The 51,756-nt window shown below is 71.0% G+C and carries 48 protein-coding genes and 2 pseudogenes; 30 read left to right on the top strand and 20 right to left on the bottom strand.

Translation table 11 applies throughout. The features are described from left to right. Positions 1-96, top strand: a pseudogene (locus tag ABD369_RS41570) (DUF4097 family beta strand repeat-containing protein); the annotation flags it as partial. A gap of 635 nt (positions 97-731) precedes the next feature. On the opposite strand, the gene ABD369_RS35395 reads toward ABD369_RS41570, so the two are convergent. After that, positions 732-1,625, bottom strand: a complete 894-nt coding sequence (locus ABD369_RS35395) for an NADP-dependent oxidoreductase (RefSeq protein ID WP_344640740.1) — start codon at positions 1,623-1,625, stop codon at positions 732-734. Positions 1,626-1,695: 70 nt separating this feature from the next. On the opposite strand from ABD369_RS35395, the gene ABD369_RS35390 reads away from it, so the two are divergent. Then, on the top strand, positions 1,696-2,295 hold the full coding sequence (locus ABD369_RS35390) for a TetR/AcrR family transcriptional regulator (RefSeq protein WP_344640739.1): 600 nt from the start codon (positions 1,696-1,698) through the stop codon (positions 2,293-2,295). An 89-nt stretch (positions 2,296-2,384) separates the two neighbouring features. Here the strand turns inward: ABD369_RS35390 and ABD369_RS35385 are convergent, their stop codons facing one another. The 7 genes from ABD369_RS35385 to ABD369_RS35355 all read right to left on the bottom strand — a co-directional run bounded on the left by ABD369_RS35385 (position 2,385) and on the right by ABD369_RS35355 (position 6,260). Beyond that, entirely contained in the window at positions 2,385-3,374 is a 990-nt protein-coding gene (locus tag ABD369_RS35385) for a hypothetical protein (protein WP_344640738.1), read from the bottom strand. A 396-nt stretch (positions 3,375-3,770) separates the two neighbouring features. Further along, the gene (locus ABD369_RS35380; protein ID WP_344640737.1) at positions 3,771-4,037 is read right to left on the bottom strand and encodes a hypothetical protein; all 267 of its coding nucleotides are present in this window, start codon (positions 4,035-4,037) and stop codon (positions 3,771-3,773) included. 55 nt (positions 4,038-4,092) lie between these two features. After that, entirely contained in the window at positions 4,093-4,245 is a 153-nt protein-coding gene (locus ABD369_RS35375) for a hypothetical protein (RefSeq protein WP_344640736.1), read from the bottom strand. A 2-nt stretch (positions 4,246-4,247) separates the two neighbouring features. Further along, positions 4,248-4,526: a hypothetical protein gene (locus ABD369_RS35370; protein ID WP_344640735.1), complete on the bottom strand. Its 279-nt coding sequence runs from the start codon at positions 4,524-4,526 to the stop codon at positions 4,248-4,250. Between the two features lie 152 nt (positions 4,527-4,678). Then, positions 4,679-5,521, bottom strand: coding sequence for a helix-turn-helix domain-containing protein (locus ABD369_RS35365; protein WP_344640734.1), 843 nt, complete (start codon positions 5,519-5,521; stop codon positions 4,679-4,681). Further along, a complete protein-coding gene (locus ABD369_RS35360) occupies positions 5,518-6,054 on the bottom strand; it encodes a DUF6879 family protein (protein WP_344640733.1) in 537 nt (178 codons plus the stop codon). The genes ABD369_RS35365 and ABD369_RS35360 overlap by 4 nt, the downstream gene beginning before the upstream one ends. A 5-nt stretch (positions 6,055-6,059) precedes the next feature. Further along, positions 6,060-6,260 carry a hypothetical protein gene (locus ABD369_RS35355; protein ID WP_344640732.1) on the bottom strand — a complete coding sequence of 67 codons (201 nt, stop codon included), beginning with the start codon at positions 6,258-6,260 and terminating at the stop codon, positions 6,060-6,062. Positions 6,261-6,438: 178 nt separating this feature from the next. On the opposite strand from ABD369_RS35355, the gene ABD369_RS35350 reads away from it, so the two are divergent. Further along, the gene (locus tag ABD369_RS35350) at positions 6,439-7,278 is read left to right on the top strand and encodes a hypothetical protein (protein ID WP_344640731.1); all 840 of its coding nucleotides are present in this window, start codon (positions 6,439-6,441) and stop codon (positions 7,276-7,278) included. Positions 7,279-7,548: 270 nt separating this feature from the next. Further along, positions 7,549-8,313, top strand: coding sequence for an alpha/beta hydrolase family protein (locus tag ABD369_RS35345; RefSeq protein ID WP_344640730.1), 765 nt, complete (start codon positions 7,549-7,551; stop codon positions 8,311-8,313). A gap of 254 nt (positions 8,314-8,567) precedes the next feature. On the opposite strand, the gene ABD369_RS35340 is transcribed toward ABD369_RS35345, so the two are convergent. Further along, positions 8,568-9,113, bottom strand: coding sequence for a hypothetical protein (locus ABD369_RS35340; protein WP_344640729.1), 546 nt, complete (start codon positions 9,111-9,113; stop codon positions 8,568-8,570). A gap of 146 nt (positions 9,114-9,259) precedes the next feature. On the opposite strand from ABD369_RS35340, the gene ABD369_RS35335 reads away from it, so the two are divergent. The 20 genes from ABD369_RS35335 (at position 9,260) to ABD369_RS35240 (ending at position 33,087) form a co-directional block, all read left to right on the top strand. Further along, on the top strand, positions 9,260-10,450 hold the full coding sequence (locus tag ABD369_RS35335; protein ID WP_344640728.1) for a sensor histidine kinase: 1,191 nt from the start codon (positions 9,260-9,262) through the stop codon (positions 10,448-10,450). Then, entirely contained in the window at positions 10,447-11,118 is a 672-nt protein-coding gene (locus ABD369_RS35330; protein WP_344640727.1) for a response regulator, read from the top strand. Before ABD369_RS35335 ends, ABD369_RS35330 begins: the two co-directional genes overlap by 4 nt. A 475-nt stretch (positions 11,119-11,593) precedes the next feature. Continuing rightward, the gene (locus ABD369_RS35325; protein ID WP_344640726.1) at positions 11,594-11,953 is read left to right on the top strand and encodes an NADH-quinone oxidoreductase subunit A; all 360 of its coding nucleotides are present in this window, start codon (positions 11,594-11,596) and stop codon (positions 11,951-11,953) included. 62 nt (positions 11,954-12,015) lie between these two features. Further along, complete coding sequence (locus ABD369_RS35320; RefSeq protein WP_344640725.1) at positions 12,016-12,570, top strand: NuoB/complex I 20 kDa subunit family protein; 555 nt, start codon at positions 12,016-12,018, stop codon at positions 12,568-12,570. Continuing rightward, on the top strand, positions 12,567-13,352 hold the full coding sequence (locus tag ABD369_RS35315) for an NADH-quinone oxidoreductase subunit C (protein WP_344640724.1): 786 nt from the start codon (positions 12,567-12,569) through the stop codon (positions 13,350-13,352). The genes ABD369_RS35320 and ABD369_RS35315 overlap by 4 nt, the downstream gene beginning before the upstream one ends. After that, positions 13,352-14,698: an NADH-quinone oxidoreductase subunit D gene (locus ABD369_RS35310; RefSeq protein WP_344640723.1), complete on the top strand. Its 1,347-nt coding sequence runs from the start codon at positions 13,352-13,354 to the stop codon at positions 14,696-14,698. The genes ABD369_RS35315 and ABD369_RS35310 overlap by 1 nt, the downstream gene beginning before the upstream one ends. 38 nt (positions 14,699-14,736) lie before the next feature. Beyond that, complete coding sequence (gene nuoE / locus ABD369_RS35305) at positions 14,737-15,447, top strand: NADH-quinone oxidoreductase subunit NuoE (RefSeq protein ID WP_344640743.1); 711 nt, start codon at positions 14,737-14,739, stop codon at positions 15,445-15,447. Then, entirely contained in the window at positions 15,447-16,805 is a 1,359-nt protein-coding gene (gene nuoF / locus ABD369_RS35300; protein WP_344640722.1) for an NADH-quinone oxidoreductase subunit NuoF, read from the top strand. The genes nuoE and nuoF overlap by 1 nt, the downstream gene beginning before the upstream one ends. Next, positions 16,802-19,285 carry an NADH-quinone oxidoreductase subunit G gene (locus ABD369_RS35295; RefSeq protein ID WP_344640721.1) on the top strand — a complete coding sequence of 828 codons (2,484 nt, stop codon included), beginning with the start codon at positions 16,802-16,804 and terminating at the stop codon, positions 19,283-19,285. The genes nuoF and ABD369_RS35295 overlap by 4 nt, the downstream gene beginning before the upstream one ends. Further along, positions 19,285-20,619 carry an NADH-quinone oxidoreductase subunit NuoH gene (gene nuoH, locus ABD369_RS35290; protein ID WP_344640720.1) on the top strand — a complete coding sequence of 445 codons (1,335 nt, stop codon included), beginning with the start codon at positions 19,285-19,287 and terminating at the stop codon, positions 20,617-20,619. The genes ABD369_RS35295 and nuoH overlap by 1 nt, the downstream gene beginning before the upstream one ends. A 6-nt stretch (positions 20,620-20,625) precedes the next feature. After that, entirely contained in the window at positions 20,626-21,237 is a 612-nt protein-coding gene (nuoI, locus tag ABD369_RS35285) for an NADH-quinone oxidoreductase subunit NuoI (RefSeq protein ID WP_344640719.1), read from the top strand. Beyond that, a complete protein-coding gene (locus ABD369_RS35280; protein WP_344640718.1) occupies positions 21,234-22,094 on the top strand; it encodes an NADH-quinone oxidoreductase subunit J in 861 nt (286 codons plus the stop codon). Before nuoI ends, ABD369_RS35280 begins: the two co-directional genes overlap by 4 nt. Beyond that, entirely contained in the window at positions 22,091-22,390 is a 300-nt protein-coding gene (gene nuoK, locus ABD369_RS35275) for an NADH-quinone oxidoreductase subunit NuoK (RefSeq protein WP_280698134.1), read from the top strand. Before ABD369_RS35280 ends, nuoK begins: the two co-directional genes overlap by 4 nt. A 16-nt stretch (positions 22,391-22,406) precedes the next feature. After that, positions 22,407-24,305, top strand: coding sequence for an NADH-quinone oxidoreductase subunit L (gene nuoL / locus ABD369_RS35270; protein ID WP_344640717.1), 1,899 nt, complete (start codon positions 22,407-22,409; stop codon positions 24,303-24,305). Between the two features lie 34 nt (positions 24,306-24,339). Next, positions 24,340-26,016: an NADH-quinone oxidoreductase subunit M gene (locus ABD369_RS35265; RefSeq protein WP_344640716.1), complete on the top strand. Its 1,677-nt coding sequence runs from the start codon at positions 24,340-24,342 to the stop codon at positions 26,014-26,016. Beyond that, positions 26,013-27,644: an NADH-quinone oxidoreductase subunit NuoN gene (gene nuoN / locus ABD369_RS35260; RefSeq protein ID WP_344640715.1), complete on the top strand. Its 1,632-nt coding sequence runs from the start codon at positions 26,013-26,015 to the stop codon at positions 27,642-27,644. Before ABD369_RS35265 ends, nuoN begins: the two co-directional genes overlap by 4 nt. Positions 27,645-27,931: 287 nt before the next feature. Next, positions 27,932-28,945, top strand: coding sequence for a polyprenyl synthetase family protein (locus ABD369_RS35255; RefSeq protein WP_344640714.1), 1,014 nt, complete (start codon positions 27,932-27,934; stop codon positions 28,943-28,945). Between the two features lie 196 nt (positions 28,946-29,141). Continuing rightward, complete coding sequence (locus tag ABD369_RS35250; protein WP_344640713.1) at positions 29,142-29,801, top strand: LuxR C-terminal-related transcriptional regulator; 660 nt, start codon at positions 29,142-29,144, stop codon at positions 29,799-29,801. Between the two features lie 249 nt (positions 29,802-30,050). Next, positions 30,051-32,003 (top strand): 2-oxoacid:acceptor oxidoreductase subunit alpha, encoded by a 1,953-nt coding sequence (locus ABD369_RS35245; RefSeq protein WP_344640712.1) that lies wholly within the window; start codon positions 30,051-30,053, stop codon positions 32,001-32,003. Beyond that, positions 31,996-33,087, top strand: a complete 1,092-nt coding sequence (locus ABD369_RS35240; protein ID WP_344640711.1) for a 2-oxoacid:ferredoxin oxidoreductase subunit beta — start codon at positions 31,996-31,998, stop codon at positions 33,085-33,087. Before ABD369_RS35245 ends, ABD369_RS35240 begins: the two co-directional genes overlap by 8 nt. A 73-nt stretch (positions 33,088-33,160) precedes the next feature. Here ABD369_RS35240 and ABD369_RS35235 read toward each other — a convergent pair whose 3' ends face one another. Together ABD369_RS35235 and ABD369_RS35230 are read right to left on the bottom strand one after the other, a co-directional pair. Next, a complete protein-coding gene (locus ABD369_RS35235) occupies positions 33,161-34,630 on the bottom strand; it encodes a CehA/McbA family metallohydrolase (protein ID WP_344640742.1) in 1,470 nt (489 codons plus the stop codon). A gap of 309 nt (positions 34,631-34,939) precedes the next feature. Beyond that, positions 34,940-35,062, bottom strand: a complete 123-nt coding sequence (locus ABD369_RS35230; protein ID WP_344640710.1) for a hypothetical protein — start codon at positions 35,060-35,062, stop codon at positions 34,940-34,942. A gap of 78 nt (positions 35,063-35,140) precedes the next feature. On the opposite strand from ABD369_RS35230, the gene ABD369_RS35225 reads away from it, so the two are divergent. The 3 genes from ABD369_RS35225 (at position 35,141) to ABD369_RS35215 (ending at position 37,718) form a co-directional block, all read left to right on the top strand. Beyond that, entirely contained in the window at positions 35,141-35,905 is a 765-nt protein-coding gene (locus ABD369_RS35225; protein ID WP_344640709.1) for a TetR/AcrR family transcriptional regulator C-terminal domain-containing protein, read from the top strand. A gap of 241 nt (positions 35,906-36,146) precedes the next feature. After that, positions 36,147-37,130 (top strand): EamA family transporter RarD, encoded by a 984-nt coding sequence (rarD, locus tag ABD369_RS35220; protein ID WP_344640708.1) that lies wholly within the window; start codon positions 36,147-36,149, stop codon positions 37,128-37,130. Positions 37,131-37,325: 195 nt separating this feature from the next. Further along, positions 37,326-37,718 carry a hypothetical protein gene (locus ABD369_RS35215; RefSeq protein ID WP_344640707.1) on the top strand — a complete coding sequence of 131 codons (393 nt, stop codon included), beginning with the start codon at positions 37,326-37,328 and terminating at the stop codon, positions 37,716-37,718. On the opposite strand, the gene ABD369_RS35210 is transcribed toward ABD369_RS35215, so the two are convergent. The 3 genes from ABD369_RS35210 to ABD369_RS35200 are packed head-to-tail and all read right to left on the bottom strand — an operon-like array spanning position 37,708 to position 40,890. After that, entirely contained in the window at positions 37,708-38,652 is a 945-nt protein-coding gene (locus ABD369_RS35210; protein ID WP_344640706.1) for an ABC transporter permease, read from the bottom strand. The two genes, ABD369_RS35215 and ABD369_RS35210, sit on opposite strands and share 11 nt — an antisense overlap. After that, positions 38,639-39,652, bottom strand: coding sequence for an ABC transporter ATP-binding protein (locus ABD369_RS35205; RefSeq protein ID WP_425557844.1), 1,014 nt, complete (start codon positions 39,650-39,652; stop codon positions 38,639-38,641). Before ABD369_RS35205 ends, ABD369_RS35210 begins: the two co-directional genes overlap by 14 nt. After that, positions 39,652-40,890, bottom strand: a complete 1,239-nt coding sequence (locus tag ABD369_RS35200) for a LolA family protein (protein ID WP_344640705.1) — start codon at positions 40,888-40,890, stop codon at positions 39,652-39,654. Before ABD369_RS35200 ends, ABD369_RS35205 begins: the two co-directional genes overlap by 1 nt. A gap of 149 nt (positions 40,891-41,039) precedes the next feature. Here ABD369_RS35200 and ABD369_RS35195 point away from each other — a divergent pair, with 149 nt between their 5' ends. Next, positions 41,040-43,622, top strand: a complete 2,583-nt coding sequence (locus ABD369_RS35195) for a bifunctional FO biosynthesis protein CofGH (RefSeq protein ID WP_344640704.1) — start codon at positions 41,040-41,042, stop codon at positions 43,620-43,622. Positions 43,623-43,673: 51 nt separating this feature from the next. Here the strand turns inward: ABD369_RS35195 and ABD369_RS35190 are convergent, their stop codons facing one another. Continuing rightward, positions 43,674-44,360, bottom strand: coding sequence for a L,D-transpeptidase (locus tag ABD369_RS35190; RefSeq protein ID WP_344640703.1), 687 nt, complete (start codon positions 44,358-44,360; stop codon positions 43,674-43,676). Continuing rightward, complete coding sequence (locus ABD369_RS35185) at positions 44,353-44,895, bottom strand: SigE family RNA polymerase sigma factor (protein WP_344640702.1); 543 nt, start codon at positions 44,893-44,895, stop codon at positions 44,353-44,355. The genes ABD369_RS35190 and ABD369_RS35185 overlap by 8 nt, the downstream gene beginning before the upstream one ends. A gap of 262 nt (positions 44,896-45,157) precedes the next feature. Between ABD369_RS35185 and ABD369_RS35180 the strand changes: the two genes are divergently transcribed. After that, positions 45,158-46,279 carry an ADP-ribosylglycohydrolase family protein gene (locus ABD369_RS35180; protein ID WP_344640701.1) on the top strand — a complete coding sequence of 374 codons (1,122 nt, stop codon included), beginning with the start codon at positions 45,158-45,160 and terminating at the stop codon, positions 46,277-46,279. A gap of 68 nt (positions 46,280-46,347) precedes the next feature. Here the strand turns inward: ABD369_RS35180 and ABD369_RS35175 are convergent, their stop codons facing one another. The 3 genes from ABD369_RS35175 to ABD369_RS35165 form a co-directional block, all read right to left on the bottom strand. Further along, entirely contained in the window at positions 46,348-46,557 is a 210-nt protein-coding gene (locus ABD369_RS35175; protein WP_344640700.1) for a DUF397 domain-containing protein, read from the bottom strand. Further along, positions 46,554-47,411 carry a helix-turn-helix domain-containing protein gene (locus ABD369_RS35170; protein ID WP_344640699.1) on the bottom strand — a complete coding sequence of 286 codons (858 nt, stop codon included), beginning with the start codon at positions 47,409-47,411 and terminating at the stop codon, positions 46,554-46,556. The genes ABD369_RS35175 and ABD369_RS35170 overlap by 4 nt, the downstream gene beginning before the upstream one ends. A gap of 489 nt (positions 47,412-47,900) precedes the next feature. Continuing rightward, complete coding sequence (locus tag ABD369_RS35165; RefSeq protein WP_344640698.1) at positions 47,901-48,635, bottom strand: GOLPH3/VPS74 family protein; 735 nt, start codon at positions 48,633-48,635, stop codon at positions 47,901-47,903. A 324-nt stretch (positions 48,636-48,959) separates the two neighbouring features. On the opposite strand from ABD369_RS35165, the gene ABD369_RS35160 reads away from it, so the two are divergent. Next, entirely contained in the window at positions 48,960-51,533 is a 2,574-nt protein-coding gene (locus ABD369_RS35160; RefSeq protein WP_344640697.1) for a serine hydrolase, read from the top strand. A gap of 108 nt (positions 51,534-51,641) precedes the next feature. Here ABD369_RS35160 and ABD369_RS35155 read toward each other — a convergent pair. Further along, a pseudogene (locus ABD369_RS35155) lies at positions 51,642-51,756 on the bottom strand (dolichol-phosphate mannosyltransferase); the annotation flags it as partial.

Here is a 51,756-nt window from a genome sequence, read left to right as displayed (position 1 = left end):
GGCCGCATCAGCAACGCCCTCAAGAACGACGGCACCACCGAACTCGACATCCGCGCCACCACCTCCAACGGCGACATCACCGCCCGCAGCCTGTGAGGGGCCCGCAGTGCGGCCGGGCCCACCGCGACCGAGATCCTGCCGGTCGCTGACGGCCCGGCCGTCCGTCCTCTGGAGCCTGCGACCAACGTGCAGGGCCTGGCGAAGCCGTCCAACAGGCCTGGCGCGACCGGGGGAGCGGGCTCGCGGCAAGAAGTCGAAGGGTTCGGAACGCTTCAACCGCACCCTGCTCGACGAGTGGGCCCCGCTCAGCCCTGCCGCACCGAACGGGCAGGACGTAACGCCTTTCCCGCCTGGCTCCACACCTACGATCGCCACCGCGGACACACTGCACTCAAGGGGAGCCACCCGTCAGCCGCGTCCCCGACCTCGCGGGGCGGCACAGCTGGCCGAGCATGACCGTTCTCACCGATGACCGCTGGACCGACGCTCCGAGCGCCGCCACGATATGCCCGGTCGTCGATGCCCGCCGTGGTCTCAATGGCGACTCGGAGCAAAAACCATCACGGCTCGGCTGTAGCGCGGCACCTGGAGATACGCGTTCACGAGTCGCCCCCTGATGCAGCACCCATGCCCCGCGGCTCCGCGCCGGTTGCCGCCGCGCGATGCGGGCTGACCAGCCCCAAGGCCAGCATCGTCCTCAATTTCTACTCGGGAACGACGCGCAGCCGGTTTCAGACGACCAGGACCCGGCGCCCGCGCGTGTGACCGGTCTGGCTGTCGATGTGCGCCACCGCGGCCTCGGCGAGCGTGTACGACTTCTCGACCGGGATGCGGAGCTTTCCCCGCGAGATGAGGCCGACGGCCTCGGCGAGCGCTTCCGGCACGCTCCCGGCCACGCCGGAGAATCGGACACCGAACTTTGGCGCGGCGAGGTCGGCGATGGAGATCACCTTCTGCGGATCCCCGGTCAGCTCGACGAGCTCGCGGATCACGCCCGAGCCGGCCAGATCGAGAGCTGCGTCGACATGGCCGAGCCGCTGCACCCGCCCGACCCAGCCTTCGCCGTACGTCGTGGCGAGGGCGCCCAGGCCGCGCAGGTAGTCCTGGTTCGCGGCCCCAGCCGTGCCGATCACCCTGATGCCGCGGTCGCGGGCGATCTGCAGCACCGCCGATCCGACTCCCCCGGACGCACCGCTGACCAGCAGCGTCTGCCCGGCCTCCACGCCGACCTCGCGGATGATCCGCAGCGCGGTCTCCACCACGGAGGGGTACCCGGCCGCCTCTTCGAAGGTCAGCCCCTCGGGCATGCGGGCCCAGGCCGACAGAACGGCGAACTCGGCATAGGTGTTCGAGCCCTCGCCGAACACGTGGTCGCCGACCTCGACCCCTTCGACGCCGTGACCGACCTCGTCCACCACCCCGGAGGCGTCCAGCCCGACTCCGGAGGGCAACTCGATCGGATGGGCCTTGAGGATCTGGCCTTCACGGATCCTCCAGTCGACGGGGTTCACGCCCGCCGCCCGCACGGCGATGCGTACCTGACCGGGTCCCGCGTGGGGCTCCTCGGCGTCGACGAGTCGCAGGACGTCCGGACCGCCGAACTCAGCGAAGCTCACTCTCTTCATGCCGCCGACCATAACCATAACGGTTAGTGTTTAACAACAGTTCTGGCTTCGGATCTGATAGCGTTGTGGCATGACCGTGCCGTCCGGGCGACGTGAGCGCAAGAAGGCCGCGACCCGTCAGAAGATCGCCGATACCGCCCTGCGGCTCTTCCTGGAACGCGGGTACGACACGGTGGGCATCCGCGACGTGGCCGCCGAGGCCGACGTCGCCGTCACCACGGTCTTCTCCCACTTCGCCTCGAAAGAGGCCCTGGTGTTCGAGCAGGACCAAGACTTCGAGCAACGCCTCACGCAGGCGGTCACCACCCGGGCGCCGCACGAGCCGCTCATCCCCGCACTGCGTCGGGAGATCCAGGCCCTGGTGCGACATTGCACGGCGGACAGCGCCGCCCCGATCTGGCGGATGATCGACGAATCACCCGCCCTGCGCGAGTACGAGGAGTCGATGAGGCTGCGCCATGCAGAGTCGCTGGCGACGGCCATCGCCGCCGATCCCGACCTGTCACAGACCACAACGGCCTGCCGGACGATCGCGAGGTTCGTGATCGACGCCTACTCCCTGGCCCGTGACGCGGCCGATCCGCAGACCGCGGTGGACGAGATCTTCCAGATGATCGAGGCCGCCTGGGCCGTCACCCGCCCCTCCGGAAATCCCACCGGCACGGCCTGACCCTGGCCAGGACTCGGCCCCGCCCGGCGCCGTCCCGCCGAACCCCAACGGCAGGGCGAAGGAATCTGGGGCCGGTACGCCACCGATGATCACCTACGGTCACCAACCGGCCGGGCACCGCGACGATCTGACGACAGTCGAATAGGACCAGTACCAAGGCCGGAGTCCAGGGTGCTCCTGGCCGCCTGCATCGCCGCCCGGACGCGCGCGGCCCCGGCGGCGGCGAACAGGGATCCGCCGCCCACCGCGACCGTTTGCGCACCCAGGCCCGCGCAGGCCCGGCAGATGCCCGGCTGTGGCACGGGGTCGTGGCACTTGGCGCACTCGGCGCGCCGGTGCGGTGGGGGTTGCTCGGGGATGGGGGCGGGCGGCAACTTGCGTTGCAGGCGGCTGCGGAGCACTCCTGCGGGGGAGTGCACGATCGCGGGCAAGCCCGACAGCAGCGCCCGGGCCAGATCGGCTGCGGTACTGCCGCGCTCCAGCCACTGGGCGACCAGCGGCGCGAGTTCCCGGGCCTCGGCTTCGCCCAGGCGCAGGCGCCGATCCGGGCGGATCACCCGGTACAACGTCGCCACCGCTTCGCGGAGTTGTTCGTCCCGTGCTGCCGAAGGCTGCTGGATTTCCGGCTGCCCTCCGGGGCCGTCGGTCGCCTCGGGGTGGGCCGAGGGCCGATCGGCCCGCGCGGCGGGGAGGGAGGGTTCTTGGTGCCGGTTCTTTACAAGAGGACTGCCACGCCGGCCGGTTACCGCTTCACCGGAGGCCGGACGGGGGACACCCGGTGCCGCGAGCTGCGGGGTGTCGAAGACCCGGGCCTCCGAGCGGACGGTGCCGTCGGGCATACGGACCTTGTCGACCCGGTAGTACCCGGCCTCGGTCAGCTCGCGGAGCGCCCTGCGGATCGCCCCACGCCCCTGCGGACTGGTGTCGGCCATCTGCCGACCGTCCTCGCGCCGGCCGTCGGGGCGGGAGAGGAGATCGGTGAGCAGGCCGCGGGCGGTGTAGCTGAGCCGACGGTCCTGCAACAGGCCGTTCGGCAACACCGTGAAATTGCGCGGGTGTTGGGTACGATGGATACGCATCGGGAGTTGCTGCTCCTGGCGCCGGGCCCCGGGGTGTTGGTAGCACCGCCGGGGTCTTCTACGTTCCGCTGTCGTCGCGGAACGTAGCACATCGCATGCGGAGAGTGTGAAAGCTTCGTTCGGCGAACTGATCACGTACCTGGGTGATCGCCTGCTGATCACTTATCAGCGATGGATGTCCATGTGTCGGTAGCCCGTTGAGCGTGTCGCCGTGTGATCGGCCGCCGGGGCTTCCCCTGTCGAAGCCCCGGCTGGGTCGCCCGGGGCCGCTGCAGCCATGCAGGTACCACAGCCCCGGCCTGCCGAGTCGGGGAGTCCGCCCCGGTGGGGCCCTTCTCGCTGCGGATCCGGGCGAGGGGCTCCTGACCGGCCGGTCGAGTTGGGGCGCCCATCGGTCTAGGGGTGGCGGCGGACGACCGTTCCGGGCTCGTCCAGCCAGAAGGTGTGGGCGCCGTCGGCTGTCACCGTAAGTCCGAAGCGGGCCGGGCCGGGTCGGCCGTTGGTGAGCCACCAGTGGTGCGCGGCCTCGACCTCCTCCCACAGGCGGCGGGGGCCGTGTTGCCAGACGGTGAACCGGTCGTCGTCACAGCCGTTGTAGTCGACTGCGGCCCACGAACCAGCGTCCGTGGTGGCGACCCACAAGCGGGACTTGACGCCGTCCACGTCGGGGTCGTGGTGCCAGTCGGCCGGGGCGGGGGCTCATTGGGGCTGGCGCTGTTCAGTGCCGACGTGCCGACATGAGCGGCGTGGCCGCCAGGAGAACGACGCAGGCGCTCGACAGGACGTACGCGATGAGCGACCCGAGCGGATCCGGGCATTGCCGCTGTCGGCGCTCGGCGACCTGGCGGTACTCAAGCTGCAGGTCGTCCACGGTCAGGCCACCGGCTTCTCGCGGCGGACGCGCACGAGATGAGATCGCCCGGCCATCGCGAAGCTCAGGACCATCTCACCGCGAGCGAGGTGGTCCTCAACCCGCTGCTCGGCGCCTTCGCCGAGGAAGTACCGGTACGCCTCGTGCTGTTGCCAGCCGAGCGGCAGCTCCCGGAGGGACGCCCACAGTGCGGCCAGTGCGTCGGACAGGCGGCTGAACGTGGCTGGTGCGGTGATGTCTTCGATCTCGACGACGATCCGTGCTTCCGTCGATGTGGGCACTGGCCGCCTCCGTACTCCGGGTTGGGCTCAACGGTGGGTTGTGGGATCGACACCACAACCTGGTTAACCAGGACGGTAGGGCGTGGGGCCATGCAGGACGGCCAGGATTTCTCCGGATTTCTACGGCCGCTTTCCAGTCTTCTGGATGTTGCTCACGTCGACGCAAGAGCTCCCCGGGCACGAACGACCAGGCGATGAGCTGATGGACCATACACAGCAGTCTTGTTGAGCCTGTTCCAGATAGCGGAGTACAGGGCCACGTCGGCGTCGTCGTCCAGCCACATCTCCGTGTTCCAGGTCTCAACGATCACCAGGCGATCATCGAAGATCCAGAAGCCGTGCTTCGGCACCACTGTCACCGGGGCGCCGAGCGGAACGATTCCTAGTGTCACGGTATCCATCCCCAACAGTCCCGTGAGTCTGTCGAGTTGCGTTATTAGAACTTCAGGCGGGCAGATTCGGACGTAGAGCGCTGCCTCGGCCAGAATGAACTGGAAACGCTTTCCCGGTTCGTACAGCGCCTCCTGGCGGCGGATTCGGGCACGCACGCCTTCTTCGATGTCCCGAGGGGTGCCGTGGAGATCCGTGAAGTGGGTCAGAACCGAGCGGGCATACTCGGCGGTTTGGAAGACTCCCGGGATGATGCCGCTCTCGTAGCCCCGGGTCACAGTGGTCTCACGGGTGTGGGCGATCCCAGCCTCCTGCCGGGCACGATGGCCCCCGGCAAGCAGGCGCTTCCAGGTCCGATACCGGGACTCCAGGCCGTGCAGCCGCCCCTTCAACTCGGCGACGGCATCGGGTTGTCCGGCGGTCTTGGCCCAAGTAACAAGGTCGGCGATGCTGGGTGTCTGCTTGCCGTTCTCCAGCTTGGAGACCTTCGAAGCCGGCCAGCCGAGCTGTACAGCAAACTCGCGGCCGGTCAGACCGGTCTCGGTGCGCAACTCGCGGAGTCGCGCACCGAGGGATACCCGAGCGTGCTGGAAATCAGTACTCACACAGCGGACGGTACTCGTGCCGCGAAGTCGACGGTGGGGATCGCATGATGCCAGGCGGCATCGCGAGCCTGGCATGCGCCGAGCACCTGAGCCGGGTCTTCGATGACCTCGACACCAAGCGTGTGGTCGGTGTCATCGAAGTGGAACTTCACCATCGTGCGGGAGTCGAACAGCCAGTAGTCGAAGTCGGGAAGCCCGAGCTTCGCGGCGGTCGTCCGGTTGAGGTTCCTGATGTCTTCCCCGGCTTCCACGTTGCCGAGGCCGCTGATGAGAAGGAACCGCTGCCCGGCGGTAAGCGGGTCGTCCACGAGGCGGACACGCTCGAACCGCTTGCCGAGGCCGGTCTGTCGCCGCACGTTGGCGTGCCATGGATTCGTCGCGTCGAACGGCAGCTCTTCGCCGCGCAGGAAGCGCTCGAACCGCTCAGTACCGAGATCCACCGCGTAGCCGCGTCGGGTCTCAAGCCGCCAAGCGGTGTGCTCGAACTCCTCGAAGAGGTGGGAAATGTGTTCGAAGGGGAGAATTTCGGGCACCTCGCCTACTCCTTCGGGGTGAATCGGGTGAGCAGATCGCGAGGGACGACGACGAACGTCTCGCCGGGTAGCACATCCCTCAGCTGTCCGATGGCCTCGTCGTCGGTGAGACGATAGCCCTGGACGACGATGTCGCCGGTCTCCGTTTCGTAAAGTGTGGGGCAGTTGCCGCCGTCCGAGGTGCTGCCGAGGAACTTGAGCTTCATGGTGCTCTCCCTCTCTGCTGGTCGGGGAACCAGGATGGACCGTTGACGGATGCCATGAAGGCCATTCGCCCGAAATGCGACAACCATGATTTGTCTGAGCGAAGTTGAGCATGAAGGCAGGCCGCCGAGGCCGTCGGCCGGCCCCCGTTGTCTCAGGACGTGCTGCGAAGGATCACGGATGTACTTGGAACCTGAGCCGGACACTGCCAAGCGGATGCGCAAGATGCACTTGGTAGCAGCGGAACAGCTCCACGCAACGCCGCTGGGCTCGCGTGAGGCATGGGGCTGGCGCGGGCGCACCCTCAGCCGCCCGGTCGCCACGGCCTCCGGAGACGGCTGGCTCCGCCTGGTATCCGCGCAGGCCGACAAGGCCGGCGGCAAGCTCTGGGAGGGACCGCAGGAGGCCGAGCGCCTCATGCCTCCTGCGGTACCCCGCCCCCGCTTGCGCGAGCGGCACGTTTGGACCGAGGGAGAGTACGGCTATCTGGCGGAGCTGTACGAGGCAGTGACCACGCCCACCATCACCACCCGCGAGCCGATTCTCCGTGAGGCGCCGGCCCTCGATGGTGCCTGGTGGGACGGCCTCAGGGGCGCGCTTGACGCCATCGCCACAGTGTCCAGCAGTCGAGTGGCAGTTCGTCAGGAGTACCTCGACCGGGCCATGCCCGAGTACCTGGGCATCCCCATCGACACCGCCGCTCCTGTCTGGACGACGGCTCATGGCGACCTGCACTGGGCCAACCTCACCGGACCGACACTCACGGTGCTCGACTGGGAAGGCTGGGGCATCGCACCTGCTGGCTATGACGCGGCACTCCTCCATGCCTACAGCCTCCTCGTTCCGGACACCGCTGCCGAGGTTCGGCAGCGGCTCGGCCACATCCTTGACACTTCTGCCGGGAGGTTCGCGGAACTCGTGGTCATCACCGAGTTGCTCCAGGCCGTCACCCGAGGCGACAACCTCGAACTGGAGGAACCACTGCGTGCGCGGCTGGCCTACCTGGCGGCCCAGAGCTGAGGTGGCAGCCAGCCCGCACGCTCACCCCTTACCGCGATAGATCCTGCCAGTGGCGCCTGTCCGGAGTTGTGATCACGTGGCGGGGAAAAGGGTTGAACGGATGATCATCCGGCTGCTAGCTTGCGGTTGACCGTGATACCACCCAAAGGAGGTGAGACCCGTGAACGCTGTATCGATGTGGGTGCTCCCCCTTCCCGTCACGGCTGGCGATTGATGTAGGTGTCGCCGGGAGCGCCTTGACAACCAGGCAATCCCGGAAGGCAACAACCCATGAATTCTCTGCAGTTCACCGCCGAGTCGTCGTCGAACGGCATGGTCGAGCGCGACTTCACCGTGGGCGGGGTCCCCGGCGTCCTCTGGTCCCCTGTGGCCGGCGCGGACCGTGCACCTTTGGTTCTGATGGGGCACGGTGGTGGCAACCACAAGAAGCACCCGGCGATGTCGGGCAGGGCACAGCGCCTGGTGGAAGCCTGCGGCTTCCACGTCGCCGTGATCGACGCGCCCGGCCACGGCGACCGGCCGCGCACGGAGCACGACGAGCAGGAGATCGCCGCGCTGTTCGCGGCGCGGGCGGCCGGCGAGCCGGAAGGCCCGATCGTCGTCCGCTACAACGCACACCTGGCGGATCTCGCCGTTCCCGAGTACCGCGCGACCCTGGACGCCCTCCAGGCGCTTCCGGAGATCGGCGCCGACGGGCCGGTCGGCTACTGGGGCATCAACATGGGCACCGCGATCGGCGTACCGCTCGTGGCGGTGGAGCCCAGGATCACGGCCGCGGTCTTCGGCCAGCACTGGCCCCACGTCCTGGCCGAGAAGGCGAAGCAGATCACCATCCCGATCGAGTTCGACCTGCAGTGGGACGACGAGCACATCTCGCGGGAAGAGGGACTCACGCTGTTCGACGCCTTCGCCTCGAAGGAGAAGTCCCTGCACGTGAACTCGGGCAAGCACAAGGAGCTGCCCAGGTTCGAGGCTGACAGCGCGGTCCGGTTCTTCGCCCGGCACCTCGGCGGAGCGGTTACCGCGTCGGCCTGACGCGCGTGGTTGCGGTGTCTGGCTGTGCGGTGTTGCTCGACACTTGGGCGGCTCCGGAGGTTCGTGAGTTCGGGTTGAGCACATGGTCGGGCGGATGACCATCACGATCATGTGGTGTGCGCGTCGTTCCAAGACGGCGAGGCGGGAGACCGCCGCGCGGAGAAAGTGGACGTGAAGCCACCTCGGAGATCAGGTGGTGCGCCGGAAGTACGACAACCATGTATCTGCCCACCGGGTGCGCGGCGGAGCCCCGCTCACGCCCGCCGACTGCGCCGGTAGTAGTCCGCGGCGACCACGGCGAGGAGGGGGCCCCAGGCGAGGAGAGGGGCGTAGCAGGCGGTCATGATGTGGCCGGCGAGGCCGTGCGGGGCGTCGGGGCCGCCCATGGCGCCGGGGCCGTACCAGCCGGAGGCGGACCGCCAGGTGATCAGGGTGACGGCGAGGGCGCCGAGGGAGGCGGGGACGACGGCGGCCAGTGGGTGGATCCGGCGGCCGCCGATCAGGGGGAGCCAGGTGGGGGCGATCTGCCCCCAGGGGCGGACCAGGCCCATGCTGAGGAAGGCCAGGGCTTCGGCGAAGGTGCTCAGGGCGATGGCGTAGACCGTGCCCCGACCGGGGACGTGAAGCTGGCGCACCAGCGCACTGCTGAGGCCGACCGGGATGCCGGCGCCGAGGGCGAGCCGCCAGAGGCCCGAGGGGAGGGCGGTGAGGGCAGCGAGCCTGGCGACGCGCACGGCCCAGGCGGGAGCGGGCAGTGCGGCGTTGGGTGGCGCGGCGATGGGGGCGGTGGTGGTGCTCATGGCGAGGTCTCCTCTGGTCGGGGTTGACGGGTCCAGACTCGCGGCGGGCCGGTGGGCGGGGCAGATGCCGATCTGGCTGAGCTGGGGCAGCGTCATATGCCGTTCGGCACAGGCGCGATCGTCGTGATCTGCCTAGGCTGGGCGGTATGGACGGGGAGACGGGGTGGCGGACGGCCGGTGCCGTGCTGTCGGTGGTGGCAGCTGCGGTGCTGGTGCCGGGGGCGGTGATGGCCGGCCGGTCCGGGCGCCCGAGGCCGGTCGTGGTGACCAGGGCGGCCGGTCCGGTGTCGCTCGCGCTGACCGTGCTCGGCTGGGCCGTCGGCCCGTACCCGGAGAGCGACCGGCTGCTCGGTCTGGCCGGAGTGGCCGAACTGCTGGCGCTGCTGGGTCTGGTGACCGTGACGCTCCGGGCGGGCCGGGACTGGTTCCCGGTCGCGCTGGTCGGTGCGGCCGTGGTCGGCTGGCCACTGCGCTATGTGCGGCTGCCGCAGAGTCCGCTGGAGCTGGCCGAGTCGCTGGTGTTCGGGGCGGGCACTGTGCTGCTAGCCGCGCTGCTGGGGCTGTACCTGGGGGTGCAGGACGAGCACCGGCGGCGCGAGGTGGCCACCGCGCGCCGTACGCAGCGGCTCGAACTCGCCCATGACCTGCACGACTTCGTGGCCCATGACGTGAGCGCGATGGTCGCGCTGGCGCAGGCCGGTGCGATCGTGGCGACGGTCGATCCGGAGCGGGCGGCGGAGGTCTTCCGGCGGATCGAGCAGTCCGGGCAGCAGGCGCTGACCTCGCTCGACCGTACGGTCCATCTGCTGCGCACCAAGGAGGAGGGGGTGGCAGCCGCACGTACTCCGCAGCCCGGTCTGGCCGAACTGCCCGAACTGGTGGAGCGGTTCGCCGCCGTCGAGCCGGTCGAGGTGTCGCTGGAGCTGCCTGCCGAGCCGGTCGGGCGGGAGGCCGCCGCGACCGCGTACCGGGTCGTGGTGGAGGCGCTGACCAACGTCCGGCGGCACGCGCCCCGGGCGCGCTCGGTCGAGGTGGAGGTCCGGCGTGCCGGGGGGCGGCTGGAGGTACGGGTGACCAGCGACGGCAGCGCCGGTGAGCGGACGACCAGGCACGGCGGCGGTCATGGACTTGCCCAACTGGCCGAGCGTTGCGAGGCGTTGGGCGGCAGCTTTACCGCCGGCAGGCACGGCGGCAACGGCTGGCGGGTGAGCGCGCTGATCCCGGCCGGCGCGCCGGCCCAGAAGAGCGCGTCGGTGTCGGAGAGCGCGCCGACCGCGAAGAGTGCGCTGGTGTCAGAGAGTGCGCCGGTTCCGGCGGCCGACGGTGAGGTGCGGTGACGGTGGCGGCGATCAGAGTGCTGCTCGCGGACGACGACGACGCGATCCGCAGCGCCTACCGGATCATCCTGGAGGCGCAGCCCGACATCGAGGTGGTCGCGGACGCCGCCGACGGCGCGGCCGCCGTCGAGCTGGCCCACCGCCTGCGGCCGGACGTGGTGCTCGCGGACGTCCGGATGCCGCGCATGGACGGCCTCGAGCTGACCAGGCGGCTGGCGGGGGAGTTCCGGGTGGTGGTGGTGACCACCTTCGACCTGGACGAGTACGTGCACGCCGCGCTGCGCAGCGGTGCCGCGGGCTTCCTGCTGAAGCGGTCGAGCCCGGCGCTGCTGGCGGAGGCGGTACGGGCGGCGGTGGCCGGGGACGCGCTGCTCAGTCCGCAGATCACGGTAAGGCTGCTGCGGCAGCTGGCCCCTCCGTCCGCCGCCCCGGTGGCAGCGCCACCCCGCGAGTCCCTCACCCCGCGCGAGGCGGAGATCGCCCGGCTCGTGGCCAACGGCGCGACCAACGCCGAGATCGCCGCCGAACTGTTCATCTCACCGGGCACGGTGAAGAACCACCTGGCCGCGGTGCAGCGCAAGCTCGGCGTCCGCAACCGGGTCGGCATCGCGGCCTGGGCCTGGGACACCGGGAGTGGCGTACGGCCGGACACCCGTCGGGACGGCTGAGCGAGCACGCGCGGACACCCCTGCGGACGTGCGAGCACCCCGCCTCTCGTGAGCTTGTGAACGAAAGGTCAAGCGGGTGTTCGGGGTGGTCCACTCTGGAGAGTGAGGGCCACTATCACGTCAACATGGAGCCGTGAAATTTGCACCGGGAGCATCATCATTGATATAGGCGGATGCCTCTGACCAGTCGCTTCACAGGAGAATGCGACGGAATGTGTCCATTTGCCTTCGTTGTGTCGATGAATCGCGGCTTGATCGCCTTGGCGATCGTTTGTCAGGTGGCGTAGATCACAAAGATCGTCAGGGACTGCGTGTCGCAGATCACAAGCTGACGGGCATAGGATGCGCTCGATCCGGGCTTTGTGAACTGCCTCACATGAGGTGGATCTCGGGAACCGGATCGCGGGTTCACCGCAGTGTGACCCGTCGGTTCCGATCTGCAGTCAAGGACGACTGGACGGAGGGAGCGGGGGCTATGAATGCCTACGCGCCGATCCTCGTACTCGGTGCCATCGCGGCGGCGTTCGCGGTCGGTTCCGTCGTGATGGCCTCACTCACCGGCCCCAAGCGCTACAACCGGGCCAAGTTGGACGCGTACGAGTGCGGCATCGAGCCGACCCCGCAGCCGGTGGGCGGCGGTCGGTTCCCGATCAAGTACTACCTGACGGCGATGCTCTTCATCGTCTTCGACATCGAGATCGTCTTCCTCTATCCGTGGGCGGTCAGCTTCGACGCCCTGGGGATCTTCGGGCTGGTCGAGATGCTCCTGTTCATCGCCACCGTCTTTGTCGCGTACGCCTACGTCTGGCGGCGCGGCGGTCTGGAGTGGGACTGAGCGAACCCGGTTTGTGAACGGGGGGACAAGTCACCGGACTTGAGAGGACAGAGAGGGATCTGATGGGTATCGAGGAGAAGCTGCCGAGCGGCTTTCTGCTCACCACCGTGGAGACCGCGGCGGGGTGGGTGCGCAAAGCCTCGCTCTTCCCGGCCACCTTCGGACTGGCCTGCTGCGCGATCGAGATGATGACCACCGGGGCCGGCCGCTACGACCTGGCCCGGTTCGGCATGGAGGTCTTCCGCGGCTCGCCCCGGCAGGCCGACCTGATGATCGTGGCGGGCCGGGTGAGCCAGAAGATGGCCCCGGTGCTGCGCCAGGTGTACGACCAGATGGCCAACCCGAAGTGGGTCATCTCGATGGGCGTCTGCGCCTCCTCGGGCGGGATGTTCAACAACTACGCGATCGTCCAGGGTGTCGACCACATCGTCCCCGTGGACATCTACCTGCCGGGCTGTCCGCCCCGCCCGGAAATGCTGATGGACGCGATCCTCAAGCTGCACGACAAGATCCAGCACGAGAAGCTCGGGGTGAACCGGCGCCGCGCCGAGGAGCAGGCCGAGGAGCTCGCCCTGCACGCCACCCCGACCAGCGAGATGCGGGGGCTGCTGCGATGAGCGACATCAACGGCAGCAGCGGCGCGAAGAACGTGAACGGCGGCGCGAGCGGCGGCAACGGTGCGAACGGCAGCAACGGCGCGGGCGGCGGCGCCGTCCCCGCCACCCGCACCGAACTCCCGGTCGAGGTGATCGGCCGGCGCCAGGGCATGTTCGGCGCCAAGGGCACCGGCGACACCTCCGGCTTCGGCGGGCTCAGCGCCCCGATCGCACTGCCCCCCGCGAGCAGCCGCCCCTACGGCCACGGCTTCGACGAGGTGGCCGACGAGTTCGAGGGCGCGCTGGAGGAGCAGGGCCTGGACGTGGCGGAGGTGATCGAGAAGACCGTCGTGGACCGGGCCGAACTCACCTTCCACATCGCCCGCGAGCACCTGCTGAAGGCGGTCCGGATCCTGCGCGACGACCCGGCGCTGCGCTACGAACTCTGCCTCGGCGTGAGCGGGGTGCACTACCCGCACGACACCGGGCGCGAGCTGCACGCGGTGTACCACCTGCGCTCGATCACCCACGGCCGGCTGCTGCGGCTGGAGGTCAGCGCACCGGACGCCGACCCGCGGATCCCGTCCGTGGTGAGCGTCTACCCGACCAACGACTGGCACGAGCGCGAAGCGTACGACTTCTTCGGGCTGGTCTTCGAGGGCCACCCGGCGCTGACCCGGATCATGATGCCGGACGACTGGCTGGGCCATCCGCAGCGCAAGGACTACCCGCTCGGCGGCATTCCCGTCGAGTACAAGGGCGCCCAGATCCCGGCGCCCGACCAGCGGAGGTCGTACAGCTGATGCCCACTGACTTCGAGAACGCGGCCGAGTACCGGCAGGCCGGCGAGCGCGAGACCACCGAGGGCCGGGTGTTCACCGTCACCGGTGGCGACTGGGGCGAGGTGGTCGAGGCCGTCGCCCGGGCCGACGACGAGCGCGTCATCGTCAACATGGGTCCGCAGCACCCGTCCACCCACGGGGTGTTGCGGCTGATCCTGGAGATCGACGGCGAGACGGTGAAGGAAGCCCGCTGCGGCATCGGCTACCTGCACACCGGCATCGAGAAGAACATGGAGTTCCGCAACTGGGTCCAGGGCACCACCTTCGTGACCCGGATGGACTACCTGACTCCGCTGTTCAACGAGACCGCGTACTGCCTGGCGGTCGAGAAGCTGCTCGGCATCACTGCCGACGTCCCCGAACGGGCCGACGTCATCCGGGTGTTGATGATGGAGCTCAACCGGATCTCCTCGCACCTGGTCTGCCTGGCCACCGGCGGTATGGAGATCGGCTCCACCACGCTGATGATCTACGGCTTCCGGGACCGCGAAGTCGTCCTGGACGTCTTCGAGTTGGTCACCGGCCTGCGGATGAACCACGCGTACGTCCGTCCCGGCGGGGTGGCCCAGGACCTGCCGCCCGGGGCCGTCGACCAGATCCGCGAGGCGGTCAAGCTGCTGCGCTCGCGGATGCACGAGTACGACAAACTCGCCACCGACAACCCGGTGTTCAAGGCCCGCCTGGTGGACGTCGGCTTCCTCGACCTGTCCGGCTGCCTCGCCCTCGGCGCCACCGGACCGATCCTGCGCGCCACCGGCCTGCCGCACGACCTTCGCAAGTCCGACCCCTACTGCGGGTACGAGAACTACGACTTCGAGGTCGCCGTCGCGGAGAGCGCCGACTCCTACGGGCGGTTCCTGATCCGCCTGGAGGAGATGAGGCAGTCGCTGCGGATCGTCGAGCAGTGCCTGGACCGGCTGCGGCCCGGGCCGGTGATGGTCGCCGACAAGAAGATCGCCTGGCCCGCCCAACTCGCCCTCGGGCCGGACGGGTTGGGCAACTCGCTCGACCACATCCGCAAGATCATGGGCACCTCGATGGAGGCCCTGATCCACCACTTCAAGCTGGTGACGGAGGGCTTCAGGGTCCCGGTCGGGCAGGCGTACGCGGCGGTGGAGTCGCCCAAGGGCGAGCTCGGGGTGCACGTGGTCAGCGACGGCGGCACGCGGCCGTACCGCGTCCACTTCCGCGACCCCTCGTTCACCAACCTGCAGTCGATGGCGGCGATGTGCGAGGGCGGCCAGGTGGCCGACGTGATCGTCGCGGTGGCCGGGATCGACCCGGTGATGGGAGGCGTGGACCGGTGACCGATTCCCAAGGCGGCGTCGAGCTCGGCCTGCCGGCGATGCCGGCCAAGCCGTACCCGCCCCAGGTGCACGACCGGCTGGCGGCGGACGCGCGCGAACTGATCGCCCGCTACCCCGTCGCCCGCTCCGCGCTGCTGCCGCTGCTGCACCTGGTGCAGGCCGAGGAGGGCTACGTCAGCCCGACCGGAATCCGCTTCTGCGCCGAGCAGTTGGAGCTCACCACCGCTGAGGTCACCGCCGTCGCCACCTTCTACACGATGTACCGCCGCCGCCCGGCCGGCACGTACCACGTGGGGGTGTGCACCAACACGCTCTGCGCGGTGCTCGGCGGCGACCAGATCTTCGCCGAGCTCAAGGAGCACCTCGGGATCGAGAACAACGAGACCACCGAGGACGGCGCGATCTCCATCGAGCACATCGAGTGCAACGCCGCCTGCGACTACGCGCCGGTGGTGATGGTCAACTGGGAGTTCTTCGACAACCAGACCCCGCAGAGCGCGAAGCAGTTGGTGGAGCAGCTGCGCGCGGGCGGCGAGGTACGGCCCACCCGAGGCGCCCGGCTGTGCGGCTTCAAGGAGACCGCGCGGATGCTGGCCGGCTTCCCCGACGAGCGCCCGGACGCGGTGGACGAGTCCGGCGCGGGCGGCGCGCCCTCGCTGGCGGGGCTCAGGCTCGCCAGGGGCGAGGCGCTGCCCGGCACTTCGGGAACCAAGGTGGTCTCCCCCCGGCACGAAGGGACGGACGCGTGATGACCTCCGTGGAGCCGGCCGAGAAGCTGCTCTCGCCGGTGCTCTCGGCCTCCTGGGACGACACCCGTCCCTGGACGCTCGCCACCTACCGCCGGTACGACGGTTACAAGGGCCTGCAGGCCGCCCTCGCCATGCCGCCGGACGACGTGATCGCGCTGGTCAAGGACTCCGGCCTGCGCGGGCGCGGCGGCGCCGGCTTCCCGACCGGGATGAAATGGCAGTTCATCCCGCAGAACGACGGCAAGCCGCACTACCTGGTCGTCAACGCCGACGAGTCCGAGCCGGGCACCTGCAAGGACATCCCGCTGCTCTTCGCCAACCCGCACTCGCTGATCGAGGGCATGATCATCGCCTCGTACGCGATCCGCTGCGACCACGCCTTCATCTACCTGCGCGGCGAGGTCGTCCCCGTGCTGCGCCGGCTGCACGCGGCCGTCGCCGAGGCGTACCAGGCCGGCTACCTGGGCCGGAACATCCTCGGCTCGGGGATCGACCTGGACATCACCGTGCACGCGGGCGCCGGCGCGTACATCTGCGGCGAGGAGACGGCGCTGCTGGACTCGTTGGAGGGGCGGCGCGGCCAACCGCGGCTTCGGCCGCCGTTCCCGGCGATCGCCGGCCTCTACGCCTGCCCGACGGTGGTCAACAACGTCGAGTCGATCGCCTCCGTGCCGCCGATCCTGGCGCGCGGCAAGGACTGGTTCAAGTCGCTGGGCACCGAGAAGTCCCCCGGCTTCACGCTCTACTCGCTCTCCGGGCACGTCACCAACCCCGGCCAGTACGAGGCACCGCTCGGCATCACCCTGCGCCAGCTGCTGGAGATCAGCGGCGGGATCCGGGCCGGGCACCGGCTCAAGTTCTGGACCCCGGGCGGCTCCTCGACCCCGATGTTCACCGACGAGCACCTGGACGTCCCGCTGGACTACGAGGCGGTCGGCGCGGCCGGCTCGATGCTCGGCACCAAGGCACTGCAGATCTTCGATGAGACCACCTGTGTGGTCCGCGCGGTCACCCGCTGGACCGAGTTCTACGCCCACGAGTCCTGCGGCAAGTGCACCCCGTGCCGTGAGGGGACGTACTGGCTGGTCCAGCTGCTGAAGCGGATCGAGGCCGGCGAAGGCGTCGAGGGCGACCTGGAGAAGCTGGCGGACATCGCCGACAACATCAACGGCAAGTCCTTCTGCGCCCTCGGCGACGGCGCCGCCAGCCCGATCGCCTCCTCGCTGAAGTACTTCCGCGCCGAGTACGAGCAGCATCTCGCCGAGCGACGCTGCCCCTTCGACCCGGCGGCCGCCACGGTCTGGGCCGACCGGCGAGACGCCCACCCGTCCGCCACCGAGAGGGAGGTGCACGCGTGACCGCCACGACCGAGACCGGGTCGGCCACCGACCTCGTCACGCTCACCATCGACGGAGTCGAGGTCCAGGTCCCCAAGGGGACCCTGGTGATCCGCGCCGCCGAGCAGATCGGTACCCAGATCCCGCGCTTCTGCGACCACCCGCTGCTGGATCCGGCCGGTGCCTGCCGCCAGTGCATCGTGGAGATCGAGGGCCAGCGCAAGCCGGTCGCCTCCTGCACCATCCCGGTGGCCGAGGGCATGGTGGTCCGCACCCAGCTCAGCTCGCCGGTCGCCGAGAAGGCGCAGCGCGGCGTGATGGAGCTGCTGCTGATCAACCACCCGCTGGACTGCCCGATCTGCGACAAGGGCGGCGAGTGCCCACTGCAGAACCAGGCGATGACCAACGGCCGGGCGGACTCCCGCTTCGAGGGCATGAAGCGCACCTACGCCAAGCCGATCCCGCTCAGCAGCCAGGTGCTGCTGGACCGGGAGCGCTGCGTGCTGTGCGCCCGCTGCACCCGCTTCTCGCAGCAGATCGCCGGCGACCCGTTCATCGAACTGCTGGAGCGCGGCGCGCTGGAGCAGGTCGGCATCGGCGACGGCGACGAGTTCGAGTCGTACTTCTCCGGCAACACCATCCAGATCTGCCCGGTCGGGGCGCTGACCTCGGCGGCGTACCGGTTCCGCTCCCGTCCGTTCGACCTGGTCTCCTCGCCGGGCGTCTGCGAGCACTGCTCCTCCGGCTGCGCGCAGCGCACCGACCACCGCAGGGGCAAGGTGCTGCGCCGCCTGGCGGGCGACGAGCCCGAGGTGAACGAGGAGTGGAACTGCGACAAGGGCCGGTTCGCCTTCCGCTACGCGCAGTCGCGCGACCGGATCACGACTCCCCTGGTGCGCGCGGAGAACGGCGAACTCGTGCCCGCCGGCTGGCCGGAGGCGCTGGAGCGCGCCGCCGCCGGGCTGCGCGGGGCACGGGCGGCGGTGCTCACCGGCGGCCGGGTGACGGTCGAGGACGCCTACGGGTACGCCAAGTTCGCCCGGGTGGTGCTCGGCACCAACGACGTGGACCTCCGCTCCCGTCCGCACAGCGGTGAGGAGGCGGATTTCCTGGCCGCGGCGGTCGCCGGCCACGGCGTCGACCTGGACGGGACCGGCGTTTCCTATCAGGCGCTGGAGGCCGCGCCCGCCGTGCTGCTGGTCGGTTTCGAGGCCGAGGAGGAGTCGCCGATCGTCTTCCTGCGGCTGCGGAAGGCCAACCGCGCCAAGGGACTTCGGGTCTTCTCGATCGCCTCGCACGCCTCCCGGGGGCTGGCCAAGCTGCGCGGTGCGCTGCTGCCCGCGGCACCGGGTACCGAGGCGGAGTGGCTGGTCGCCCTCGCCGGGAAGGAAGTTCTTGCGGACGACGCCGGGCGCGCCGCCGACGCGCTGCGCAGCCCGGGTGCGGTGATCCTGGCCGGTGAGCGGCTGGCGGCGCTGCCCGGTGCCCTGACCGCGGTGCTGCGGCTCTCGGAGGCGACCGGTGCCCGGGTGGCCTGGGTGCCGCGCCGGGCGGGGGAGCGTGGGGCGATCGAAGCCGGGGCGCTGCCCGGGCTGCTGCCGGGCGGCCGTCCGGTGTCCGTGCCGGCCGCCCGGGGTGACGCCGCCGCCGTCTGGGGCCTGGCCGAACTCCCGGCCGGGCTGGGCCGGGACACCGACCAGATCCTGTCCGCCGCCGCCGGCGGCGACCTGGACGCGCTGCTGGTGGGCGGCGTCGGCCTGGACGACCTGGCCGATCCGGTGCTGGCCGAGGAGGCGCTGGCCCGAGTGCCGTTCGTGGTGTCGCTGGAGCTGCGCCCGTCCGCCGTCACCGAACGGGCCGACGTGGTGCTGCCGGTGGCCGCCGTGGCGGAGAAGGCCGGGACCTTCCTGGACTGGGAGGGCCGGGTGCGGATGTTCGAGGCCGCGATCAAGCCCGACCAGCTGATGCAGCGTCAGCTCTTCTCCGACGTCCGGGTGCTGAACATGCTGGCGGACGCGATCGGACGGCCGCTGGGCCTGCCGGACGTCCTGGCGGCCCGGCTGGAGCTGGACCGCTTCGCGCCGTGGACGGGCGACCGGCCGGCCGCGCCGGCCACCCACCCGGGCCCGCTGCCCCGCCCGGCCACCGGGCAGGCGGTGTTCGCCGGCCACCGGCTGCTGCTGGACAACGGCACCCTGCAGCAGGGTGACGAGCACCTGGCCGGCACCCGGCACGCCGCCGTGGTCCGGCTCTCGGCGGCCACCGCCGAGGAGATCGGCGCCCGCCGGGCCGTCCGGGTCACCGGACCGGCCGGTTCGCTGGTCCTGCCGCTGGAGATCACCGGGGCGATGCCCGACCGCACCGTCTGGCTGCCGCTGAACTCCACTGAGGGCGGCGCCCATCGCACTCTCGGCACCACGGTCGGCCACCTGGTCACCATCGCCGCGGCCGACTCGGCCCCCGCCGTCTCGGACGCGGCAGTCCCCGCGGAGGAATCCTGATGCTCGCCGCGTATGAAACCCTCGGCTTCTTCGGCCGCGACCCGTGGTGGCTGGTGCTGCTGAAAGCGGTGTTCTGCTTCGCCTTCCTGGTGCTCACGGTGCTGATCGCGATCGTCTGGGAGCGCAAGGTCGTCGCCTGGATGCAGCTGCGGATCGGCCCCAACCGGCACGGCCCCTGGGGCATGCTCCAGTCGCTGGCCGACGGCGTGAAGCTGGCACTGAAGGAGGACCTGGTCGTCACGCACGCCGACAAGGTGGTCTACGTGCTGGCGCCGATCGTCAGTGCGATCCCGGCGTTCATGGCCTTCGCGGTGATCCCGTTCGGCCCGGCCGACGACGAGGTGTCCGTCTTCGGCACCCGTACCCCGATGCAGCTCACCGACCTGCCGATCGCCCTGCTCTACATCCTGGCGGTGGCGTCGGTCGGCATCTACGGGATCGTGCTGGCCGGCTGGTCCTCCGGCTCGACCTACCCACTGCTCGGCGGCCTGCGCTCGGCGGCCCAGATGGTGAGCTACGAGATCGCGATGGGCCTGTCCTTCGCGGCGGTGTTCATCTACTCGGGCTCGATGTCCACCTCGCAGATCGTCGCCTCCCAGGAGCCGACCTGGTTCGCGGTGCTGCTGCCGGTGTCGTTCATCGTCTACATCGTCGCGATGGTCGGCGAGACCAACCGGGCGCCCTTCGACCTCCCCGAGGCCGAGGGCGAGCTGGTCGGCGGCTTCAACACCGAGTACTCCTCGCTGAAGTTCGCGATGTTCATGCTGGCCGAGTACGTCAACATGGTCACCGTCTCCGCCGTCGCCAGCACCCTCTTCCTGGGCGGCTGGCGGGCGCCGTGGCCGGTCTCCGCCTTCTGGGCCGGGGCGAACCACGGCTGGTGGCCGTTGCTGTGGATGGTCGTCAAGATCCAGCTGCTGCTGTTCCTCTTCATCTGGCTGCGCGGCACCCTGCCCCGGCTCCGCTACGACCAGTTCATGAAGCTGGGCTGGAAGGTGCTGCTGCCCGTCTCGCTGGTCTGGCTGGTGATGGTGGCCAGCGTCCGGGCGCTGCGCAACGAGGGCTACGACTTCGGCCAGGTGGTGCTCTACGTCGGCGCGCCGATCGGGGTGATCCTGCTGCTGGCCCTGCTGCGGGACGTGCTCCGCAAGGAGCCCGAGCCGGCCGCATCCGACCACGGGGCCCCGCCGGGCGGGGAGTTCGACCCGATGGCCGGCGGCTACCCGGTGCCGCCGCTGCCCGGCCAGCAGCTCCCGCCCGTACCGCGCCGCCGCAGCCGGGCCCCGCAACTCCAGGACGCCCTCAACGGGCCCGACCATTCCGAAGGGAGCTGAACCGGGATGTCGGACGACAGGACTGACAAGACCACCGGGCCCACTCCAACGACCGGGCCGTCGATCCTCGGACCGGCCGCAGGCTTCGGCGTGACCTTCAAGGCCATGTTCAAGAAGCGGCTCACCGAGCAGTACCCGGAGTACCGGAAGCCCACCGCACCGCGCTTCCACGGCCGCCACCAGCTGAACCGGCACCCGGACGGCCTGGAGAAGTGCGTCGGCTGCGAGCTCTGCGCCTGGGCCTGCCCGGCCGACGCGATCTACGTCGAAGGCGCGGACAACCGGGACGAGGAGCGCTACTCGCCCGGCGAGCGCTACGGCGCGGTGTACCAGATCAACTACGCCCGCTGCATCCTGTGCGGGCTGTGCATCGAGGCGTGCCCGACCCGGGCGCTCACCATGACCAACGAGTACGAGCTGGCGGACGACTCCCGGGCCGACCTGATCTTCACCAAGGAGCAACTGCTGGTGGGGCTGAGCGAGGGCATGGTCGACACCCCGCACGCGATCTACCCGGGTGCCGACGAGGGCGCCTACTACCGGGGCGAGATCCCCGCCGCCGCGCCGGGCACGGTGCAGCAGGAGCGCACGGTACGGGACAAGGAGGTGCAGCCGTGACCTCCACCGGAGAGGCGGTCCAGTTCTGGGTGCTGGCCGTGGTCGCGGTCGGCGGCGCGCTGGGCATGCTGCTGATGAAGAAGGCCGTGCACAGCGCGCTCTGCCTGGCGGCCACCATGCTGGCGCTGGCGGTCTGCTACCTGGCGCAGGGCGCGGTGTTCCTGGGCGTGGTGCAGATCGTCGTCTACACCGGCGCGATCATGATGCTCTTCCTGTTCGTGGTGATGCTGGTCGGGGTCACCTCCGCGGATTCGCTGAAGGAGCAGCTGAAGGGCCAGCGGATCGCCGCCGCGCTCTGCGGACTCGGCTTCGGAGTACTGCTCGTCGCCGGCATCGCCAGCGCGAAGCTGGGGCACTTCACCGGGCTGGCCGAGGCCAACGCCGAGGGCAACGTGCAGGGGCTGGCCCGACTGCTGTTCACCAAGTACGTCTGGGCGTTCGAGGTCACCGGCGCCCTGCTGATCACCGCCGCGGTCGGCGCCATGGTGCTGACCCACCGCGAACACGTGAAGGCCCGCAGCACCCAGCGCGAGCTGGCCGCCCAGCGGGTCAGGGACAACATCCAGGTGCCGCCGCAGCCCGCCCCCGGCGTCTACGCCCGGCACAACGCGGTGGACATCCCTGCCCTGCTGCCGGACGGCACCGTCGCCGAGCACTCCGTGATGGGCACGCTGCGCGAGCGCGGCCAGATCCGCGACGTCAGCCAGGAGATGCTGCGCCGGATGGCCGAGCTGGAGTCCGCCACCGCCGATTGGCTGGGCCGGCCGCCGTCCGCGCGCCCGCCGGTCACCGGGCCGCGCAAGGCGCTGGAGACGGTCCCCGAGAAGGCTTCGAAGAAGGAGGCGGACGAGACGTGAATCCCGTCAACTACCTCTACCTGGCCGCCCTGTTGTTCACCATCGGCGCGAGCGGCGTGCTGATCAGGCGGAACGCGATCGTGCTGTTCATGTGCGTCGAACTGATGCTGAACGCGTCCAACCTGGCACTGGTCACCTTCTCCCGGATGCACGGCAACCTGGACGGCCAGATCATCGCCTTCTTCACCATGGTGGTCGCGGCGGCCGAGGTCGTGGTCGGCCTCGCCATCATCGTCAGCATCTTCCGGACCAGGCACTCCGCTTCGGTCGACGACAGCAACCTGATGAAGCTGTAGGCGGAGGGCCCAACACGTGAACTCCCTTATTCCGCTGCTGGTCGCGGCCCCGCTGGCCGGCGCCGCCCTGCTGCTGCTCGGCGGACGGGCACTGGACCGGATCGGGCCCTGGCTGGGCACGCTGGCCGCCGCGCTCTCCTTCGCCTTCGGCGCCGTGCTGTTCTCGGACATGCTGGGGCGCCGGGCCGAGGCGCGGGCGGTGCACCAGCACCTGTTCAGCTGGATCCCGGTGAACGGCTTCCAGGCCGACGTCTCCTTCCAGCTCGACCAACTGTCCATCACCTTCGTCCTGTTGATCACCGGCGTCGGCACCCTGATCCACCTCTACTCGGTGGGCTACATGGCCCACGACGAGCGCCGCCGCCGCTTCTTCGGCTATCTCAACCTCTTCCTGGCAGCGATGCTGCTGCTCGTGATCGCCGACAACTACCTGCTGCTGTACGTCGGTTGGGAGGGCGTCGGGCTCGCCTCGTACCTCCTGATCGGGTTCTGGCAGCACAAGCCGAGCGCGGCGACGGCCGCCAAGAAGGCGTTCATCGTCAACCGGGTCGGCGACATGGGCCTGTCGATCGCGATCATGCTGATGTTCACCGAGTTCGGCAGCTTCGCCTTCGAGCCCGTCTTCGGGGCCGCCGGACGGGCGAGCGAGGGCAAGCTGACCGCGATCGGCCTGATGCTGCTGCTCGCGGCCTGCGGCAAGTCCGCCCAGGTGCCGCTGCAGTCCTGGCTCGGCGACGCGATGGAGGGCCCGACCCCGGTCTCGGCCCTGATCCACGCGGCCACCATGGTGACCGCCGGGGTCTACCTGATCACCAGGTCGGCCGCCGTCTTCAACCTGGCCCCCGACGCCCAGACCGCCGTGGTGGCGGTCGGTGCGGTGACGCTGCTCTTCGGTGCGATCGTCGGTTGTGCCAAGGACGACATCAAGAAGGCGCTGGCCGGCTCCACCATGTCGCAGATCGGCTACATGGTGCTGGCGGCCGGGCTCGGCCCGATCGGGTACGCCTTCGCCATCATGCACCTGGTCACCCACGGCTTCTTCAAGGCCGGGCTCTTCCTCGGTGCGGGGTCGGTCATGCACGGCATGGACGACGAGGTGAACATGCGGCACTACGGGGGCCTGCGCAAGTACATGCCGATCACCTTCGTCACCTTCGGCCTCGGCTACCTGGCGATCATCGGTTTCCCCGGTCTGTCCGGCTTCTTCTCCAAGGACAAGATCATCGAGGCGGCCTTCGCCAAGGGCGGGACCGAGGGCTGGATCCTGGGCCTGTGCGCCCTGGTGGGCGCCGCAGTCACCGCGTTCTACATGACCCGGGTGATGGTGCTGACCTTCTTCGGCGAGAAGCGCTGGCAACCGTCGGCGGAGACCGGCGAGGAGCCGCACCCGCACGAGTCGCCGTCCGTGATGACCGTCCCGATGGTCCTGCTGGCCGTCGGTTCGGTCTTCGCCGGTGGGCTGTTCACCCTGAACAGCTCCTTCCTCAAGTGGCTCGAACCCGTCACCGGGCACGCCGAGGGCCACTCGCCGCTCCAGCCGCTCACCGTCACCCTGCTCACCACCCTGTGCATGCTGGCGGGCGTGGGCCTGGCGTACCTGATGTACGGGCGCTCGCCCGTACCGGTCACCCCGCCGGTCGGCTCGCCGCTCACCCGGGCGGCCCGCCGTGACCTGCTCCAGGACGACTTCAACCACGCGGTCCTGGTCCGCCCCGGCTCCGGGCTCACCGCCGCGCTGGTCTACCTGGACAGCAAGGGTCTGGACGGCTTCGTCAACGGCCTGGCCGCCACCATCGGCGGCCTCTCCAGCCGCCTGCGCCGGATCCAGACCGGGTTCGCCCGCTCCTACGCGCTCTCCATGTTCGGCGGTGCGCTGCTGCTGGCCGCCACCACTCTCCTGATGAGGTCGGTCTGACCATGCGACAAAACACTCCTCCAGGAGGCAGGCCATGAGCTATCTGCTGTCCGCGACCTGCGCCGTCCCGGCCGCCGGCGCGGTGCTCACCGCCGCGCTGCCGGCCGGCACCTCCGAGGCCCGCCGCCGGACCGGGAAGGCCGTCGCGCTGGCCGTCTCGGCGGCCACTCTGGGGCTGACGGTCGCCGTCGCCGCGAGCTTCCGCCCCGGCGGGCCGCGCTACCAGCTCACCGAGTACCACCCCTGGATCCGCAACTTCGGGATCGGCTTCTCGCTCGGCGTGGACGGCATCGCCGCGGTCCTCGCGCTGCTCACCGCGGTACTCGTTCCGATCGTCATGCTGGCCTCCTGGCACGACGCCGATCCGCCCTCCTCGCCTGCCAACGGGCGGGGGCACCCCCGGCCGGAGGCTGGGGGCGAGGGGCCCGGCACCCCCGACGGGACCTTCGAGAACGTCCGCCGCACCCAGGGCTTCTTCGCCCTGGTCCTCGCGGTGGAGGCGATGGTGCTGGTCTCCTTCCTGGCCACCGACGTCTTCGTCTTCTACGTGTTCTTCGAAGCCATGCTGATCCCGATGTACTTCCTGATCGGCGGCTTCGGCGACCGCGCCGGCGGCCCGGACTCCGGCGCCCAACGCTCTTACGCGGCCGTGAAGTTCCTGCTCTACAACCTGCTCGGCGGCCTGGTCATGCTGGCCGCCGTGATCAGCCTGTACGTGATCGCGCAGGACCAGGGCGAGGGCACTTTCAACCTGCCGGTCCTGGCCGACGCGATCGCGAGCGGCAAGCTGGCGATCGACCCGACCACCGGCAAGCTGCTCTTCCTGGGCTTCTTCTTCGCCTTCGCCGTGAAGGCCCCGCTCTGGCCGCTGCACACCTGGCTGCCGAACGCGATGGGCGAGTCCACCGCCCCGGTCGCGGTGCTGATCACGGCCGTGGTCGACAAGGTCGGCACCTTCGCGATGCTCCGGTACTGCCTCGGCCTCTTCCCGGACGCCTCCCGCACCTTCGGGCCGTACATCCTGGTGCTCTCGCTGATCGGGATCGTCTACGGCGCGCTGCTGGCGGTCGGCCAGAAGGACATCAAGCGGCTGGTGGCGTACGCGTCGATCTCGCACTTCGGCTTCATCATCATGGGCATCTTCGCCTTCACCAGCCAGGGGCAGTCCGGCGCCACGCTCTACATGGTCAACCACGGCATCTCCACCGCCGCCTGGATGCTGGTCGCGGGCTTCCTGATCTCCCGTCGGGGCTCGCGGCTGATCTCGGACTTCGGCGGAGTGCAGAAGGTCGCCCCGGTGCTGGCGGGCACCTTCCTGATCGGCGCTCTCGCCACGCTCTCGCTGCCCGGGATGGCGCCGTTCGTCAGCGAGTTCCTGGTGCTGGTCGGCACCTTCAGCAGGTACCCGGCGATCGGCGTGATCGCCACCATCGGCATCGTGCTCGCCGCGCTGTACGCGCTGCTGCTCTACCAGCGCACCATGACCGGCCCGGTCAAGGCCGGGGTCGAGGGCATGGCCGACCTGCGGTTGCGTGAACTCCTGGTGGTGGCACCGCTGGTGGCGCTGACCCTGTTCCTCGGCGTCTACCCCAAGCCGCTCACCGATCTCGTCAACCCGGCGGTGAACGCCACCCTCTCCCAGGTCCACCGGACCGACCCGGCCCCCGTCCACCCGGTCGCCGCCACCACCTCCGGAGGTGAGCACGAATGAGCCAGCTGCTCGCCGCCGCCGGCGGCAACAGCCCGAGCATCCCGGCTCCGCACATCGAGTACGGCCAGCTCTCCCCGATGCTGGTGGTCTTCGGCGCCGCGATCGCGGGCATCCTGATCGAGGCCTTCCTGCCCCGCCGGCTGCGCTACGTCACCCAGGTGGCCGTCTCGCTGCTCGGCCTCGGCGGTGCCTTCGCCGCCGTGGTGGTGCTCGCCGCCCAGGGCCACGCCACCACCAAGTCCGGACTGCTGGCCATGGGTGCGGTGGCCATCGACGGCCCGGCGCTCTTCCTGCAGGGCGTGGTCCTGCTCTCCTCGGTGCTCGCCGTGCTGATGTACGCCGAGCGCCGCCTGGAGCCCCGCCGAGGCGGCCACCGGGTGGACGCCTTCGCCGCCCAGGGCGCCGCCGTACCGGGCGGCGAGCAGGAACGGCAGGCGACCACGGCCGGGTTCACCACCACCGAGGTCTTCCCGCTCACCCTGTTCGCGGTCGGCGGCATGCTGCTCTTCCCGGCTGCCGACGACCTGCTGACCATGTTCGTGGCGCTGGAGGTCTTCTCCCTCCCGCTCTACCTGCTCTGCGCCCTGGCCCGGCACCGCCGGCTGCTCTCCCAGGAGGCGGCGGTCAAGTACTTCCTGCTCGGCGCCTTCGCCTCGGCGTTCTTCCTGTTCGGCACCGCGCTGCTGTACGGCTACGCGGGCAGCGTCCAGCTCGGCGACATCGCCGACGTGGTGTCAGGGGTCGCCCCGGTCACCCCGGCGCTCGCGGTCACCACCCAGAACGACGTACTGCTGCTGATCGGCCTGGCGATGCTCTCGGTCGGCCTGCTGTTCAAGGTCGGCGCGGTGCCGTTCCACGCCTGGACCCCGGACGTCTACCAGGGTGCGCCGACCCCGGTCACCGGCTTCATGGCGGCGGCCACCAAGACGGCGGCCTTCGGCGCCTTCCTGCGGCTGTTCTACGTGGCCTTCCCCGGCCTCAAGTGGGACTGGCGGCCCGTCATGTGGGCGGTGGCGATCCTCACCATGGTGGCCGGGGCGATCCTGGCGGTCACTCAGCAGGACGTGAAGCGGCTGCTGGCGTACTCCTCGATCGCGCACGCCGGATTCATCCTCACCGGCGTGATCGCCACCAATCGGCAGGGCCTGGGCGCGGTGCTGTTCTACCTGCTCGCGTACTCCTTCGTCACCCTCGGCGCGTTCGCGGTGGTGACCCTGGTCCGCGACTCCAAGGGCGAGGCCACCCACCTGTCCAGCTGGGCCGGACTGGGCCGGCGCTCGCCCCTGGTGGCGGCGGTCTTCGCGCTCTTCCTACTGGCCTTCGCCGGTATCCCGCTGACCAGCGGGTTCACCGGGAAGTTCGCGGTCTTCCAGGCCGCGGCGGCGGGCGGGGCGACCCCGCTGGTGATCGTCGGTGTGCTGAGCTCGGCGGTCGCGGCCTTCTTCTACATCCGGGTCATCGTGCTGATGTTCTTCTCCGACCCGAAGGCCGGCGGCCCGGCGGTGGCCGTGCCCAGCCCACTCACGGCCACCGCGATCGGTATCGGCGTCCTGGTCACGCTGGTCCTGGGACTCGCTCCGCAGTACTTCCTGGACCTCGCGAGCAAGGCGTCACTGTTCGTCCGTTAACGGTCCGTCCGCCGGTTCCACACCGGTCTTCCGCCAGTTCCACACCTCTTGACGCACCACCCGGCCGGGGCCCGCGGCACATCATCGCGGGCCCCGGTCGCGCCCGCTCCGCACCCCGCCATCGGACGGGGGCACCTTCGGCCGTCAGACGGGGGCCGGAGGACCACACACCGCAGGGGCCCATGCCCGTGCTGGTGATCCACTCGTGACCGGATACCCTCCTTGTAGGCCAGCGGCGGCACTCAGGGACCGGGCCGCTAGATCGACCAGGGACAGGAGTGGTCTTCGTGACCGTCGTGGGGCCCTTCGGGCTGAGCGTGCAGGACCGCGATCTGACCCGCGACGTCCAGGTCGGCCTGGACGCCGTGGAGCGCGCACTGACCGAGACGGTCAAGAGCGAGGTGCCGTTCATCACGGTCACCGCCAGTCACCTGATCCAGGCCGGCGGCAAGCGCTTCCGCCCCCTGCTGGTCATGCTGGCCGCGCAGTTCGGCGACCCGAACGCGCCCGGCGTGGTCCCCTCCGCCGTGGTGGTCGAGCTGACCCATCTGGCCACCCTCTACCACGACGACGTGATGGACGAGGCCCCCGTCCGCCGGGGCGCCCCCAGCGCCAACTCCCGCTGGGACAACTCGGTCGCGATCCTCACCGGCGACTTCCTCTTCTCCCGCGCCTCACAGGTGCTCTCCGAGCTCGGCCCGGAGGCCGTCCGGCTCCAGGCCGACGCCTTCGAACGGCTCGTCACCGGCCAGATCCTGGAGACCGCCGGCCCCGGCCCGGACGACGACCCGCTCCAGCACTACCTGGACGTCCTGGCGGGCAAGACCGGCTCGCTGATCGCCGTCTCCTGCCACTTCGGCGCGCTGATGGCCGGCGCCGAGGAGCGGACCGTCGGCATCCTCACCCAGTACGGCGAGAAGATCGGCATCGCCTTCCAGCTCGCCGACGACGTCCTTGACATCGCCAGCGACGGTGACGAGTCCGGCAAGACCCCGGGCACCGACCTGCGCGAGGGCGTCCCCACCCTGCCGATCCTGCTGCTCCAGCAGACCCCGGTGGACCCGGAGGACCCCTCGGACGTGCGCCTGCGCGAGCTGCTCACCCTCGACCTCGCCGGGAACGACGAACTGCACGCCGAGGCACTCCGGCTGCTCCGCCGGCACCCGGCACTGGAGCGGGCCCGCCGCGAGACACTGCGCTACGCCGAAGAGGCCCGCGCCCTGCTGGAACCCCTCCCGGACTGCCCGGCCAAGGACGCCCTCCAGGGACTCTGCGACACCGTCGCCATCCGCACCATGTGACGGAGTGCCCCGGGGCGTGCGGGGCGCCGCCCGGCTCGGCCGCGTGCCCGGGAAGGGGAGCCAGCGCGCGCCCGCCCGGCGCCGCGAGTCGCACCACCCTCCCGGTCGGGAGTGCCGGGTAACGCGCCCGCCGGCCCCGACGCCCGCCGCCTCGCGCCCTTCCGCGCGCCCCGAAGACTCCGAAGGAGCAACCCGCATGCGCGTCGTCATCGCCGAGGACTCGGTACTCCTGCGGGAGGGCCTGACCCGCCTGCTCACCGACCGCGGTCTGGAGGTCGTGGCCCAGGTCGGCGACGGGGAGGCGCTGCTGCGCGCCGTCCAGGAGCTGGCCGCCGCAGAGGCCCTGCCCGACGTGGTGGTGGCGGACGTGCGGATGCCCCCGACCCACACGGACGAGGGCGTCCGCGCCTGCGTGGCCCTCCGCGGCCTGTACCCGGGCCTCGGCGTCCTGGTGCTCTCCCAGTACGTGGAGGAGCGCTACGCGGGCGAGCTGCTGGCCAGCTCCAGCCGGGGCGTCGGCTACCTGCTGAAGGACCGGGTGGCCGAGGTGCGCGAGTTCGTGGACGCGGTGGTCCGGGTGGCCGGGGGCGGGACGGCGCTGGACCCGGAGGTGGTGCAGCAGCTGCTCAGCCGCAGCCGGAAGAGCGATGTGCTGGAGCTCCTCACCCCGCGTGAGCGCGAGGTGCTCGGACTGATGGCCGAGGGCCGGACCAACGCGGCGATCGCCAAGCAGCTGGTGGTCTCGGACGGTGCCGTCGAGAAGCACGTGAGCAGCATCTTCCAGAAGCTCGGCCTGGCCCAGAGCACCGAGGACCACCGCCGGGTACTGGCCGTCCTGACCTACCTCAACGGCTAGCCGGAGGGGCTGAAGACCCGGCCCGAGAAGAGTAATCTCGATCTTGAGGGCAGGCCACCCCGCCGAGCGCTGACCACCGCAACTTCCGGGCGGGGAAGGCCGAACGGCCCGCTTGGGGAAGTCGGCACCGTACATTCGCAAGTTACGGGCCGGTCAAGATGAGCGAGCTTAGGATGCCTTCTGGTGCACCAGGCGGACGGGGCACACGGCTCACGCCCGCGGCTGGTGCTCACGAGGAGGTCTGCGGTAGTGACCAGCCAGGTCGATCAGACAGAGGCAAAGGGCGGCTCGGGCGGAGAAGGCCAGGGAGTCGCGCCCCCGGGGCGGGCGCAGGCCAAGCCGATCCGGCGGCTGGACCGGGTGATCATCCGGTTCGCCGGCGACTCGGGTGACGGCATGCAGCTGACCGGTGACCGGTTCACCTCGGAGACCGCCTCGTTCGGCAACGATCTCTCCACCCTGCCGAACTTCCCGGCCGAGATCCGGGCACCCGCCGGGACGCTGCCGGGTGTCTCCAGCTTCCAGCTGCACTTCGCCGACCACGACATCCTCACGCCGGGTGACGCCCCGAACGTCCTGGTGGCGATGAACCCGGCCGCGCTCAAGGCCAACCTGGCCGACCTGCCGCGCGGCGCGGAGATCATCGTCAACACCGACGAGTTCACCAAGCGCGCACTGGCGAAGGTCGGATACCCGGCCGACCCGCTGGCCGACGGCTCGCTCTCGGCCTACAACCTGCACAAGGTGCCGCTGACCACGCTGACCCTGGAGGCGCTGAAGGACAGCGGTCTGGCCCGCAAGGACGCCGAGCGGGCGAAGAACATGTTCGCGCTCGGTCTGCTGTCGTGGATGTACCACCGGCCCACCCACGGCACGGAGAGCTTCCTGCGCCAGAAGTTCGCCAAGAAGCCGGACATCGCCGAGGCCAACATCAAGGCCTTCCGCGCGGGGTGGAACTTCGGCGAGACCACCGAGAGCTTCGCAGTCTCCTACGAGGTCCCGCCGGCCCGGCTCCCGGCCGGCACGTACCGGAACATCTCCGGCAACCTGGCGCTCGCCTACGGACTGATCGCCGCTTCCGAGCGCTCCGGACTGCCGCTGTTCCTCGGCTCGTACCCGATCACCCCGGCCTCGGACATCCTGCACGAGCTGAGCCGGCACAAGAACTTCGGCGTGCGCACCTTCCAGGCCGAGGACGAGATCGCCGGGATCGGCGCCGCGCTCGGCGCGGCCTTCGGCGGCGCGCTCGGTGTGACCACCACCTCCGGGCCCGGCGTGGCGCTGAAGTCGGAGACGGTCGGCCTCGCGGTCTCACTCGAACTGCCGCTGCTGGTGGTCGACATCCAGCGCGGCGGCCCGTCCACCGGGCTGCCGACCAAGACCGAGCAGGCCGACCTGCTGCAGGCGATGTTCGGCCGCAACGGCGAGGCCCCGGTGCCGATCGTGGCCCCCGCGACCCCGGCCGAGTGCTTCGACGCGGCCCTGGAGGCGGCCCGGATCGCCGTCACGTACCGCACCCCGGTGATGCTGCTCTCCGACGGCTACCTGGCCAACGGATCCGAGCCCTGGCGGATCCCTCCGGTCGAAGAACTCCCCGACCTGCGGGTCGAGTTCGCGACCGGCCCGAACCACACCCTGGAGGACGGCAGCGAGGTCTTCTGGCCCTACAAGCGCGACCCGCAGACCCTCGCCCGCCCCTGGGCCGTCCCCGGCACCCCCGGCCTGGAACACCGGATCGGCGGCATCGAGAAGCAGGACGGCACCGGGAACATCTCCTACGACCCGGCCAACCACGACCTGATGGTCCGCACCCGCCGGGCCAAGGTCGACGGAATCACCGTGCCGGAGCTGGAGGTTGACGACCCGAGCGGCGAGGCCCGGGCGCTGGTGATCGGCTGGGGCTCCACCTGCGGCCCGATCACCGCGGCCGTACGGCGGGTGCGCGCCGACGGCGGCCGGATCGCCCAGGCGCACCTGCGGCACCTGAACCCCTTCCCGGCCAACCTCGGTGCGGTGCTGAAGGCGTACGACCGGGTCGTGGTGCCCGAGATGAACCTGGGCCAGCTGGCCCTGCTGCTGCGCGCCAGGTACCTGGTGGATGCCCAGTCCTACAACCAGGTGCGCGGACTGCCGTTCAAGGCCGCCCAGTTGGCGGACGTGCTGTCCGCAGCGATCGGAACGCTGGAGGAGAACCATGGCTGAGGCCCGCGGCCAGGCCGCCGACAAGTCCCGCGGTTCAGCCGCCGGCGAGCCCTTCGGTTCGCTGCGGCGGGTGCCGAAGGCCGAAGCGCCGCAGAGTGCGAAGGACTTCAAGACGGACCAGGAGGTCCGCTGGTGCCCGGGCTGCGGCGACTACGCCATTCTGGCCGCCGTCCAGTCCTTCATGCCCGAGCTGGGCATCCGCAGAGAGAACACCGTCTTCGTCTCCGGCATCGGCTGCTCCTCCCGGTTCCCGTACTACATGAACACCTACGGGGTGCACTCCATCCACGGCCGTGCCCCGGCCATCGCCACCGGCCTCGCCGCCTCCCGGCCAGACCTGAGCGTCTGGGTGGTCACCGGCGACGGCGACGCGCTCTCCATCGGCGGCAACCACCTGATCCACGCGCTGCGCCGCAACGTCAACCTGAAGATCCTGCTCTTCAACAACCGGATCTACGGGCTCACCAAGGGCCAGTACTCGCCCACCAGCGAGCTCGGCAAGATCACCAAGTCCACGCCGATGGGCTCGCTGGACGCCCCGTTCAACCCGCTCTCGCTGGCCGTCGGCGCCGAGGCCACCTTCGTCGCCCGCACCATCGACTCCGACCGGCAGCACCTGCAGTCCGTGCTGCGGGCCGCCGCCGAGCACGAGGGCACGGCGTTCGTGGAGATCTACCAGAACTGCAACATCTTCAACGACGGCGCCTTCGAGGTGCTCAAGGACCCGGCGACCAGGGACGAGGCGCTGATCCGGCTGGAACACGGGCAGCCGATCGCCTTCGCCGGCCAGGGCGTCTTCCGGGGGCCGGACGGCGAGCTGCAGGTCGCCGAGGTGACGGACGCCAACCGGGCGGACATCCTGGTGCACGACAGCCACCACCCCAGCGCCGCACGGGCGTTCGCGCTCACCAGGATCGCCGACGCGGACACCCTGCACCACACCCCGATCGGCGTGCTGCGCGACGTCCGGCGCCCGGTCTACGACACCCTGATGTCCGACCAGCTCGACCAGGCGGTCGAGGCCAAGGGCCGGGGTGACCTCGCGACGCTGCTCGCGGGCACCGACACCTGGACGGTGGCGTAGGACCTGTCCGGCGGGCGGCCGGGAAGAGCGTCGGGTGTGCGGTTCCCGACGCTCTCCCCGGCCGTCCCTCCGGTCAGCCGGCGATCTTGAGCAGGATCGGGTTGGTGAGGGCCGCCATCGGGCCCCAGGGGAGGTCCGCGCCCATGGTGTTGCCCTGGCCGGGGCTGCCGTCCGCCCGTGGGTGGCGCACCTCCGCCCGGACATAGCCGGCGAGCGAGGCGGTAGTCCGCCAGGTCGCCGTGCCGCCGCCGGAAGCAGGCAGCGACTCCTGGTGCAGCTGTCCCTCATCGGTGATGAACCGCACGGTGCCACCGGGCACGCCGGAGACCTCCAGCCTGACATCCACGGGGGCGCCCCCGGGCACGGTCAGCTGCTCACCGATCCCCGCCCGCCGGCCCTGCCCGGTGGCGGTGAAGGCCAGGCCGATCCCGGCCGACTCGGCGATCCAGCTGCGGCCGGCCCGCAGTCCGGCCAGGACGTCCGCCCGGGTCAGGTCGTCGGCCAGCACCACATTGTGCGGCAGGCCGATGACCTGCGGGGCGCTGTGCGCGTCGCTGTTGCCCATCGCGGGCAGCCAGGGCCGCCCGTGCCGGACGGCCTCGGCGAGACGGGAGTCCCAGCTGTCGACGGCGGACTCGTCGTCATACGTCCAGGGGCCGTTCCAGACCTCGACCGCGTCCGCCTCCTCGTAGCCGAACTTCCACTGGCAGGCGACGTACGGGCAGTAGGGGTGCGCGGGCACGACCAGGCCGCCGGCGCGGTGGACCTGGCGCGCGAAGCGGGGGTACGCGTCGTCCCGGGAGCGGTAGCGCCAGTCGAGCCATTCCCCGGGGCCGATGCCCAGGGCCAGCCAGTGGCCGTTGCGGGTGGTGACCTCCTCGCCGGTCACGATCAGCAGGTCGGGGCCGGCCAGCGGGCCCCAGACGCCGTGCGAGGACGGGGTGTTGTGGTCGGTGGAGACGATGAAGTCCAGCCCGGCCGCCCGTGCGCCCGCGGCCACCTCGGCCGGGAGGCGGCGGCCGTCGGAGTGGACGGTGTGCAGGTGGCAGTCGCCCCGGTACCAGGCCCGGCCGCGCCCGCGCGCCCGCTCGGCCGGGTAAGAGGGCGTGAACTCCCCGCCCGCGTCGCCGAACCGGAGCGTCACCTCGACCCGGTAGTCCATCCCCTGCGGCGCCACCTGGTACGGGCCCAGCACCACGTGCCAGGTCCCGGGCTGGACGGGCCCCGGCAGATAGCCGGGGGTGGCCTCGCCCCGGCTGACCGCGAACGACGTCCGGAACCCGCCCGACCAGCCCCGGAACCCGGGCCCGCCGAGGCCGGTGCCGCGTTCGTCGAAGACCCCGATGTCACAGGAGTTGCCCGGGGTGCCGGGGGGCACGGCCGGCCGGTCATAGCTGTACGAGACGGCGATCTCCCGCACACCGGGCGGGACTTCGACCGGGAGGTAGACGAAGTCGGGCGCCCCGGTGGGGAGATGGCCGGTGATCACCCGGGTCTGCTCGCCCTCGGTGGCCGCCGCGAAGGCGACCGGCGCGAGGGTCACCGCCGCGGCCGCCCCGAGGGCCAGCCCGGCCTGGAGCACTCGTCGGCGACCCGGCCGATCCGGCGGATCGGCTGCGCCGCCGTGCTGTGGACAGTTCTCCTCCGTGCGCACGATGTCCTCCGGGGCTCGCGCGGGCCGTCGCTGCGGTGGGATGCCGGCCCGTCGTCGGATCCCTTCCCCGCCCGGTTAACCGGCGATGAGCCGCAACCGGACGGGGTGGGGCCAAGGGGCATCGGTTGGTGGCGGGACACGCCGAGCGCCGCCCGTCCCCGGGAGGCGGACGCGCCGGCATCGCCCCGGCCGGTGCCGTCAGGTCGGGCCGAGGCGTTCGGCGGCGGAGGCCATGCCGAGCCAGGTGTGCGGATTGCCCTTCCCGGTCTTCATCCGCGCCTGTCGGTCGAACTCGGCACCCGGGTCGAAGGTCGAAGTCACTGCTTCCTCTCCGCGCGCCGTGCCGCCATCTCCGTGCGCTGTACACAGTACGGAGACAATGCGTGGAAGGATTCCCCCATGGCCACGGACCGCAGCAGTGCAGGTGATCCCGCGCGCACCCTCGCACTGCTCTGGGGGGAATCGCAGCCCAAGGCCGCCCGCCGGGGGCCGAAACAGGCCCGCTCCAGCACCGAGATCGCCGCCGCCGCCATCGCCGTCGCCGACGCCGAGGGGGTCGAGGCGGTCACCATGCGCCGGGTCGCCCAGGAGCTCGGCCTCTCGCCGATGGCGGTCTACACCTACGTCCCCGGCAAGGTCGAACTGCTCGACCTGATGCTCGACACCCTCTACGGTGCGATGCCGCGCACCGCCCCGGCCGGCGCCGGCTGGCGGGCCCGGGTGACGGCCGTGGCGGAGGACAACCGGGCGCTGTACGCCGCGCACCCCTGGATCGCCGCCGTCGCCACCAGCCGCCCGCCGCTCGGCCCCGGCCTGATGGCCAAGTACGAGTACGAGCTGCGTGCCCTGGACGGGCTCGGCCTCAGCGAGGTCGAGCAGGACTCCGCGCTCACCCATCTGCTCGCCTTCGTCCAGAGCTGCGCCCGGATGGCCGCCGACGAGCGGGCCGCCGAGCAGGACAGCGCGATGAACGACCGCCAGTGGTGGGCGAGGAACGCCGAACTGCTCGCCCGGGTCTTCGACGCCGAGCGCTACCCGACCGCCGCCCGCGTCGGCGCGGCGGCGGGGGAGGCGTACGGCGGTGCGTACAGCCCTGCACACGCCTACGAGTTCGGACTGCAGCGGGTGCTGGACGGCCTGGCCGTGCTGATCGACGAACGCTGAGGTCCGGTGTGCCGCGCGCGGTGCGTGGCTTCGCGCTCGCGGAGACCCTCGCCGCCGTCCTCTGATCCCGTTGCCGCCCTCGGTGGATGCACCTTCCCGCGCCCCGGGGGATGTCCACCGAGGGCGGTGAGGCACGCCACGGACCATGTCATGACCAAAATGTGGAAACGGAGATGACAGTCCGGCCTTCGCCCGCTACCGTCAGCACGGGCAAGTACGCACGTGGAGGGCAGGGCGGTCGATGGTAGAGAGATCCCAGCAGGAGGCCGGCCGGGGTTTCTGGCTCGGATTCGCCGCATACGGAATCTGGGGGGTCTTCCCGCTCTTCTGGCCGCTGCTGGAGCCGAGCGGAGCCACCGAGATCCTCGCCAACCGGATGACCTGGTCCCTGGTGTCGGTGCTGCTGATCCTGCTGGTCCAGCGCCGCTGGTCGTGGATCCGCCCGCTGCTGGCCCAGCCGCGCAGGCTGGCGCTCTCGGTGGCGGCCGCCGCGTTGATCTCGGTCAACTGGGGCGTCTACATCTGGGGGGTGAACTCCGGGCACGTGGTGGAGACCAGCCTCGGGTACTTCATCAACCCCCTGGTCACCATCGCCTTCGGCGTGCTGGCGCTGCGCGAGCGGCTGCGCTCCGCGCAGTGGGCGGCGGTCGGCATCGGCGCGGCGGCGGTCGTGGTGCTCACCGTCGCGTACGGCCGCCCGCCGTGGATCGCGCTCACCCTGGCACTCACCTTCGCCACCTACGGGCTGCTCAAGAAGCTCGTCGCGCTCGGCGGGCTGGAGAGCTTCGCGGTGGAGAGCGCCGCGATGTTCCCGCTGGCGGTGAGTTACCTCGTCTACCTCGGCGTGCAGGGGAAGAGCACTTTCGGACACACCGGCGCCGGCTACGGCTGGGGGCACACCGGGCTGCTGATGCTCAGCGGCATGGTGACGGCGATCCCGCTGCTCTGCTTCGGCGCGGCCGCCATCCGGGTCCCGCTCACCACGCTCGGTCTGCTGCAGTACCTGGCACCGGTGTTCCAGTTCCTGCTCGGGGTCCTGGTCTTCCACGAGTCCATGCCCCCGGCCCGCTGGGCCGGCTTCGCCCTGGTCTGGGTGGCGCTCGCGGTGCTCACCTTCGACGCGCTGCGCCAGCTGCGCAGGGCCCGGGAGCGCGAGTCGCTGCCGGTCTCCGCGCCCGCCACGGCCGATGACGCCCAGGCGAAGGCGACCGCAGGCGGCAGCTGAGACCGACCGGCCGAAGGGCCCTGCCGGGCCGCCCCGGGAGCGTCGCGGAACGTCACACCCCGTGGTGGCGTGGACTCCTCCGTGTGAACACGTCCTTCGGGGTCTCTTCAAGCACACCCGTCTCCTGCTAACGTCCGGCTACCAACGTCCGGAAGCCGTACCCGTCCCCACGAAGGGGTAGCAGGAGGGGTTGCGATGGTCCAGCTCACGGAACAGTTCGCCAGGCCGTTCCAGCGTGCCGCACTCGCCGCAGGCAGGACGGTACGGGTACCAGCCGTACGGCGCGAGCTGGACGCGGCCGAGAGCGGTGAGCTCCTGCTCAGCTCCGGCACGGGCGGCCAGCCGGCGATTCAGTGGCGGCGGCAGGGGCGCCCGGCGCTCGTACTGAAGCCGCCGTACCGGCTGGACCGGGTGGAGCTCAGGGGCTCGCACCGGGCCCGGCTGTACGGCCTGACGGCCGGCGTCCGGCTGGTCTGCCCGGACTGGTCGCCGCTCTTCCTGATCTCCCCGGCCCAGCTGCCGCTGCTGGCCTGCGCGGTGGCTGCCTCCCGGGTGGCCGGGGCCACCCGGGTCGCCGTCACGCCGTGATGTCCTGGCTGGTGAACCGGGCCCAGGCGGCCGAACCGAAGACCGCGATGTAGAGCGCCTGCAGACCGAGGTTCTGCAACACGTTGTCCCAGTGCATCGGCTGGCGCAGCAGGTCGCCGAAGCTCATCCACTGGTGGGTGAACAGGAACGGCTGGATCGCGTGCAGCTGGGGGAAGGCGTCCAGGATCTGCACAGTGATCACCAGGCCGACGGTGGTCGCCATCGCGGCGATCCCACTGCCGGTCAGGGTCGAGATGAACAGCCCGATCGCCACCAGGCCGGACAGTGACAGCGCCACCACGCCCGCCACCAGCACCGCGCGCAGCAGCGCCGCGCCGAGGTCGATGGTGTCGCCGGACAGCAGGGTGACCTCGCCGAGCGGGAACAGCGCCGCGCCCGTGGCGACCGCGGCCAGCACCACCGCCATGGTCGCGGCCAGGCAGAACGCCAGCCCGGCGGTGAACTTGGCCGCCAGCAGCCTGGTCCGCCCGGCCGGGGCGACCAGCAGGTAGCGCAGCGTGCCGGTGGCGGCCTCACCGGCGATGGAGTCCCCGGCCACCACGCCGACCGTCATCGGCAGGAAGACCGGCAGGGCCATCGCCAGTGCCGTGAACACCAGGAACAGGCCGTTCTGCGTCACCTGGGCGATGAACGCCGGGCCCTCGCCGTTCGAGGCGTCGCCGGTCTGGATCTTCACCACCACACCGATCAGCACCGGCAGCACGGCCAGGATGCCCAGCAGCGCGATCGTCCTGGTCCGGCGGAAGGTGAGCGCGAGTTCGCCCAGGAACAGCGCGGTGAAGCCCGCCGCCGTTCGCGGCCGTGGGCCCGCTCCGACCGTGGGCAGTGCCTGCTCGGCCGCCCGAACTGCTTGCTCCGGCGGCTCGGCAGCCTGCGGTGCCTGCTCGGTCGGCAGTGCCTCAGCCCGCGACATCGAAACCCTCCCCGGTCAGCGCCACGAAGGCGTCCTCCAGCGTGCCGCGCTCCACACCGAAGCCGTGCACCCGCACCCCGGCCGCGACCAGCGCCGCGCACAGTCCGGGCAGCGTCTCCTCGTCGGCCACCACGGCCAGGCCGTCCAGCCGCGCCTCACCGATCCGCAGGTCAGCCACCCGGTGCTCGGACAGCACCTCCCCGGCCTTCGCGACGTCCGGGGTGCGGACCACCAGCCGCCCCTGGGCGCGGCCGGCCAGCTCGGCCACGGTGCCCTGCACCACGAGCCGGCCCCTGGACATCACCGCGGCGTGCGTGCACACCTGCTCGATCTCGTCCAGCAGGTGCGAGGAGAGGAAGACCGTGGTGCCCTCGGCCGCGACCTCCCGGACCAGGGTGCGGATCTCCCGCATGCCCTGCGGGTCAAGACCGTTGGTCGGCTCGTCCAGCACCAGCAGCTCGCGCGGCTGAAGCAGCGCGGAGGCGAGGCCGAGGCGCTGCTTCATGCCGAGCGAGTACGCCCGCGCCTTCTTTCCCGCCGCCGCCGTCAGGCCGACCCGATCCAGCGCCTCGGCGACCCGGCGCGCCCGGGTGCGCGGGTCGGAGGTCGGGTCGGCCGCGTCGAACCGGACCAGGTTGTCCCGCCCGGACAGGAAGCCGTACAGGGCCGGGCCCTCGATCAGCGCGCCGACCCGGGGAAGCACCGTGCCCACCGACTGCGGCATCGGGGCGCCGAGCACCGTGGCGAGGCCGGAGGAGGGCGCGATCAGGCCCATCAGCATCCGGATGGTCGTCGTCTTGCCCGAGCCGTTCGGCCCCAGGAAGCCGAAGACGCTGCCCCTGGGCACCGTCAGATCCAGCCTGTCCACCGCGAGCTGGCCGCTCCGGAACCGCTTGGTCAGCCCGCTGGTGCGGATCACGTCGTCCGGAGCGGTGGCGGAGGCCGGGCCGCCGTCGGCGGCCCGGCCCCGTACCTGCTCCGTGTCGGGAGCAGTCGTCACTACTTCACCCCAGCGGCGTTCTGCAGCACCGGCAGGGTCACGGCGCCGGCCAGGACCCGGCCGTCATCGGTGATCAGCACGTTCAGCACCTTGGTGCTGATCAGCGAGCCGCCGTCGACCTTCTTGCCGAGGGACTTGGCGAGGGCCGCCGGGTCCTGCGGGAGCGAGGAGCGGCCGTGCTTGCGGTGGTCCGCGCCGGAGGTGCTGTCGGGCTTCGGTGCCGGGGCACTGGGCAGCTTGGCGCTGAGCACCGTCGTCCAGCCCTCGCCGATCGTCCTGACGTCGTTGCGCCCGGACGGGGCGCCGGCCTCGGGCTGCTTGTGCTGTCCGTCCGCACCGGCCGGACGCTCCGTCACCTTCGCGCCCTTGGGGGCCTTGAAGTCGAAGGTCCCGGCAGCCGGCTTGGCGAAGGAAACCGAGCTGAAGTGCACGTCCAGCACCTTGCTGCCGTCGGCGGCCTGCACCACCACAGCAAGCGGCACGCCGTTGTCGGCGTCCACCGCGATCCGCACCTCACCGATGGTGGAGCCGGACTGCTTGGGCTTCACGCTCAGCTCGTACGCCTTCTGGCCGGCCACCGTCGCCGTGCCGTCCACCGTGACCGAGGTGGTCGCGGCGCTCTGGCCGAGGAACAGCTTCGCGGCCTCCTGCGGGGTGGTCGGCGCGCCGGTGAGCGGGGCCTTGCCGGCCTCGCCATGCCCGTGCTCGCCGGACCGGCCGGCGTCCTTCGGAGCGGTCAGGTGCAGCGCCTGGTTGCTGCTGCTGTCCCAGGCCCAGACCTGGTCGCCGTTGCGCACCAGTTCGTAGCCCGCGAGGTTCTCGATCAGGCCGACCCGCTGGTGGTCCGAGCCGTCCACCGCGACCTGCAGGGTGTGTTCGCCGCCGAGCAGCTCGGTCAGCTTGGCTGTCGGGTCCGCGCCGGCCCGGCTGCCGCGCCCGCCGCCCATGGCCCCGTCCGCCGCGCCCAGCAGCTGGGTGGGCACGCCCAGGTCGGCCGACACCTTCACGGTGCCGGACAGCGACTGGACGTCCGACCCGATCGCCTTCGCCACCAGCTGCTCCGCCGTCAGGGACGGCAGGTTCGGCCCGGAGTCGCTCGCCAGCGCGGGCACCAGCCCGATCCCGGACGCTGCCGCGGCTATCACCCCGACCGGTACCAGCGCGCGCACCGCGGCCCGGCGACGCGGCCGGTGCGCGAAGTCCTGCTCCACCATGTCCAACCTCTCGGTAGCACTCAACGGTCCTGCCACTCCATTAGAGACCGTTGGAAGGGGTCCGGGCATCGCCCTGCAGGGCCAGATCGCCGTACATCCGACGACGCAAGCGACCCTGAGTCCTTATCAGGGTCAGGTCCGCCGAACGGAGGAAAGCTGGGTATCTTCGCTGCATGGCTGCAACCGATGCCCCGTACACCCCACCGACCGTCACCTCGATGCGGCGCGCGCTGCGCCGGGCCCGGGACGGCGTCGCCCTGGACGTCGCCGAAGCGGCGGTGCTGCTGCAGGCACGCGGTGAGGATCTGCGCGAGCTGTGCGCGGTCGCGGCCCGGATCCGGGACGCCGGCCTGGCCGAGGCGGGCCGGCCGGGGACCATCACCTACTCCAAGAGCGTCTTCATCCCGCTCACCCGGCTCTGCCGGGACCGGTGCCACTACTGCACCTTCGTCACCGTCCCCGGCAAGCTGCGCAGGGCCGGCCAGGGGATGTACCTGTCGCCGGACGAGGTGCTGGACATCGCCCGCAAGGGTGCGGCGCTGGGCTGCAAGGAGGCCCTGTTCACGCTCGGCGACCGGCCCGAGGACCGCTGGCCCGAGGCCCGCGAGTGGCTGGACGCGCACGGCTACGACGACACCCAGGCGTACCTGCGGGCGATGTCGATCAGGGTGCTGGAGGAGACCGGCCTGCTGCCGCACCTCAACCCCGGGGTGGTCGGCTGGACCGAGTTCCAGCGGCTCAAGCCGGTCGCGGCCTCGATGGGCATGATGCTGGAGACCACCGCCACCCGGCTCTGGTCGGAGCCCGGCGGCCCGCACCACGGATCACCGGACAAGGAGCCGGCCGTCCGGCTGCGGGTGCTGGAGGACGCCGGGCGCAGCTCCGTCCCGTTCACCACCGGCCTGCTGATCGGCATCGGGGAGAACCACGAGGAGCGGGCGGACGCGCTGTTCGCGATCCGCCGGGTCGCCCGGCAGTACCACGGCATCCAGGAAGTGATCATCCAGAACTTCCGGGCCAAGCCGGACACCGCGATGCGTTCGATGCCCGACGCCGAGCTGGAGGAGCTGGCCGCGGTCATCGCCGTCACCCGGCTGGTGCTCGGCCCCTCGGCCCGGGTCCAAGCGCCGCCGAACCTGGTGGACAGCGAGTACGAGCTGATCATCAGTGCGGGCATCGACGACTGGGGCGGCGTCTCCCCGCTCACGCCGGACCACGTCAACCCCGAGCGCCCGTGGCCGCAGATCGAGGAGCTCGCCCGTCGCACCGAGGCGCAGGGCTTCCAGCTGCGGGAACGGCTCGCAGTCCACCCCGAGTACGTGCTGCACGGCGAGCCCTGGCTGGACCCGCGCATCCTGCCGCACGTCACCGCGCTCGCCGACCCGGCCACCGGCCTGGCCCGCCCGGACGTCGTGCCCGTCGGCCTGCCCTGGCAGGAGCCCGAGGACCTGCCCGCCCCGTCCGGCCGCACCGACCTGCACCGCACCATCGACACCGAGGGCCGCACCGGTGACCGCCGGGCGGACTTCGAGGACGTGTACGGAGACTGGCAGGCCCTGCGCGAACAGGTCGCGGCAACTCCCGTGGAGCGGCTGGACGGTGACGTGCGCACGGCGCTGGCCGTCGCCGCCGACGACCCGACCCGGCTCACCGACGAGCAGGCGCTGGCACTCTTCCACGCCGAAGGACCCGCCCTCGACGCACTCTGCCGGGTCGCCGACGACCTGCGCCGCTCGGTGGTGGGCGAGGACGTCACCTACTGCGTCACCCGGAACATCAACTTCACCAACGTCTGCTACACCGGCTGCCGCTTCTGCGCCTTCGCGCAGCGCCGCACCGACGCCGACGCCTACACCCTCTCGCTGGAGCAGGTCGCCGAGCGGGCCGCCCAGGCGTGGGAGGTCGGCGCGACCGAGGTCTGCATGCAGGGCGGCATCCACCCCGACCTGCCGGGCACCGCGTACTTCGACATCGCCCGGGCGGTGAAGGAGCGGGTGCCGGGCATCCATGTGCACGCCTTCTCCCCGATGGAGGTCGTCAACGGGGCCAGCAGGACCGGGCTCTCGATCCGCGACTGGCTCCAGCAGGCCAAGGAGGCCGGACTCGACACCATCCCCGGCACGGCCGCCGAGATCCTCGACGACGAGGTCCGCTGGGTCCTCACCAAGGGCAAGCTGCCGGCCGCCACCTGGGTGGAAGTCGTCAGCACCGCACACGAGTTGGGCATCCGCTCGTCCTCCACCATGATGTACGGGCACGTGGACACCCCCAGGCACTGGCTGGGCCACCTGCGGCTGCTCGCCTCCATCCAGCAACGGACCGGCGGTTTCACGGAGTTCGTCACCCTGCCGTTCATCCACACCAACGCGCCGGTCTACCTGGCCGGCATCGCCCGGCCCGGCCCGACCATGCGGGACAACCGGGCGGTCACCGCGATGGCCCGGCTGCTGCTGCACCCGCACATCCCCAACATCCAGACCAGCTGGGTGAAGCTGGGTGCGGAGGGGGCCGCCGAGATGCTGCGCTCGGGGGCCAACGACCTGGGCGGCACGCTGATGGAGGAGACCATCTCCCGGATGGCCGGCTCGGCGTACGGCAGTTACAAGTCCGTCCGCGACCTGGAGGCCATCGCCGAGGCCGCCGGGCGCCCCGCCCGCCAGCGCACCACCACCTACGGCGAGGTGCCCGCCGAACGCCGGGCCGCCGCGTTGGCCTCGGACGGGCACCTGCCGAAGCTGCTCCCGGTCCTGGAGTAGCGGAACCGGGGCGTGCGGACACCGCGTGCGGACCTCACGCCCCGGCGGACGTCAGCCGGACACCTCGACCCGGTCGCCGACCGAGACGTGCTCGAAGTACCAGCGCGCGTCCTCGGTGCTCAGACCGATGTTCTCGTGGGTGACGTTCTCGTGCCCGAACACGGTGCCTGTGAGAAAGGGCATGCCGCAGACGTACGTCGGGTAGCCGCTCCGGTCGGCCAGCTGTACACACCAGTCCATCGACACGCGGTACTGCTCCTCCGTCGAGCTTCCCGCGAAGTCGAAGCCCATGGTTCCGGGTTTCCCGGCCACCGTCATCCAGCCGGTCCGTGTCGGGTGCGCGGGCGCCCCGGCGGTGGCGGGCAGCTCCCTGGTGGCGCCGTCGGCACCCACGATCACCAGGTGCCGCGCGAGGTCGACCCGGATCGGGGGTCGGGCGGCGGTGGCCGTCGGGGTGCCGCTCGGAGCCGGTGACGCGCTCCCCGACGGGGTGATGGCCGGTACCACCGAGGGGGCGGCGCCGTGCCGCCCCTGGAGCAGCAGGCCGCCGCTGCCCAGCAGCGCGACAGCGCAGACCGTGCCCACGGCCGCCGCGATCCCACGCCGCCTGCGCCGTCGCAGGCCCCGGTCGCGGACCGTTTGGTACGGCAGCGGCAGGGCCGCCGGGGTGTTGCTCGCCAGCCCGTGCAGTGCGACGGAGAGCCTGTCCCCGCGCGCGGTGTCGTCCAGGTCAGGCACAGCTGCGAATCCTTTCGCGGTTGGAGCGCTCGACGGGGGAACCGGCCAGCGCGTCCGGGTCGTCGGCGAGGTACTTCGCCAGTGCGGCCCGGCCACGGGACAGCCGGGCCTTGACCGTGCCGACCGCCGCACCCGTCTCGGCCGCGACCTGGTTGATGCTCAGGTCGCACAGGTGGAACAGCACGATGGCCTGCCGCTGTGCGGCCGGGAGCCTGCGCAGTGCCGCGACCAGCGCGGTGTGCTCGGGTCCGGGCCCGTCCACCGACTGCTCCGGTGTGTACTGCCGGCGCTCCAGCACCCGCCCGCGCAGCGCCCGGCGCCAGCGGCTGACGGCCAGCCGCCAGGCGACGGTGCGGATCCACGCCTCGGGCGAGTTCTCCTCGGCCGACAGCCGCCCGCGCCGCGCCCAGCCCCGGACGAAGGCCTCCTGGACCGCGTCCTGCGCCTCGTTGAAGTCCCCCGTCATGGCGTAGACCTGCCGTACCAGAAGGGAGAACGAGGACAGGTAGAACGCGCTGTACTCCTCGTCGGTCATCCTGCCGCTGCTCCGTTGTCTCGATCGGATGCGGGCGCATCCTCCCTGCATACGCACGCCCGGCGGATCAGGTTGCACGTGAGTTCCCAGAACGGAGCAACCGGTCGGATCGGGTGGATGTTCGACATGGTGGGCCGAGGGGTCAAAGTATTCGGCTACAGTGCGGGGCGCTTGAGGCCGCCCCGGGGGAGGGCGCTCCGCCGTCCCGCGCCCCCTTTCCGCGCGGCCCGAGGTCCGGACGACCGACGAAAGGTGCCCGACCGTGTTGCCACTGTGGTCACGCGCGCAGCAACAGGACTTCCGCAGCCGGGTACGGGGCTGCCTGCTCGGCGGGGCGATCGGCGACGCGCTCGGCGCGGGCATCGAGTTCGAGTCGCTGGAGCGGATCCGGGCCGCCCACGGTCCGCAGGGGGTGACCGGGTACGTGCCCGCGTACGGGCGGCGCGGGACGGTCACCGACGACACCCAGATGGTGCTCTTCACCATGGACGGTCTGATCCGGGCGCACGTCCGCCGGGACGGCGGCGCCTGGCACCCGCCGAGCGACGTGCACCGCGCCTATCTCCGCTGGGCCGCCACCCAGAGCGCCTGGGGCCCGGACGAGCGCGAGCCCGGGCTCGGTTGGCTGGGCCGGCAGGAGTGGCTGTACGCCGAGCGCGCCCCGGGCACGGCCTGCCTGAGCGGTCTGACCGGACCCGACGCGGCACGCCCCGGCACCCTGGAGGCGCCGCGCAACCCGCACTCCAAGGGCTGCGGAACGGTGATGCGCGCCGCGCCGTTCGGCCTGCTGGTCGCCTGGGAGCCGCAGCTGGTCTTCCAGCTGGCCGTGGAGTGCTCGGTGCTGACCCACGGCCATCCCACCGGCTACCTCTCCGCCGGGGCGTTCGCGGTGATCGTCCACACCGTGGTCCGGGGCGGCACCCTGGAGGAGGGCGTGCACCTGGCGCTGGCCCTGCTCTCCGAGCGCCCGGCGCACGAGGAGACCACCGCCGCCCTGCGCGGCGCTCTGGACGCGGTACGCGCCGGGGAGCCCTCCGCGGAGCGGGTGGAGTCGCTGGGCGAGGGCTGGGTGGCCGAGGAGGCCCTGGCGATCGGGCTGTACTGCGCGCTGGTGGCGCACGACCTGCGGTCCGGGCTGCTGCTGGCGGTCAACCACTCCGGCGACAGCGACTCCACCGGGGCGATCTGCGGCAACCTGCTCGGCGTCCTGCACGGGGAGAGCGCCCTGCCGCCCGGGTTGCTGGCCGAGCTGGAGGGCCGGGGGACGATCCTGGAACTGGCCGACGACTTCGTCCTGGAACTGCTGCACGGCCCCGAGCTGCACGGCCCCGAACTCCCGCCTGACGAACGGGCGGTGTGGGCCGGGCGCTACCCGACCGACTGACCCTGGCCGACATGCGCGAGTGCCCGCCGCGAACGGGCGCGGCGGGCACTCGAAGACCAGCGGACTGCTCAGACCTCACCGAACACGCCGTCGCCCGCAGCGGAGGCGAAGGCGGCCCAGGCGGCCCTGGAGAAGTGCAGCTGCGGACCCTGTGGGTCCTTCGAGTCGCGAACGGCGACCGTCGCGCCGGACGGCACGGCGATCTCGACGCAGGCACCGTTGCCGCCGCTGTAGCTGCTCTTGCGCCAGGTGAGGCTGCCCGTGGTCTTGGTGGTCATCTCTTGAACCTCTCCGCATAGTTCTGTATCAGAGACCGGCTGTCCGCAACGCCGAGCGCTGCCGCCCGCAGGTGGTCGTAGAGATTGGTATAGCGACGTACATCCGCGTCCTTCTCCAGGTAGAGATCACTCGTCACTCCTTCGAAGTAGACGACGGTGGAATCGGCTGACTCCGGAAACTCCATCAGGGAGAATGTCCCGGTCATGCCGGGGTGGGCGCCGTGCTCGAACGAAATCACCTGCAGGTTGATGTTCGGTTGCTCGCTCAGCAGGAGCAGCTGGAAGAGCTGGTCCGCCATCACCTCGCGGCTGCCGACCTCCCGGCAGAGCACCGCCTCATCGATCACCACCCAGAGACTGCCGAGCTGGTTCTCGCCGTATATCCGGTTCTGCCGCTTGAGCCGGACCTCCACCCGGCGCCGGACTGCGGTGGCGTCGGTGTCGGGCTGGGTGCCGGCGACGACCGCCTCGGCGTACTCGCGGGTCTGCAGCAGACCGGGCACGAAGGAGGACTCGTACGCCCGGATCGAGGAGGCCTCGGCCTCCAGGCCGATGTACACGCTGTACGGGATGTCGCCGAACTCGTGCCACCAGCCGCGCTGCCGGGACTCCCGCGCCATCTCCATCAGCCCGGCGCGGACCCGCTCGTCGGTCACCTCGTAGACGTCGCAGAGGTCGCGCACGTCGCGCATGCTGATGCTGCGCCGGCCGTTCTCCAGCCGGCTGATCTTCGACTGGGAGACCATCAGCCGGCCGGCCACCTCCTCGGCCGTCATGCCCTTCAGCTCGCGCAGGCGGCGGAGTTCCGCGCCGAGCCGTCGTCGCCGGACCGTGGGATTGACGTTGGCGGACACATCGACCTCCGGCTGCACCTCTGGCGCGCCCGGGTACGGCGCACCGCGGAACACTGTGGAAATTGGTACCAACCCCCCTGACTTGGAGCAGCATGTCATCTCGGCTCAGGTCGGCGCCGGGGATTCACCTGAGTGCAATAGAACAGATCATCGGAAAAACGCTCATTCAGGATCGTCCCCCTTGCGCCCGGAACGCCGAACCGGTAAAGGCGGATCGGCCGCCGGAAGCGCCGCAGTACCGCGACCACGCCACAGTGCCGGAAATGCGGCGGCGCCGGGCCCTCGCCCCCAGGCTTCGGCCGGGGGATGGGGTTCCCCCCGGCCGAAGCCTGGGGGAACTCCCGCCCGTTGGCAGGCGAGGAGAGCGGATCGGCCGTCGGTGCCTGGAGAAACGGAGAAAGGCGAAAGGCGGCCCACCCGGCACTCCACTGCCGGGCGGACCACCCCTCGCCTGCGTTGCTCATCCTGCGTATCGGCGCGTTCCGTTCATCACGCGCCCACCCGCGCCGCGACGCCACGGCCGTCGGCCGCGGGCCGCGCCACCGTCTGCCGCCCGGGAGCCTGCGTCCGTCCGTTGGCGGAGCCGCCCTTCGTCGGGGCGGGCAGGCCGTTCTGCACGTCCATCACGGCATGCGCGACCATCCCGCCGAGCGGGTCGTACCGGATCAGGTCGCGCAGGCGTGACCTGGAGGACCTTCCCTCGTTTCCCGGGTAGAGGTGCTTCCCCAGACCCACGGCGTGCGCCAGTGCGGCCAGTGCGGCCGTCCTGGGGTCCGGCGGAACGCCGGTCCGGATGGCGGTGTCCAGACGTTGTTTGATGGCGGCGTTCGTACAGTCGTCCGACGCCTGGTAGCGCGTCGTCGGCAGCACACCGCACACCTGGCCGGTCACCGCCGTCACCATGCCGCACCGCTCCAGGTGCGCCAGGTACGTCTGGCGGAGCCCCAACCGGGGCCCGCCTATCCAGTGCGCGGCCCGCACCGGACTGCCGCGGCGGCGCAGCAGTTCCAGAGCGTGGTCCAGAGTCGGGTCGCCGGTCGGCCGTGGCAGCACCACGGCGATCCGGTCCCCGTCCGGGACTATCCTTCCGGCCAGGGACAGCTCGACGAGCTGTGCCCCGGCGAGTCCGAGGTCGAGGGTCTGCGGCTGCGCCGTGGTACCCGTGTTCGGGTCCAGTGCGAGCAGCAAGAGTTCCTCGGGAACTGTTCTGCGGCTCTTGCCCATCCAAGCCTCCCCGCGTGGATGAATGACAGAGTGACGCCTCTCACAGCGGCTTGTCGAGTACGCCTCCGAATCGTGACCTTGGGTGCGCAGGCGGGAACCGGTCACCTCAGGCCCCGCGTCTGACACTCGGACTGGTCGCTGCAGGGCCCGGCGGGGAGAATAACGGCCGGTCGGGCGGGGTGCGGCGGCCAAAGCGGCCACCAGTGGCGGAGACTGTACAGCTACAGAGGCGCGGCGAAAAGCCGTTCCAAATCAGGTCGGCCCGCCGACGGGCCGGCACGGGCTCGGGCGGCGGCGGCCGGGCGGACGAGGAGGATGGGTTACGTGGGCGAGTTCCCCGACAAGGTGCACGGCGACGGGGAAGCGGAGGCGACCGCGCCCGAGCGGTCGGCCGAGCGGACCGGCGCCAAGGCCGACGACGCCGCTGAGCCGGGGAGCACGGGCAAGGACGCCGGGTCCGGTGCCGAGGCGGAGCCTGCGGCCGGGGAGAAGGCTGAGGTGAAGTCCGCGGCCGGTGCCGAGGTGAAGTCCGGGGCCGAGGGCAAGGCGGTGAAGTCCGCGGCCGGTGCCGAGGTGAAGTCCGGGGCCGAGGGCAAGGCGGTGAAGTCCGCGGCCGATGCCGAGGTGAAGTCCGGGGCCGAGGGCAAGGCGGTGAAGTCCGCGGCCGGTGCCGAGGCGAAGCCTGCGGCCGGGGACAAGGCTGAGGTGAAGTCCGCGGCCAAGGCTGAGACCAAGGCCAAGGCCAAGACTGAGGCGAAGGCGGAGGCGGAGGAGCGCGCCGAGACCGGCGGGAAGGCTGCTGCGGTGGCCGGCAAGCAGGCTGACGCCGAGACCGCCGAGACCGCCGAGGCTGGTGCGGAGGCCCGGGCCGAGACCGTCCGGGGCGGTGCCACGGTTCAGCTGAGCGTCCGCAATGTGGACAGCAGGACCACCATGCTCCGCCTGCCGGCGGACAGCCGCACCAGGGCGCTCCGGCTCCCGGACGACTTCCGGGAGAGCCTGTCGAAGGCCGCGAAGTCCGCCGAGACGTCCGCGAAGAGCGAGGACGGTGCCGCCGGGACCAAGCCCGCGGCCACGAAGGGCGCCGGTTCGAACGACGGTGTCGACGCGTCTGCCGTCAAGGCCGCTGAGGCCGCCGAGGCCGCCGGCGCGGCTTCGCGTCTTGGTATGCGGGACAGCCTGCCCGTGGACAGCCGCACCAGGGCGCTCCGACTCCCGGACGTCAAGGGCGCCAAGGACGCCAAGGACGCCAAGGCGTCGCCGAGTTCGACGACGTCCCCGGAGAAGCCGAAGGACGCGGAGAGCACCGAGGACGCCGAGGACACGAAGGGCGCCAAGGACTCCGGGGAGGCGAAGAGCACCGGCCTGAAGTCCGCCGAGCGCGGGAAGCCGGCCGAGTCCGCCAAGCCGTCCGCCGGGACGGTCCCCGAGCCCCCGCCCGAGCCGGCCCCCCGCCCCGAGCCCGAGCCCATCCCCGAGCCGGAGCCGGAGCCGGAGCCCAGGCCGACCCCGGCCCCCCGTCCGGTGCCGACTCCCGCCCCGGCGCCCAAGCCGCTGCCGGTGCCCGACCCCGCTCCGGTGCCGGCTCCCCCGCCGCTGCCGACCCCGCCGCCGCTGCCGGGCCCGGAGAACACCTCCGAGGCGATGGAGGTGCTGGCCGCGCTCAGCCGCCGTCCGGTCACGCCGTTCCAGCGGGCGATGAAGCGGACCACCATCTGGACGGTCTTCCTGGCCGTGGTGTTCGGCGTGCTCGCGGTCGGCCAACTGCTCCGTCCGCTGCCGGACCCGAAGGCGAAGCTGTCGCTCGCCGACTCGTTCACCTTCAACGGCGACAAGCTCGACATCCCGTGGCCGAACAAGGGCCAGGCCACCGCCGAGGTGGTCGGCGTGGGCAACCTCGGCAGCGTGGGCGACGAGACCCCACAGCCGATCGCCAGCGTCACCAAGGTGATGAACGCGTACATCATCCTGCGCGACCACCCGCTCAAGAAGGGCGAGATGGGCCCCACGCTCACCGTGGACAGGCAGGCCGCCTCGGAGTCCAGTGACGCCGACCAGTCCCGGGTCACCCTGACCGAGGGGGAGAAGCTGACCCAGTACGAGGCGCTGGAAATGCTGATGCTGCCGTCGGCCAACAACGTGGCCCGGCTGCTGGCCCGTTGGGACGCGGGCAGCGAGGAGGCGTTCGTCAAGAAGATGAACGACCAGGCTGCCAAGCTCGGTATGGCCAACACCGTCTACGCGGACCCGGCCGGCTACAACAACGACACCAAGAGCACCGCCAAGGACCAGCTGAAGCTGGCCGAGCAGGTCATGCAGAACGAGGTCTTCCAGCGGGTCGTCAGCACCCCGGACACCGTCATCAACAACCAGCGGATCTACAACACCAACTACCTGCTCTCCGCCAAGAACGGTGTCATCGGCACCAAGACCGGCTCCAGCAGCGCGGCCAAGTCCTGCCTGATGTGGGCGGCCGTCAAGGAGATCAGCGGCACCAGGCGGATGATCATCGGTGTCACGCTCAACCAGCCGGTGACGGCCACCGACGACGTCCTGAGGGCCGCCCAGACGGTCAGCCAGAAGATCATCACCGCGGCGCAGAACGGCCTCACCGGCCAGACCCTCGCCAAGCAGGGCGACGTGGTCGGCTACGTGGACGACGGTCTCGGCGGGAAGGTCCCGGTCGTGGCCTCCAAGGACCTCACGGTGGCCGGCTGGTCCGGTGTCACCACCAAGCTCACCCTGGACCAGGCCAAGATCGGCCACACCGTCAAGGCCGGAACCGAGGTCGGCACCATCTCGGCCGGCGAGGGTGACGGCAGGGTCCAGGTCCCGGTGACCCTGCAGTCCGACCTCAACCCGCCGTCGATCACGTCGCGCCTGCTGCGTCTGCTCTGACCGGCGGCCGGACCGACACGTGGGGGCAGGCGCCCGGCGCCGGCCCCCACGTCGCGTTCCAGGACCCGCTGTTGAGTGCGGTTCACTCGAACGGGACGGTGGCGAGGGTTACTTCTTCTTTCCGGCGAGCTGCTGGAGGCGGGTCTCGACGCCCCAGGCGGTGACCCGCAGCAGGGCCTCGACGACGATGTTGCGGCTCATCTTGGAGGCGCCCAGCTCGCGC

It is taken from the genome of Kitasatospora cystarginea (genome assembly GCF_039533515.1).
Taxonomy (GTDB): Bacteria; Actinomycetota; Actinomycetes; order Streptomycetales; family Streptomycetaceae; genus Kitasatospora; species Kitasatospora cystarginea.
This window is presented reverse-complemented; position numbering and strand designations above follow the sequence as displayed.

What these genes read in the sequence shown, in the direction of transcription:
- ABD369_RS35395 (WP_344640740.1), bottom strand. Translation starts at nt 1,625, where the DNA reads ATGAAGAGAGTGAGCTTCGCTGAGTTCGGCGGTCCGGACGTCCTGCGA.
- ABD369_RS35390 (WP_344640739.1), top strand. Translation starts at nt 1,696, where the DNA reads ATGACCGTGCCGTCCGGGCGACGTGAGCGCAAGAAGGCCGCGACCCGT.
- ABD369_RS35385 (WP_344640738.1), bottom strand. Translation starts at nt 3,374, where the DNA reads ATGCGTATCCATCGTACCCAACACCCGCGCAATTTCACGGTGTTGCCG.
- ABD369_RS35355 (WP_344640732.1), bottom strand. Translation starts at nt 6,260, where the DNA reads ATGAAGCTCAAGTTCCTCGGCAGCACCTCGGACGGCGGCAACTGCCCC.
- ABD369_RS35350 (WP_344640731.1), top strand. Translation starts at nt 6,439, where the DNA reads ATGTACTTGGAACCTGAGCCGGACACTGCCAAGCGGATGCGCAAGATG.
- ABD369_RS35345 (WP_344640730.1), top strand. Translation starts at nt 7,549, where the DNA reads ATGAATTCTCTGCAGTTCACCGCCGAGTCGTCGTCGAACGGCATGGTC.
- ABD369_RS35340 (WP_344640729.1), bottom strand. Translation starts at nt 9,113, where the DNA reads ATGAGCACCACCACCGCCCCCATCGCCGCGCCACCCAACGCCGCACTG.
- ABD369_RS35335 (WP_344640728.1), top strand. Translation starts at nt 9,260, where the DNA reads ATGGACGGGGAGACGGGGTGGCGGACGGCCGGTGCCGTGCTGTCGGTG.
- ABD369_RS35325 (WP_344640726.1), top strand. Translation starts at nt 11,594, where the DNA reads ATGAATGCCTACGCGCCGATCCTCGTACTCGGTGCCATCGCGGCGGCG.
- ABD369_RS35320 (WP_344640725.1), top strand. Translation starts at nt 12,016, where the DNA reads ATGGGTATCGAGGAGAAGCTGCCGAGCGGCTTTCTGCTCACCACCGTG.
- ABD369_RS35315 (WP_344640724.1), top strand. Translation starts at nt 12,567, where the DNA reads ATGAGCGACATCAACGGCAGCAGCGGCGCGAAGAACGTGAACGGCGGC.
- ABD369_RS35310 (WP_344640723.1), top strand. Translation starts at nt 13,352, where the DNA reads ATGCCCACTGACTTCGAGAACGCGGCCGAGTACCGGCAGGCCGGCGAG.
- nuoE (WP_344640743.1), top strand. Translation starts at nt 14,737, where the DNA reads ATGCCGGCCAAGCCGTACCCGCCCCAGGTGCACGACCGGCTGGCGGCG.
- nuoF (WP_344640722.1), top strand. Translation starts at nt 15,447, where the DNA reads ATGACCTCCGTGGAGCCGGCCGAGAAGCTGCTCTCGCCGGTGCTCTCG.
- nuoH (WP_344640720.1), top strand. Translation starts at nt 19,285, where the DNA reads ATGCTCGCCGCGTATGAAACCCTCGGCTTCTTCGGCCGCGACCCGTGG.
- nuoI (WP_344640719.1), top strand. Translation starts at nt 20,626, where the DNA reads ATGTCGGACGACAGGACTGACAAGACCACCGGGCCCACTCCAACGACC.
- ABD369_RS35265 (WP_344640716.1), top strand. Translation starts at nt 24,340, where the DNA reads ATGAGCTATCTGCTGTCCGCGACCTGCGCCGTCCCGGCCGCCGGCGCG.
- nuoN (WP_344640715.1), top strand. Translation starts at nt 26,013, where the DNA reads ATGAGCCAGCTGCTCGCCGCCGCCGGCGGCAACAGCCCGAGCATCCCG.
- ABD369_RS35250 (WP_344640713.1), top strand. Translation starts at nt 29,142, where the DNA reads ATGCGCGTCGTCATCGCCGAGGACTCGGTACTCCTGCGGGAGGGCCTG.
- ABD369_RS35240 (WP_344640711.1), top strand. Translation starts at nt 31,996, where the DNA reads ATGGCTGAGGCCCGCGGCCAGGCCGCCGACAAGTCCCGCGGTTCAGCC.
- ABD369_RS35225 (WP_344640709.1), top strand. Translation starts at nt 35,141, where the DNA reads ATGGCCACGGACCGCAGCAGTGCAGGTGATCCCGCGCGCACCCTCGCA.
- rarD (WP_344640708.1), top strand. Translation starts at nt 36,147, where the DNA reads ATGGTAGAGAGATCCCAGCAGGAGGCCGGCCGGGGTTTCTGGCTCGGA.
- ABD369_RS35215 (WP_344640707.1), top strand. Translation starts at nt 37,326, where the DNA reads ATGGTCCAGCTCACGGAACAGTTCGCCAGGCCGTTCCAGCGTGCCGCA.
- ABD369_RS35210 (WP_344640706.1), bottom strand. Translation starts at nt 38,652, where the DNA reads ATGTCGCGGGCTGAGGCACTGCCGACCGAGCAGGCACCGCAGGCTGCC.
- ABD369_RS35195 (WP_344640704.1), top strand. Translation starts at nt 41,040, where the DNA reads ATGGCTGCAACCGATGCCCCGTACACCCCACCGACCGTCACCTCGATG.
- ABD369_RS35185 (WP_344640702.1), bottom strand. Translation starts at nt 44,895, where the DNA reads ATGACCGACGAGGAGTACAGCGCGTTCTACCTGTCCTCGTTCTCCCTT.
- ABD369_RS35175 (WP_344640700.1), bottom strand. Translation starts at nt 46,557, where the DNA reads ATGACCACCAAGACCACGGGCAGCCTCACCTGGCGCAAGAGCAGCTAC.
- ABD369_RS35165 (WP_344640698.1), bottom strand. Translation starts at nt 48,635, where the DNA reads ATGGGCAAGAGCCGCAGAACAGTTCCCGAGGAACTCTTGCTGCTCGCA.